Genomic DNA, 56,097 nt, shown 5'->3' with positions numbered 1-56,097 from the left:
GAGCCACAGGCCCACTGATTGCCGACAAGAGGTCGAGGCACACTGCCCGCCCACCACGAGCAGTCCAGCAGTCACGATCATGACTGCTTCTGGTTCCCCGCTTCATTGCGCCTCCATGCGAAGGCTGTGGGCTCTCTTCCAATGTGCGCCCCGGCGCCCTGCCCCGCATCTGGATGTCTCTGGATGCACATGCGGGGCAGGGCATCCTCGGGCCTTGACCTTGAATCCTTGACACGGGCTATGCCGCTGGGGCAAGCGTAGTTGGTGGTGCGACGAAGGCTGCCTCGAAGGCGATCGGACTGCGATGTCCGAGGCTGGGGTGGCGGGCGTCATCGTGCTTCATGACCACGGGACATCCGTTCTCCTAGACCATCAAGATCCAAGTGTCTCGAGTGTCCAAGGTCCAGGGTCAATGCCGTGAAGATCTCAGCCGTCGACGCCGCGGACGAAGCTGCCCTGGTTGCGGCTCTTGGGGTTGGCGTATAGGGCCATCGCAAAGAGGTCTGACGCCGCCGCGTCAGCCGTCGCCGGGTGTACGCACCTCGACAGGAATACGACCGCTGCGGAACAAGTGCTCTCCGCCAACAGTGATGGTGCGACCGCACGCAGGGTTCGGGCCGAGAGCGACAGCGGGCATGGGGTTCGCCACAGGCTGGGGAAAGCGTGGCGGGGTCAGGCGTGCAGGGCGGGATCGGTGCGCAGGCGGGCGAAGGCGAGGAACAGCCCGAGGGCCTGAAGGGCGGCGCAGGCGGTGATGACGTGTCCCAGTGCCTCGGGAGGGGTGAGCGCGGTGAGCACGCCGGCGACGGGGAAGGGCAGCAGGAGGATGAGGATGGTCGCCGACAGGGTGCTGCCGAACTTCTCCGGTGGAATGAGGCGGGAGCGCAGGGTGCGCAGGACCACCGTCATGCCGCCTTCGCCCGCCATGAGGAGGGCGACGAGGATCAGGTAGGAGAGGTAGTCGGGGGCCTGGGCGGCGGCGAGACAGGCGAGCGAGGCGAGGGCGGCGCAGGCGGCGCCGACCGGCCACAGGCCCAGGCGGTCGATCGCGAACCGGCAGATGGTGACGGCCAGGAGCGTCGCTCCGGCAGCGGCGGACCAGACCAGGCCGACGGCGGTGGTCGGCTGCCCGTAGTGCTGGACGACGATCACGGGTCCAGCCGCTTGGAAGAGACCGGTGGCCAGGTTGGACAGGGTCAGCCCGGTCACGAGCCAGCCGAGCGCGGGCAGGGAGCGGATGGTGCGCCATCCGGTGAGCAGGCCGGCGTTCGTCTGCCCCTTGGGCAGTCGGGCCGGCGCGACGGGCGAAGGGGGTGTGCGCAGGGCGAGCAGCGCGGCGAGCAGCGAGAGCGCGGTGATCACCGCGAGCATCTGCGGCGGGCCGGTGAGCAGGAGCAGTCCGGCGAGCGCGGGTCCGGCCAGGGTCGCGGTCTGGTCGATCCCGAGCAGAACGGCCTGGACGCGGTGAGCGCGTGCACCGGCTCGGCGGCCGGCAGCGGCACCCGCGGTCTCGGCCGCGATGTAACTGAACTCCGTCAGTACGCCGGTGGTCGCCGCGAGCGCCATCACGGTCACGCTCGCCACGATGCCGGACGGGTGCAGGTAGAGAAGAACGGCGCCGGCGGTGAGGGCCAGCGCTCGTCCCATGGAGGCGAGGTGGAAGACGACGGATGCTCCGCGCCGGTCGACGACCGAGCCGGCCCACCCGAACGCCGCCAGTCTCGGGATCCACTCCAGGGCGAAGGCGGCGCCCGTCAGCGTGGCGGAGCGTGTGGTGGCCAGGACCAGGAGGGGGATGCCGTAGGTGGACATGGCGAACGCCAGGGCGTCCGCCGTGCGCGGCAGGTAGATGCCGCGCATCAGCCCGGCGGTGTGGCGCGCGTGCCGGGGTGCGACCGCTACGCTCACGCGATCGGCTCGGGCTCGGGCAGCGCGGTGACCTGCGGATTGCTAGTCAGCCACTGGAGCAGCAGGGCGCGAAGACGATCAAGGTCCGTGTCGGGCTCGGAGCCACCCACCAGCTCCGTCGCCGGAGAGGGGAAGCCATCGGCCTGCCCGGTTCCGAGCGCGGACGCCAGGAGTTCGAAGGTGTACCGGACGCGGCTGCTGAAATCGCTGACCGGCTGCGGACAGTTGTGGCGGCGGGCCCATCGGGCGGTCGCGTCGTAGAGGTCGGCCAGGGCCGAACCGGGCTCGGTGAGTTCCAGGCCGATGCCGGGAACGGACCGGACGAGGCCGTGGTCGCGGGCCGTCTCGGTAGCGCAGCGCAGGTGGTGTGGGGACAGGTCGTGGAGGATGCCGGCCAGTCGTCGCGGCGGTATCGCCCCGTTGTCGTCGATCTCGGTGATGAGCCGGACCAGTGGCGGCGAGGCCAGCACAGCGGTGGTCTTGTGCAGTTCGGCGGAGGTGAACAGGGTGGTCATCGGCGCGGGCCTCCCGCCGGGATGGCCGCCATCGGGCGGGCGGGCGTGGCGTGGGAGAAGAGGTCGCGGTTGTGCCACGTCGGCCGGGTCTGGTTGCTGACCCATCCCTTCGGCGCGGGCGTCGTCTGGGGGTGCCCCCAGACCGGGTGCTGGCCGGCCTTGCTGAGGGGCTGGCCGGCGGACCACGCGGACACGGCTCCGAGAACGGGCCCCAGGCCGTCGCCCGCCGCGGACAGCCGGTAGGGCCGGCCGATCCCGTCGGTGTCGACCAAGCCGTCGGCTACCAACTGCCGTAGCGGCGGGTAGACGTTGGTCCAGTCACTGCTCGGCATGACGATCCTGGCCAGAGCCCGGCCGCTCACTTCCCCGCGCTGCTTGAGCACCCACAGCAGGGCGGCGGCGTGACGCCGGGTGAGCAGGGTGAGGCTGTCCTCGACCTGCTCGATCACAGGCAGCGGGCGGTCCGGCTTCTCCAGGTGCTCCTCGGCCCAGGTGACGATCACCGGCAGCACCGGCAGCAGGGCGGCACCACGGTCGGTGTGGCCGTACGTGACGTGCCGCGCGGTGTGCTCGGTGCGCTCGACGAGCCCGGCGTCGCACAGCGACTTGAGCTTGGGGTGGAGCTGGCCACTCTGCAGCCACGGCACCCGGGCCGCCAGCTCGCTGTAGCGCAGCGGCGGCCCGGAGAGCGCCAGCATGATCCTGACGTTCCAGCGCGGAGTGATCATGGCAAGGGCCTCGGTGACCCGGGCGATGTCGGCGTCAGTGTCGGGAGGCAGAGCGGTGATGGCCAAGGGAGGAACTCCTGGGTGGGAAGAAGGAAATCGCCTGCAGGTCAGCGGCTTCGCGTCGTGCTCTGAGCCGGTCGGGGCGGAGCCGGTACGCGCGGCGCAGCTGCCGGCGGGGAAGGTGCCGGGGCCGAAATACGGGTCAGGCTCTGCAGAACGGCAGAGACCGACTTGGTCTGGGCGTCGCGGGCGGCAACGGCTTCGGCGAGCCGACGGGCTCCGTCGAGGAGGTGGGAGACCTCGGGCCGGTCGATCTGCCGTTCCGGGTGGAGGAGCCGGGCGAGCTGATCACGGTGGAAGTCGATGCTGCGCTCGGCGAGGGCGACGTCGGCGTGCATGCCGAGCAGGGCGGCCAGCATGCCGGGCGGCTGGTCTCGGGCATGAGCCTCAAGGTCGGCGAGCGGCGCGCCGTACAGGTCCTCGATCCGTCCGGCTATCTCGGTGGACGTCGAGTGGGGCAAGCGGGGGCTTTCACGGTCGGCGGGCCCTTGCCACCCCGGCACGCACGGGTACCGGGGCGGCAAGGGACGGGGGCAGGGCGGCGGCGACCACTGGCTGCGCCGTACGGACGGGGCGGGACTGCTGATCGGGTGGTGGCATGGCGCGCAGCAACTGGCCGATCGCGGCGCGGTAGCCGTTGCGGGCATCGAGCGCCGCCTCCAGCCACTGCGCGTCGAAGCGGAGGTCACCGGCTGACAGCTCGCCCATGTCCCGGTCGGGTGCCATCGCCTCGTGCACGCGGTCGCGGACGCGGGCGACCTGCTCCTCGGCCAGGGCGAGGAAGGAGCGCAGCTCCAGGGCGCGGGTCAGCGCGGGAGGGGCATCGGGCCCGGTAGCCGTCGCGTGCAGCTCGGCGATCGGGGCGCCGAAGACCTCCTGCAGGCGGCCGTCTGCGGTGCTGGACTTGAGCCGGACGCTCACAGTGCGGCCCTTCCCGCTCGCGGCACCGACGCCGGCGCAGCCGCGGGGCGGTTCGGAGCGCTGGTCTGGATCGCCGGGCCCTTGCGGGCGCCGCGATCGAGACGGGCGAGGCGTTCGGCAGCGAGGCCCTTCTTCCCTGGAGCGTCGGGATCGAGAAGCCACCGCACGACCTGGGCCCGGCCGTCCCGTGCCGTGACGGCCGCGTTGACGCGCTGGGCGAGGCCCATCGTGGGGTCGTCGATCTCACTGGGCTGCGTTTCCAGCGCGGCGAGGAGGTCGTCCTCCGCTCGGTCGAGCACAGCCTGGGAGTCGACGAGATGGCCATGCCACTTGACGACCTCGGTGGCATCAGGGTTCGCGGTCGGCGCGACGGCGACTGCGGCCCTCAACTGATCCATGCCCATTCCGAAGTGGGCTTCGATCCGTTCGGTGAGGACACCCACGACATCCGCAGTGCCATCGGGTATGTCATCGGACAAGGGGAACTCCTTCCGGAAGGCGACACCTGGAAATTCAGGGGCAGGGAATTCACGAGAGGCCGGCAACCCGGCTATGGAGTGGGCGGGTTACTGCTGCGCGTCTGTCAGCTGAGGCACATGCGGACGTCTCGGTAGACGTACGTGCCGGATACCCAGCCCTTGACGCCGGTCGTCTTGTCTGTGATGTAGAGCCAGTTGCCGCTCTTCTTGTGCACGGTGAACTTGTGGCTCTTGTAGAGAACGCCGAGGGCCGTGGACTTCGTAGTGGCCTTGGACCGGATGGTGACGGCTGCGGTGTGCACCTCGTACGGCAGCGGCGGCAGGTCGTAGCAGCTACTCGTAAGGGCCGCCGGCGCGGCGGCGGGTGCCGCGCTGGCGGTGGTGGCAGACAGCACCGGCAGCGCGAGTGCGCCGAGTATCGCAGCGGATACGGCAATTCGGGTGGAGCGCATGCGGAAGAAACCTCCGTAAAGGCATAGGGATGGCGTGGGTGGCCGCTGCGGGCATTGGCCCGGCGGCTGCAATAAGAGTCCGGAGAATCGCCGGTTTGGCTAACCGGCGATCGTCGGCTATGTTTCGCCGCTCTCGAAAGCCGTGGCGCTCAGCGAGAACGGCCGGACGGGTGTGCAGCAGGGCCCTTCGGCAAGTCGGCCGGGCGTGTGACTGCGGCTGCCGGACGGACCGGCGGGAGAGGACCGGCATCGCCGTCGAGCCGGTTGAAACACCAGCGCAGGGCCTCGTCCTTGGTGTCGAAGCCGCCCTCGCGCAGGGTGTGGGTCCACGCGTCGGTGTCGACCTCTTCGACCAGGACGCGGAACGGGCTGGGGGCCCGCTCGTCCAGAGCGCGCAGCGCCACGACGGTGAACATGTCGTCCGGGTCATCGCGGGTGTAGGAGTAGCCCATGGCGTAGTGGTCGCCGTCGCTGGCGAGACGGCGCTCCAGGGCGCGCGTCGCCTCGTCCGCCGCCGGTGGCCCCAGCTCAGGATCGAGGCCGATGGCGTCGGGCTGGCAGCCGCGGTGAATGAGCCAGGACTGCGCCATCGCGGGCAGCGGCAGCCGTTCCCCCTCGAAGGTGAACGTCCTGTTGTCCCGGTCCCGTTGCAGGTGCAGGGCCATCAACTGTGGCATACCGGGGATTCCCCAGGTGACGGAGCCATCGAACAACGCGTAATAGCTGTGCACCCCGTCCGCGGAGTGGTGCTCGGCGAGGGGCATGAGCATGTCCCGGCCGACACCGACCTGGCGATCGAAGTCGAGGAGAACCTCTTCGTCGGCGTCGAAGTCGTCCAGGCCGAAATCAACGACGGGGATGGACTTCCGGCCGGGCGCCGGTTCGGTGGAGGACAACAAGAGCCTTTCGGTGGGATTCAGCGCCGCTGTGCCGGTGCGGCGGACGGCCATGCCCCAGGTCGAGCCGGGGGCTTCCGCACCTGCGTGGTGGTGGGCGGCCGGTGGGCGGCGAACAGCGCGGCGCGGCCGGCGTCGGTCAGAGCGACCGGCTGGCCGGCGTGCAAGGGGTGGCCGAGTTCCCGAACGACCAGGCCGGCGTCCTCCAGCTTCCGCACCTCGGCATACGGGATGCGGGTGCCGGAGGCGACGGTCACGGACAGCCGACCGGTCAGCAGGTGTTCGTAGAGCTTGGCTCCGCCGGCGATGGCGAGCAGTGCCGCCTGGTCGTCGGTCGTGAGCGTTCCTTCGCCGCAGGCTGGTGCTGCGGCGGCGGCCTCGATGGGTTCCAGGGCCGCGAGCACCTTGCAGGCGGCAGCGTCGCGTGCGTCGGTGGCCTCCTCCATCTGGTCCACGGTGCGGTCGACGCGCTCGAACCAGGCGGTGTCGACGGGGAACTCGCCGCTGGAGAGGCGGTTGAGGAGCTTGAGGTAGAAGGTGACGCTGGTCTGGGTCTTGGCCAGCTCGCGGTGCTGGTCGACCAGACGGGCGTGCGGTTCGTCGAGGACGCCGCGGTCGCGGTAGGCCCACAGCGTGTCGATGTCATGGCCGGTGGCGGCTTCTATTCGGTGGTCGAGCGGAGAGACCGCACGCCGGGCTGCCGCCGGCGCGGGTTCAGGGGGCATAGGCGACGCTCCGTGCGTTCAGCGGGTGTGATGGTGCGCGGGGTTCTGCGCAGGGCGGGGCAGGCCCGGCATACCGGAGAGCGGCGGACCGGGCCGTGGTACGGGAGCTCGGGTGGTCAGCTGCGGGGAGCGCGAGCGTGCTGCGTGGGTGCGGGCGCTCAAGGGCCGGCGGGTCATCCCCAGACGGCGGCCGACCTCGTCGTAGACGTCGTTGTCCGCGCGTGGCCGGACCGCGACGACGTGGATTTCCCGCTGGTGTGTGGATTCCACGGGCGCGGGGCGGAGGCCGTAGACGACGCGCCAGTCCTTGCGGGCGTCCACGAACAGCTTGCGGTAGCCCTCCAGGTCTCCGGTGAGGCGCAGCCCGAAGCGCTGGGCGTTCACGACTTCCTGCAGGTAGGCGAGGGTGAGGTCGCGGATATCGCTGGGTGCCTGGAGGAGGTCGGTCAGGGCACGGGGGTCGAAGCTCAGGCCGAAGGCCGGCTGTCCCGCGCTCATGACGTCGACTCGTCCGGCTCCGCGGTACCGGCGGCCTCCGCTGCGCTCGCCGATTCCGTACGGGCGGACGGCGGCGGGCCGGGCAGCAGGCGGTGCGCGGGCCGGTCGGGAGAGGTCATGCAGGCCGACAGCGGGCCACCTGGTGCACGAATCGCCGCGATGGCGTGGGTGAGGAAGTCCCTGTGCCATACGAACATCCCGGCGAGGCCGGCGTCGGGTTCCTTGTGCTGCTGGTAGGCGAGCCACAGGGCGTGCAACCAGGCGACGACGTCGTCGTGCTCCTGCCACTGCAGGCACCAGGGTGCCGCGGTGGTGACCTCCGACCCGTAGACCGGGAGGAAGAAGTCGTCCACCCAGTCCGACAGGGCGTCCAGCTCGTCCTCGCGCTCCTCCCCCGCGAGTTCCAGAATCGGGCGGGGCTCCGGCGGCGCGGCGGGAGGCCGCCCGCCGAACCCGGGCATGCCGAACGCGGCGAACGGCGATCGGTCCGGGGCCGGAGCGGAGGCGAGATGGTCGAGCTGCCGGGCCTGCTGTGCCGACTGCTCCATGAGCCGTCGGACGCTCGCCTCGATTCCCTCCAGCTGCGGGTCCGGAATGCGGACCGGCTCCAGGTTCCCGCCGTCCGCGGGTTCTGTGGATTCGGGCATGAAAAGGACGGCCTCCTACGAGACAGGGATGGCGGCGCACAGACCGGCCGGCGGATGACGAGCACGCTCCGGCATGAAGCCGCAAGAGACTGGGAAAGAGGACCGATTGCCGTTGAAGGCAGCGCAGTTGATGCCCTAGACGGCGAGAACCACATCGTCCTGCGTCAGGGTCTCGCGGACCGTCTCGGTGAGCCGGTCGGACGCGATCGACGCATAGTGCGCGGTCTTCTCCACGCCGATGAAGTCGCGGCCTTCCAGCAGGGCGGCGACGCCGGTGGAGCCGGAGCCGGCACAGAAGTCGAGCACCGTGCCGCCCGGCGGAGCGATCTTGACCAGCTCGCGCATCACGGAGACGGGCTTCTGGGTGATGTGCTGGCGCTTCGCTCCCGAGGGCTGCGAGGCGCTGTACAGGCCGGGCAGGTAGACGGGGTTCCGGGAGCCGTCGATCGAGCCCTTGCTGGCCCAGACGATGAACTCACAGTTCTGCGTGAACCGGCCCTTCTGCGGCCTGGCCTGCGGCTTGTGCCAGGCCAGCACCCCGCGCCACAGCCAACCGGCCGCCTGGATCGCGTCCGTCGTGATGGGGAGCTGACGCCAGTCGGTGAACAGCAGCGCGGTGCCACCCTCCTTCGTCGCGCGGTGGGCTTCGGTCATGATCTGCGTCAGCCAGAAGCCGTAGCTGCGCTGGTCCATGTTCTCGCCGGTGAAGTCGGCCAGATCGTTCTTGGCCTCGGCGGAGGTGTACTTCGCCTTCGCGGAGCGGGTGGTGCGCTCCTTCGCGGTCCGGCCGCCCGAGTTGTACGGCGGGTCGGTGATGACGGAGTCGACGCAGTCGTCCGGCAGACCGGCAAGGACGCTGAGGGCATCGCCATGGTGCAGGGAGAAAGGCAAAGAGAAACCCCAATTCGGGTGTGGATGCACGGAGGGAACTGCCCGTCGCACGAAAGGAGTCCTCGCGGGCCAAAGGTGGGCGTGCAGAAGCCCAGGGCCGCAGACCGAGGAGGGCGAGGGGAGTCCAAAAACTGTAGAGGCGAATACGCCGACGACCAAGAAGTGCATGGCCGAGGTGCCGGATTCCGGCACCTTCCGCTCAGCTTTTTGGTCAGCCGCCAATCCGCGCCTACTGTTTTTGAACCGCCCGGCGCACACCGCCGCTGGCTACTCCCTTGCCCTTCCTGACGGAGGTTTCCCCTGCCCCGGCACACCTAGCTCACGGCCCGGCCGCGTGGAGCGAGCGGCAACTCGCCCGCGCCGGCCCGTACCGATCGCCCACCCCGGCTGCCGCGCCCTTCCGACACGCCTCGCGCACGCGGCATGCCGTGACACCGCACCCTGAAGGACACGTCCATGACGTCTCGCTATCCACCTATGCCCGAAACCGCTGACACCCGAGCCGTCCGTTCCCGTTGAAGGCGCTCGCCGCCGGCATCGGCGCCGTCTTCCTCTCCCCGCTCCTGATCGCCGGCACCGGCATGATGCTGGCCGCCTCCGCCGAAGCCGCGCAGACCACCGGCTCCGCCAGCAACTGCCTGACCGGCATCGACACCGGCAAGGTCGCCGACCAGGTGTCCAAGATCCTCGACGGGGCGTCCAGCCAGGACGTCCGCGTCGAGGGTCTGGACCTGCCGACCGAGCAGATCCCTCACGCCCAGACGATCGTGGCCACCGGCATCAGCCTCGATGTCCCGAAGAAGGGGCAGATCATCGCGCTCGCCACGGCGATGCAGGAGTCGCGGCTGCGCAACCTCAACTACGGAGACCGCGACTCGCTCGGCTTGTTCCAGCAGCGCCCTTCCCAGGGCTGGGGTACCGCCCAGCAGATCCGTGACCCGGTCTACGCGAGCGAGCGCTTCTACAAGGCTCTTCTCGCGGTGGACGGTTGGCAGCAGATGACCGTCACCCAGGCCGCCCAAGCCGTACAGAAGTCCGGCTACCCGGACGCGTACGCGCAGTGGGAGCCGCTGGCGACCGCGCTGCAGAAGGCCATCGCCGCCACCTTCCCCGGCAACTCCGACAGCTCCGACAGCTCCGACAAGGACACCGGCGACACCGCCCCCTCCAGCTGCGGCACGGAGGACGGATCCCAGTACGGGCCGATCCCCGAAGGTGCCGTCCCGAAGGGCTACTCGATCCCGAAGGACACCGACCCGCGCGCCCGCACCGCGATCGTCTGGGCGATGCACCAGCTCGGCACGATGTACCAATGGGGCGGCTCGTGCACGGCCCCGCACGGCCCTGACCCCATGGGCCGCTGCGACTGCAGCTCGCTGATGCAGCAGGCGTACGCCAAGGCCGGCATCCAGCTCACTCGCACCACGTACACGCAGGTCAACGAGGGCAAAGCCGTCTCCGTCGAGGCACTCAAGCCCGGCGACCTGATCTTCAGCCGCGGCACTGCGGCCCGACCGGAACACGTCGGCATGTACATGGGCGAGGGGCTCGTCATCGAGGCCCCGCGCACCGGCAAGCCCGTCCGGATCACGCCGCTCAAGGACTGGGACGTCCTCGCCGCCCGCCGCGTCCTCTGACACCGGCCCCTTCTCGCGCCGCTCGCGCACCCACCCCCCTCTTCTTCACCTCCGCCCGGGCCCGCTCGGCCTGCGCACGCAAGGAGCTCCGCCACACCCATGCCCTTCCCCCTCGCAGACCACGTCATCCAGCTCGCCTTCGACCCTGGGATCTCGCCCAAGGGCGGCGGCCTGCCCGGACTCGCTGTGCTGAAGAACGTCGTCAACACCATCAACATGTTCGGGATCATCGCCGTCGTCGGCGCCCTCGCCGTCTCGCTCGGCGTGTGGGCCTGGGGCCACCACACCGGTGGCCACCAGGCCGAGGCCAACGGCAAGAAGGGCGCGGTCGTTGCGGCCGGAGCTGCCCTCGGCCTCGGTGCCGCCAACGGAATCGTCGCGTTCTTCTCCACCCTGGGATCGCAGGTCCAGTGACGCAGAAACGATTTCTTACCTCGCCGTCCTCGTACGGTGCCGGCTGGTCCGCCAACCGGCGCATCGCGATCGTCGCGGCCGTCGTCGCCGTCCTGCTGGCCATCGCCACGGCCGTCGCCTGGCTGTCCGGCGGCAAGAACGGCCACCAGGCCCCGGACACCGCCGCTCCGGCCCCGGCGCCGAGCACATCCTCCGCCCCGGCCACCCCGAAGCCCGCCGCCGGATCCGGGTCCGTACCCCATCCGCCGCGGATCGCCGAGCCGGTCGCCTACGCCAAGGCCGCGGCGCAGATGCTGTGGTCCTACGACACCCGCACCACCAGTCGCGACCAGCAACTCGCCGGCATGCGCGCGTGGATGACCAGCGAGACCACGTACGCCGACTGGGCCTCCGTCACCGGCCAGGTGCCCGATCCGGTGCTGTGGTCACGGATGGCCGACCAGGACCAGCACGCCACCGGCACGGTCCTCGAAGGCCACTACCCCGGCGCGTTCAAGCAGGCCCTGGCCGAGGACCCCTCCGCGATCACGAAGGCGTACATCTACGTCGTCACCGTCAACGGCAAACAGCAGATCGCCTGGAAGAAGGGCGGCGCCGGGGCCGAGGAGCGCGCCGTGACCCTCGCCGTGCAGTGCCGCCCCAGCCACGACTGCGCCCTGGCCGCCATCGCTCCGAGCGTCACGCAGTGACCCACGCCTGACACAAGAAGGGAGGAGTAACTCCTCGTGGGATTCTGCGACTTTCCCCTGGCGGACAAGCTGTGCGCTGTCGGCGACGCGGTCGATTTCGCCTCCAACCCTGGCAAGGCCATCGGCGACTGGATGGCGAAGTCGGCAGGCGAGCTGGCCGCCGCGGCTGCCGACCTGGCCGCCGATGCCGTCAACACCACGACCAAGGTCGACCTGAACGCCGGATGGTTCCGCGACAACTACGAGACGCTGCTGCCGCTGGGCCTGGTCCTGCTGGTGGCGACGTTCTGCGCTCAGCTCGTCCGGGCCGCCATCCGCCGCGACGGACAAGCCCTCACGCAGGCATTCACCGGCACCGCGAGCGGCGTCCTGTTCGCCTTCGGCGCCATCGCCTTCACCACGGTCGCCGTCGAGGTCGTCGACGCCATCAGCGACGGCCTGTTCAAGACCGCTCACCTGGACATCGAGTCGGCCGTACGCCGCATCGTCAAGGTCAACCAGATCGGCGCCCTCGCCGGACTGGGCTGGCTCGTTCCGGTCGTCGCCGGCCTCGGCGCCGCGATCGGCGCCTTCCTCTACTGGTGCGTGATGATGGTCCGCAAGGTCGGCATCCTCGTCATGGTCACGCTGGCCATCTTCGCGTCCGCCGGCGGCGGCTGGGAGGTCGCGCGGCGCTGGCGCAGGGGCTGGATCGAGGCCACCGCCACCCTCGTGGTCAGCAAGCTGCTGATGACCGTGATCTTCGTGCTCGGCATCGCCGCCATGGGCAAGACCGAGGCCAAGGACGGCGTGGCCGCCCTCGCCGACGTCATGGCCGGCGTCGTCATCATGGTTCTCGTCCTGCTGTGCCCCTACGCCGTCTTCAAGTTCGTGCACTGGGCCGCCGAAGGCACCGACGGCGAGTCCATCCACCGGGCCGGCGGCGCCGGAGCGCAGATCGCGAAGGCACATGCTGAGAAGGCCGCCCGCAAGGCCGCAGCAGCAGCGGCCACCGCCGGAACCGGTGGCGCCGCAGCCGGAGCAAGCGCTGCTCCGCAGGGCCCGTCCGCGGCTGGTGGCGGCGGATTCCCCGGCGACATCGCCTCCCTCACGACCGGCGGAGGCGGAGAGACCGAGAAGGGTACCCAAAGCGGCGGGACAGGCGCCTCGCCCGGTGGTGACGCCATCAAGTCCGGTCTGGAGAAGGCCGTCCAGCCCGCGCCGACGAGCGCGTCCGACGACACCAGCGGCCAGGTGGGCGGCAGCCCGGGGCCGGGCGGTTCCGGAACGAACCCCGCGTCCGGCCAGGGCGGTGGGTGGCAGTCCACTCCGCCGACCGCGACCCCACCGCCGCAGGGCGCGCCCCCGTCCTCCGGCTCCCAGAACGCCACGTTCAGCGGACCGGCCTCACCGCCGCCTCCGGCCGGCTTCTGATCCCCTGCCCGACTTTCGGGGGCGGGACGTGCACTCCACCTCCCGCCCCCGGCACTTCCCAGGACCCGCCTCTTGACTGATCTCTCCGTCGCCCTCGCCCCGGTCACGGTGAAGTTCCCGCACCGGTCCCGCCGCGGCATCCTCCTCGGCCTCTCCCTGCCCCAACTGATCCTCGTCTCCAGCACCCTGGCCGTGCTGCTGATGACGGTGGTCTCCACCGGGCTGCTCGGCGCCGTCGTCCTGGCCCCCCTGTGGGCGGCGTCCGGTGCGCTCGTCGCAATCCGCCGGCACGGACGCTCCCTCATCGACTGGGCGCCGATCGTCGCTCGACACGCACATCGCCGACGCACCGGGCAGACGCTCTGGTTCGCCCGTCCCGTCACCCGCCCCCGGCAGGACGGCGTCCTGCACCTGCCCGGCAGCGCCGCCTCCCTCAGAGTGGTCACCCCTGGCGACTCCGGCAACGGCGCCGCGGCCGTGCACGACCCCCACCAGCAGACCCTGACCGCCGTCGCCCGCGTCACCTCCCGCGCCTTCGCTCTCCTCGACCCCGCCACCCAGAACCACAACGTGGTCAGCTGGGGGCGCGCGCTGGCGAGCATCGCCCGCAGCGGGCACATCGCCACCGTGCAGGTCCTGGAGCGCACCGTTCCCGACAGCGGTGACACCCTCACTCGCCACTGGACGCAGAACGGACAGCCCCAGACCCCGGTCGCAGGCCAGATCTACTCCGAGCTGGTCGCCTCCGCCGGCCCCGCCGCAGCCCCGCACGAGACCTATCTCGCCATCTCCCTCGACCTGAAGGCCGCCAAGAGGCTCATCAGTCAGGCGGGCGGAGGCTTGCCCGGAGCGTTCACCGTCATGGCGCAGACCACCGCCTCCATCGCCCAGGCCGCCCGCAGCGCCGGGCTCCAGGTGACAGGGTGGTTGAGCGCGCGGGAGATCGCCGCCGTCATCCGCACCGCCTACGACCCCAAGGCCCTCGGCGCACTCCAGCAGTGGTCCGAGACCGGCCGCGCCGAGGCCGACCCCGCCGCCGCCGGGCCCGTCGTTCAGGTCGAGGAGTACGACCGCATCGCCACCGACAGCGCACGACACGCGACGTACTGGGTGGAGAACTGGCCACGCACCGAGGTCGGGGCCGGGTTCCTGCACGGGCTGATGTTCACGGCCGGCGTGCGGCGCAGTCTCTCCCTTGTATACGTACCGCAGGGGCTCGAGTCCGCGCTGCGGGACGTCCAGCGGAAGAAGGCCGCGATCATCGCGGACGCCAACGAGCGCGCCCGCCGGGGTCAGGTCGACAGCGAGGAAGACTCCGTCGAGTACGCCGACGTCAAGACCTGTGAACGCCAGCTCATCGCCGGGCACGCCGATGTGGCCCTGACCGGCCTGATCACCGTCACCGCCGAGACCGACGCCCTCCTGGACGCCGCCTGCGCGCAGATCGAAACCCACGCCGTCACCTCGGGCGTCGACCTGCGAAGGCTCAACTACCAGCAGCCCGACGCCTTTGCTCTCAGCGCGCTCCCGCTCGCCCGGACCGCCCTGTAGCCCAGGCCCGCCCCGGCGCCGCTCCCGCCGGGCCCCCTCCGATCATCTGCGGCGGAACACCCGTCGCACCCCCTGCCTTCCAGCAGGAAGGACCACCGCCTTTGACCTCGCCCACGCATTCGAACGACGCCCACCCCTATCTCCGCGCCGCGAGCGCCGGAGTGCGGCACCACACCCGCGCGCTGGCACCGTCGGACACGGGCCCTCCCCGGCCCACAGACCGCCTGCACCTTGATGTGCTCCACGCCCACCTCACCTTCGTGCACCAGCTCCTCGACCGCCTTGCCGAGACCACCCGGCCACCGCACCCGGCAGCCGGCCGCCGCCTGGCCACCGCGCACACCCACCTGTGGCAGGCCGCCAGCGAAGTCCACGCCGCCTTCCACCTGCTGCCCAACAGCACGGTGGCGGATGGCGAGGCGACCGCGTGCCGTCCGGAGCGGCTGCCCGAGGGACCGCCCGTGCTGACCATCTGCCAGCGTCACCTCGCCGCCGGCCACATCGTCCGGCGCAAGACCACCCCCACCGACCTCCGCGCGCACACCACGGCCTGCGCTCGATGAGCATGACCCGCAGAAACGAGGGCCTCCGATGAGTCACCGGCCCGCCCGTCGCGCCCGCCGGGCCTCCGCAAGCCCGCTGTTCACTCCCCAGGGCACCGACCGGGCCAGCCGCAAGGCCGCACGCCGTCAGCTCGCCGAGGCCACCGCCAAGGCCCGCGCGGAAGCCAGCGCCCACCAGGCCGAAACCACCGCGGCCGAACAGGACACACCGGCCCCGCTCTTCCCTCCAGGCGGACGCCCCGGACCCGCCTCCGCCCGTCACAACCGGCTGAAACTCCCCGCCCACCGCATGACCACCGCCGTGGCCGCCGGCGCGTATCCGTTCCTCGCCGAAGGCGGCCTCGGCGCGGAAGGCATCTACATCGGGCGCGACGTCCACGCCGAGGCCAGCTTCGTCTTCGACCCGTTCGCCCTGTACGGCAAGGTCGAAGGCTTCACCAACCCGAACCTCCTCCTGGCCGGCGTCATCGGCCAGGGCAAGAGCGCACTCGCCAAGAGCTTCGCGCTGCGCTCGATCGCCTTCGGATACCGCGTGTACGTACCCTGCGACCCGAAGGGCGAGTGGACACCGGTGGCCGAAGCCCTCGGTGGACGGTCCGTGGCCCTCGGGCCCGGACTGGCCGGCAGGCTGAACCCGCTGGACGCGGCCCCGCGCCCGGCAGGCGTCGCGGAGGCCGACTGGGTCGGCGAGATCCGCAAACGGCGCCTGCTCCTGCTCGGCTCCCTCGCCCGAACCGTCCTGGGCCGGGACCTGATGCCCATGGAGCACACCGCCCTGGACATCGCCCTGGACGCCGTCGTCACCCACGCCGCCGCCACCGGCCGCACTCCGCTCCTCGGTGACGTCGCCGCCACCCTCAACGACCCCCGAGCGCTCGACGAGGCAGCCGGGATCATGTCCGGGCAGCTCGGCGACGCCGCCCGCGACCTGGCCCACGCGATGCGGCGCCTCGTCCACGGTGACCTCGCCGGAATGTTCGACGCCCCCTCCACCGTCGCCTTCGACCCGAACGCGCCGATGCTCACCATCGACCTCTCCCGGCTCGGCGGCTCCGGAGACGACACGGCCCTCGTCCTGGCGATGACCTGCGCCTCCGCCTGGATGGAGTCCGCCCTCTCCGACCCGAGCGGCGGCCGACGCTGGATCGTGTACGACGAGGCATGGCGCCTGATGCGGCACGTCGGCCTGCTGCAGCGGATGCAGGCCCAGTGGAAGCTCAGCCGCGGCCTCGGCATCGCCAACCTCCTGGTGATCCACCGCCTGTCCGACCTGCTCACCGCCGGCGACGCCGGATCACAGGGCCGCGCCCTCGCCGAGGGCCTCCTCGCCGACTGCAGCACCCGGATCATCTACCGCCAGGAGAACGACCAGCTCCAGGCCGCAGCCTCCCTGCTCGGCCTCACCTCGGTCGAGATGGACGCCATCGCGCACTTGAACCGCGGGCGCGGCCTGTGGAAGGTCGCCGGACGATCCTTCATCGTTCAACATCTTTTGCACAGTCACGAGCTGGCGCTCTTCGACACCGACGCCCGAATGCACTGAGCCCTACGCGCGCTCACGCCGGCCGATCAGCGCCAACGCCTCTGGTCAGCTCGTCCACCGTTCTCAGGCACTCGGCTCAACGCCGCACGCCCCAAGCCCCTTTCGGAGGCAGCACATGCCCACTTCAGCAGTCCCCCCTGCCTCGGCCTCACCCTGCTTCAGGCACCCGACATCCTCGTGGGAGCACATCAAAATCGCCGGGCTCATCGCGCTCGGGATGCTGGCCGCCTTCGACTTCCTGCCCAGGTTCAACGATCCCGCACTTCCCCCGCTTGTCTCCCTGTTGTCCCTGGCGGTCGTCGACGGACTGATCGCCCTGACCGTCGCCGCCATCATCGGGCTGCGCTCAATCCCGTTCGAAGGGGACGGCTTCTGGCCGCTGCTGGCCCTCGTCATCGCCGTGCGCGCCGTCGCGGTGCTCGTCTCCGGCAGCCTTGGGGTCCCGCAAGGCCCGGCAGCCATATGCCTGTCCGCTTGCGCGCCCCTCCTCCTCGTCGGTGCCATAGCCCTGTACTTTCTCGTCACCAAGCGCACCACGGATTTCGCCAACCATGGGGCACGCGATGTCAACCAGAACCGGACCCAGCGCGGTGACCACCGGTGATACCTGGTGCCGAACCGCACGACGGCGGTGCGACACTCGCCGCTCTCCACCGCTACGCCCGCCGGGACGCCGAACCCTTCCTGGCCGCGCACCCGCTCCCAGACGAGCCGTTGCCGCTCCCCGACCTGAATCCGTACCTCACGGTGCTGGCCGAGGCGGAGACACCCGCCGAGGTCAGCGCTGTCACCCAGCGGCTCTTCGGAGCCACGGCTCCCCTGCTCGATCACATCGCCGGCCAGTTCGTGGCCCTCGCCCTCTGGGCCGGCCACGAGCACCGTCACACGCCTGAGGCCGCACACCTTCTGCGTGAAGCCGGCCGCAGTATCCGGTCCGCTCTGATGCAGGTCGCCCGGGCGGACTGGAAGAACCTGCGGGCCCACTACGCCCCGCCCGCCGTGGGTCCAGGCGAGGAACAAGCCGACCGGACGGCCGTCTCCCGCCCGTCGCCCCCGGGACCGGCTCCTTCGGCCCCGTCCAGCCCCCCGCTCTCCCGTCGCTAGAAGCGCCCCTCCCCGCGTCCTCAATGGAGCACTGCTCACCTCACGCACGGATCTCTCCGCTTTCGCCGCCGACCTGGCCGACAGACTGCCCGGCCGCTGGACCAGCAAGTACGAAGAACACGACCCATACGACGAGCAGTTCGCCACAGCCGAGGGTCTATGGGACGTCGGCCACGTCGACTACATCGTCAGCCAGTACGTCCTCGGCCGCCACGCGGTCGTTCACCACCAGGATGGACGACAGCTCTACATCACCGATCGGCCCCTGTACCGGCACCAGTTCGTCGTGGCACCGCTCGAGCCCGCCGACCCCCGTGTCAAGCCGCATCACTTCGCCGGCGTCGAGGAGCCGAACGGCATTGCCGTCCCCAACCAGCCGGCACGCGCAGCCGCCCAGGTAGTCCTTCGCCTGCTGCCCCGCTACCAGCACGCCCTGGACACCGTGCTGCGCAATGCGGCCGTGCAACCCGAACCGCCGCTCCGCCCCGGACCGCCGCAGGTGGCCGACGTCGTCACCCTGACCTGGTACGAGGACGGCGCACTCGGCGCTCCGTACAAGAGCGTCCCCGAAGACGCCCGTACGGCCTTCTACACCTTCGGGTTCCACTACGACCCGCACCAGGCCGCGTTCCTGATGCCCTCCCCGGACGGCCACGACGGCCTCGCTCTACGCCTGCGGGCCCTGGTTCACCACCTCGCCCAGAAGGGCATCGGCGTGAACCTCCGCCACACCATCACACCGACCACCACGCCCGCACGCCTGCCCGTTCCCGCGCCGGCCATCGCCGCTGCCACCGCGCGCCATCGGTAGACCGACGCCAGGCAGGTAGCCCCGAATATCGCCCGCCAGTAACTCGTCCCGCCCCGCTTACCGGAGTCTGCCCCGCGCGCCGAATACGCCCCCGCTCCCGCGCCACCGTCCTCAGCCCGGAAGACCGCGCCGCCGCTTCCTCCGGCTCCACCCAGCTCACCGAAGCCCGGCACCTCCCTCAGCCGCTAGCCGTACCTGGAGAGTTCTCCTTGACCACCGGTTCCTTCATCGCCCGCCCCACCGGCACCGGGTACACCGGGGTGTACGTGAGCTTCGACGGCACGCCCGCTTCGAAGCTCCCCCTGCTCGTCACCGCCTTTCAGTACCGCTTCGGCCGGGATCTGGAGGCGATGACCCGGCACCTCGTGGACGACGTCGCCATCGGCTGGGAGGAGTTGGGCAGCGATCTCCTCGACGGAGCACCGCCGGGGATTGTCGCCGCCCTAACCGGCGGAGAGCCCTGGCCTAGCCGGACCCTAAACAACCTGATCACCCCGGACGGCTCGCCGTCGGCCCGCATCGCGGTCACCGAGACGACCGTCGGCGGCATGGACGTGGAGTGGGGGTACGTCCTGCGTCCGTCCGGCATCGAGGTGTTCCCCGCGATGTACGCCGCCTTCGGCCCCGTCGTCGACTGGGACGCCGACCCTCTCACCGACTTCGGGGATCCCGCATCCTGGCCCACCGTCACACCGCCCCGCTCCGCTGCGCCGTCCGCGGCCTCTCCCGTTCCTGCAACGCCGGGCGCGTCCCGTACGGCCGTGCGTCGCTGACCGTCCCGTCCCGCCCCGAACACAGGAGCCCTTCGCTGTCCGTCCCGCAGATCACCGTCGTCATCGCCACCCAGCTCCGCCCCGAGCGCCTGCCCTACCTGGAGGAGATGCACGCGAGCCTCGCCCGGCAGACCGTGCCGTGGGAAGCCGTACTCGTCCTCGACGGCGCCGACCCGCAGCAGCTCCCCAGCTCGGTTGCCGCCGACCCCCGCGTCCGGCCTCTCGCACTGCCCCGTCCGGTCGGTGCCGCCTGCGCCCGCAACCTCGGCCTGACCCAGGTCCGCACGGAGTTCGTGAACTGGGCCGATGACGACGACCTCTTCCCCGATTGGAGCCTGGGCCTGCGGCTGGAAGCCTTCACCGACCGGCTCGGGTGGGTCGCGGGATACAGCGAGGACTGGCTCCCGGACGGCTCGACTCGCCTGTGGAAGTGCCCCACCCCGCCCGGCTACCACGCGGCCGGCGACGTGATCACCTACTGGCCGCGCCCCGAGGACACGATCCCGATCGGACCGACCACGATCCTCGCCCGCACCCGCCTCGTACGCGCAGCCGGCGGCATGGGCGGACTCGCCCAGGGCGAGGACTACATGGCGGCTGTCGGCACCTCGAATCTCGCACCCGGAGTCCTGCTCCCGGTCCCCGTATACCGGTACCGAAAGTGGGGCGGGCAGATGACGGCCCAGGTCGGGTACGACCGGATGGAGGCGGCGGCCCGCAGTCACGCCTGGCAGTACGGGCACAGCCTGCGCTCCGTCCTGCACAGCCGCGCGGATCTGCTCCACGGCTGACACGCGGCGCAGCACCTCGCACCCCACCACCGCCAGCTCTCCCCGCTTCTTCCACTCCAGTGCGCCCTTCGCCGCGGCCCGTCCTGCGCATGACAGCCACTGATCCCCTCCACCACTGCCCGTGAGGAGAACCCCGCCCCTTTGCAACCCGGCACCCACTTCGCCTTCGGCACCCACAACGACCACGGCTTCGTCGCCTCCTTCACCACCTCCTTGCCCGACCACCTCGCCCACTGGTTTCTGGAGCGCGAGCAGTTCGAGCCCGTTCCCGGGAATCCCCGGCTGTACCGGCTCGTCGAACCCGAGCACGACGGCCCGCGACGCACCCGCCAGGCCGTCCACGACCTGCGACGACAGGGCTACACGGTGCACGCAGACATCGCTCTCGACCCCGCCGCGTCAGCAGGCCCGCCGCGTCCGATCCGCCCGAACGGACTGCAGGAGCGGCGCAGCCGTCTCGCACAGGCCGCCGCCGGCCGAACCACACAGCGCGCCGCTCCACCCACCACCTCCACGCCGTCCGCCCGGCCGATCCCGCCGAGGCCCACCTACGCGCCCACCGTCCACCTGACGGCGGCAGGCGGCGGGCGATCCCGATGACACCCGAAAGCAACTCGCCCCCGGCCGTTTCCCCGCCAACCGCGCTCGACCTCACTGACCGGGCCCGCGGCTACCGGGTGCGGATGGCGGTCATCGACCGCGAGACCGAGACCGCGCTGGACATGACCCGCGACCGCTACGGCCGCACCGTCCAGTCAGACGCCGCGGCAGAGGTACTTGCTCGCCGCGACAGGGCGGCCGTGGAGGCGTACAGCACGTACCTCGCGCCGTGCGCCGATGTCCTGCTCGATACCGCCCGTCGTGCGCTCGACGATCTGCCGCGCGCCCGGCACCTGGCCGGGTGGCGGACCGTGCTGGACGGTCTCGCCGCCTCCACCGCAGCGATCCGCCGAGTGCTCGAACGGCCGACCGCCCCCGGCACCGCGGGCGAACGTGCCCAGTGCAAGGCCCTTTGGCCACATCTCACCGCGTGGGCCGACTACGGCTCGATCGCCAGCCACCTCGCCGACCTCGACCAGCGCCAGCATCACCAGGCCCCGCTGACCGTCGAAGAGCAGCAGATGTGGACCGAGCGGGCCCGGGCCGCACAGAAGCGGGGCGAGCTGGAGCTCACCGAGTCCTGGTACGCCGCGGACGGCCAACCGATCACCCTTGCCTACCTGGTCGAGGACGACGACTCGACGGTGGTCGCGCTGAGAGGCGACCCGGACGCACCGGGCTGGCAGGTGATCGGTCACTACGCCCATGAATACGAAGCCGGCCAGATACTGCCCGCCCCAGTTCCGCCCGGTGTGCTGCGGGCCGACGTCTCCGAGTTCAACCGGAACGAGCTCGCGCCCGAGGTGTCGCTGCAGGAACTCATCCGGAACGTCATCGAGGCCCAGCACGCCGGTGACGCGTCCAACGCACTCCTCGGCGCCACCCAGCGCGGCCACGACGCGGGCCCGATGGTCCGCCTCCAGGAACTCCTCGAAACCGGCGGCCAGTTCGCCGGTGCGCTGGAGACCGTACAGGGCCGGCAGATCGCCGCCCGGCTCGGCGCGCTCGGTCGGCAGATCGAGTTCCTCGCCCGCGAAGTCGAAGAGGCGGCCGAGGACCTCGGCGCGACCGTCGCCGTCCTGCCGCCGCACCGCACTCCTGTGCCGCGGGTCCGCCCACGCCCTGCCGTTGACACCACACCGCCCACGCCGCCTCCCCGCACCAGCACGGCCGCCCGCCACCGCTGAGGCGTCGCCTCCCTGAGAGAAAGCTCTTCTTGTCCCTGACCGCACCCCCGGCCCCGGCCACGCGCATCACCTACGGCGCGGTGCTGGGCAGCCCGTACGTCGCCCGCCTGCTCGGCGGCACCCTCGTCGGCCGCCTCCCCAACGGCATGGCACCCGTCGCCATCCTCCTGTGGGTCACCACGAATGGCGGCAGCATCGCCTTCGGCGGGCTGCTCAGCGCTCTGTACGGGCTGTCGTCCGCGCTGTCCCAGCCGGTCAAGGGACGCCTCATGGACCGCCACGGCCAGGCCGCCGTGCACCTTCCGGCCGCCCTGCTCAACGCGGCCCTCCTGGTGACCCTTCCCTTGGCCGGACCGTACGGTGGACCAGGTCTGGCCGCGGCCATCGTCGTCGCCGGCGGCCTGACGACGCCTTCTTTGGAGGCAGGGCTTCGGGCGCTATGGCCGAGTGTGCTGCCCGACCACCGGCTGCGGCACGCGGCGCTCGCCCTCGACACTGGCACGCAGGGCCTGTTGTACATCGTGGGTCCCCTGCTAGTCGCCGCGCTCGCCTCCGCTTACAACCCGTCCGTCGCGCTCGCCGTCACCGCCGCCCTCGGCCTTACCGGCACCGCCGTGGTCGCCTTCACGCCGCCGTCACGGCGCTGGTGCCCGACACCATCCGCACAGGCACAGGCCAGGACTGCCCACCGGTTGGCCAGCCCCGGCCTGATGCTGCTGTTCATCTCCCTCGCCGGGATCGGATTCGCGCTCGGGGCCATGAACGTCTGGGCGATCACCATGGCCGGGCACCACGAGCAGGAGCTGCTCGCCGGAATTCTGCCCGCCGCGTTCTCGACCGGCAGCTTCCTCGGTGGCCTCCTCTACGGACGACGCCGCTGGAGCAGCACCACCACTGATCGGCTGATCGGCGCCGGAACCCTCTTCCTGGCCGGATGGCTCCCGCTCGTTGCTCTCCCGGGCCTGTACGCGGCCACCGCCGCGGTCGCCGTGCCCGGTGTGTTCCTGACCGTCGTGGTCGCGTGCGCCTACGTGACCACCGACTCCCTGACCCCCGCGGGCCGCACCAGCGAGGCGTACGCGTGGCTGATTCTGTCGATCGGCGCCGGGCAGTCCGTCGGCACCGCCCTGGCCGGACGCCTCGCCGAGCAGCCCCTCACCACCGCAGCGCTCCCTGCCACCGGCGCGGCCTTCGCGCTCGTCGTCCTGCTCACCGCGCGTCGTCGTCTCGGCCCCGCCGGACGCCTGAACCGCCGCGGTCGGCACCGCCGCCTGCCCGAGGGCCAGCACAAGACGTCTCGGCACCACCGATAGGAGATCCGCCTTTGTCCGAAGCACCAGCAGAGCCGTTCATGCCGATCCGGCATGCCATCACCGGGGAGGTCACCACTACCAGCTACAACGCCGCCGCCCGGCGGATCCTGCTTCAGGACGGCTTCGAAGAGGCGCCGGACTGCACCTGCCGAGCGACGGAACCCGGTACGGAGCAGACGCACCGACCTGCTCGGCAGCCAGCGAGCTGCTCGTCGCCGGCCATCCCGTGCACCTGGACCGAGCCCTCGGCCGGCCGGTGAGCGCCGACGGTACGCCCCAGTCGCCGATATCGGCACAGTCCGTGATCCCCTCCGAGAGGGGCCAGCCTCTCCAGCGCATCGCCAACCCCGCCCGCATCCGCACCTGTTGAAGGGGCCTCGTTTGACCACACCCGTTACGCCTACCAGCCCAGCGCGCACCAAGGGCGGCGAACTACGGGCCAAGGTGGCCCGACTGCTGGCCGACCGGCCGGCGGACACGCTCACCATCGGGGACATGGCCAGGCAGCTGGGCCACTCCCACGGCGCCGTCCGTAACGCCGCCCTCACCCTGGTGCGACGCGGCGAGGCAGACCAAGGCGGAGCCGGACAACCGGAGTTCCGCGCGAACGCGAAAACCGCCGGAGCCGCGCAGACCGCTGTGATCAGCCCACCGGGCACCCACACTCCGCGCGCACAGGCGGCAACGGCCCGCACGACCATTCCCGCAGCAGCCACGACCAGGCAGACCGGCCCGATCCGCCGCGCGGGGGGCCAGGTCTACCACCCCCGGGAGCTGGCCGATCTGCCCGACGTCGAGGCGTTGAATCGCTTGCGCGACGCCGACGTGCCGGTGCTGCTCTACGGCCCTCCGGGCACCGGCAAGACGAGTCTGGTCGAGGCGGCGTTCCCGGACCTGCTCACCGTCGCCGGTGACGGCGACACCACGGTCGGCGACTTGATCGGCGAGTACACGCAGGCCGACGCGGGAGGCTACGTCTTCCAGTACGGTCCGCTGGTCACCGCGATGACCGAGGGCCGCGCCCTGCTGATCGACGATGCCACCTTGATCTCGCCGAAGGTCCTGGCGGCGCTGTATCCCGCGATGGACGGGCGCAGGCAGATCCAGGTCAAGGCCCACAAGGGCGAGACCATCAAGGCCGAGCCGGGCTTCTACGTGGTGGCGGGCCACAATCCCGGCGTCCACGGGGCGGTTCTGACGGAGGCGCTCGCGTCCCGGTTCAGCGTGCAGATTCAGATCGGCACGGACTATGACCTCGCCCTGGCCTTGAGGATCGATGCCCGGGTGGTCCGGGTCGCCCGACACCTCTCCCGCCAGGTCGAACTCGGCGAGCTGGGCTGGGCCCCCCAACTGCGGGAACTGCTCAGCTACCAGAAGGCCGAGGCCGTCCTCGGTACCAAAGCCGCGCTCGCGAACCTGGTCGGCATCGCTCCTGTGGAGGATCGCGACGCCGTCGCCGCCGCCGTCATCAAGGCTGTCGGCGTCAAGGAGGTCGCTCCCCTCACCCTCGGCAAGCAGCTTTCCGCCTCGGCTGCCCGGAAGCCCCCGGGCAGCATCGGCTCCGCGCACCGGGGCCGCTCGCGATGAGCGCCCACCACCACGTCCAGTCCCCCGCCACCACGCCGGACGACGACGCCGACCTCACTCGATGGGACGACGACGGCGCCCCGCCCGCGCGACCCCGTTCCTCCCCGGCCGCGTGGCTGCGCGTGGGAGCCGAACTCGGCGACCGGCTGGTCGCCCTCTCCGGCCGCCAGGACCTCCTCGTCACCTGCCGCCCCGGCACGCGCAGTGGCGCACCGGCCGCGTTCTTCCCCGCTCTGGGCGAGGTCGAGTTCGACGCCGGCCTGTTCGCCCCGCTGAAGCCCCACGAGATCCATCCGCGGATCGTGGGCGACGAGGAGCGGTATCCCGCCGCCTGGGGAGTGTTCGTCCACGAGGCCGCGCACGCGGCCCACTCCGTCTGGACGGCGCCTGCCGGAGCGGACCCCCGTGTCGTCGAGGCCGCGCTCCTGCTGGAGGAGAGCCGTGTCGAAGGCGCGCACCTGATCCGGCGGCCCACGGACCGCACGTACCTGCGCACCAGTGCCCGGACCCTGGTCATGCCCGACATCGCCCACCCCACCCTCCAGGGCATCGAGCACGCCGCCGCCGTGGCGGCCCTGGTCCTCGGCCGCCGTGACGTCGGCATCCTGGACGCCGGCGAGACCCGGGCCGTCGCCGATCTGTGCGAAAAGGTGCTGGGCGCAGACCTGCTGGCCACGCTCACCAGCATCTGGACCGCAGCCCACCAGTGCGCCGACCACGACGCCACGACCATGCTCGCGCACGCTCAGGAATGGTGCGACGCTCTGGACACCGCGGCCCCCGCCCTGCCCGTGCCGGAGAACCTCGCCGATCTGCTGTCCGGCGCCGTGGGAGTCGTCATGGACAGCACGGCAGCCACCGACGCCGCCGACCTCGCGGCACAGGACACAGCGACGAACGCCAAGGCCGCCCGGTCCAAGGCGCAGGCTCAGGACCGCGCCCAGCGGGCCGGCCAGCGACGCAAAGCCGCCGCCACCGCCAAGTCGGTCTTCAACGCCCGCGGCACCACCGTCACCCCCGACGGCACACCGGCGCCCTACAGCAACCCGGTCACCGGCACCCGCAGGCCCACCGCCGCCGAGCAGAGCGCCGCCGCACGCCTGAGCCGCGCCCTGCGTGCCGCCGCCTACCGCGAGCGGACCGAAGAACGGACCACCAGCCCCACCCCGCCCGGCCGCCTCAACATGCGCGCGGCCCTCGCCCGCGACGCCCAGCGCGCGGCCGGGTCGGTCCCCACCGCAGAACCGTTCACCCACACCCGCCGCCGGAACTCCCCCACCCCACCGCTGCGCGTGGGTATCGCCGTCGACGTCTCCGGCTCCATGCGTGCCGCCTGCGCGCCCGTCGCGTCCGCTGCCTGGATCGTGGCACGCGCAGCAGCCCTGACCGACCCCGACTCCCGTACCGCCACCATCGCCTACGACAGGCACCTGACCGCACTGACCCGACCCACCCACCGAGCACCGGAGCGCGTGACGACGTTCGATGCCACCGGCGGCCACCACAACCTCGGCGACGCCATCGACGCACTCGACCACGGCCTCGAACTCAGCCGCCCCGGCGCCGGCCGCCTCCTCGTAATCGTCACCGACGCCCACTACGGCAGTGACGAAACCGCTCAAGCCGTCACCCGCGTCAAGCAGCTCACGACCGCCGGCTGCGCCGTACTCCAGCTCACCCTCACCGCGAAGTCCCACCACTTGCCGGGGACCACCTTGCTGCACCTGCCCCGGCCCTCCAGCGCTCCCGCCGCCATCGCCACGGCGGCCACAGACGCCATCCGCAGGACCCGCTGAGGCGACACAAAAGATAGAAAGTAGGAACAATTACATGGCAGTACGTACGAAGTGGACTGTTGAGCACTCGTGCTCCCACCAGGTAGTTCATGACCAGTCCGACCGCCCCGCCGACCGGCGGGCCGGCTTCGCCCGCTGGCTCGCCGGCAGGGACTGCACCGACTGCTGGAAGGCCGCCCGCGACGCCGATACGGAGTCCAAGGAGGAGTGGCTCGCGGCCAAGCGCGCCACAGAGCAGGAGGCTGCCGCCGCGTGGGCGACGCAATTCGACATGCCGCAGCTGGAGGGACCGGAGAAGGCTCTGGACTGGGGTGCACGATCTCGCCACACACTGATGGTCTCCGCACACACCGCCCTGGTCGTCGAGGGGTCCTGGGACGAGGCGGACTGGGCGGAGCTGGAAGACAAGGCCCGCTCGATCACCCGTGCCGGCTGGTGGATCGACCAGCGTGATGCGGCAGGCTCTGACCTGCTCGAACTCCTCGACGCCGCTGGCGAGGACGACCGGGGTACGGAGAACCCGTTCCGCTGACGGCAGCGGAACATAGCCGACGATCGCCGGTTAGCCAAACCGGCGATCCTCCGGACCATTGTTCCTCCCACCGCATCCGCCCCGCGTGGAAGGAATCGCATGTCCCAGCTCCCGCCCAACCCCGTGGTCGCACCTACTCCCGACCCGCTCACCCCCCACCGGGACATGACCCACGCCCACTTCCAGGCAGGCGACACCGTCGTCGTCCTCAAGGGGGTAGCCGGCGGCGAACTGTGGGGCGACGCGATGCGCGTGGTCGCCCCGTCCTGGCACCTCCCGACCGACGAGGCCGGCTGGCGCCTGCGAGACGCGACCGGCGGGCAGCAGTCCTACATCACCGCCCACCCCAGGTACCTCGTGCACCTCTCGCGCCGCTGCCCGGACTGCCTGATCCACCTGCGGGCCATGGAGGACGCCCTCCTCCCGAAGTACCCCGACGACAACGCCCTCATCGACTGCGGCTGGTACACCACCACCGCCGTGGGCCAGCTGGTGCACGTGGCCGACGTCCGGGTCGGCCAGTGATCCCCCGTCTCCACGAGCGGACACATGCCCCACGCGACCCGCTCGCCGAGGCACTCGGGCGTCCGGTCTCACCGCACGAGGGCCTGACCGAGCACACCGTCGTTGGCCACTGGCCGGGCCTGGACAACTACACGTTCGATGACGAGCAGATGACCTGGACCTCCGTCCAGTGGGCCGAGCACCTCGAAGATCCTCTCCTGGAGCACCCCTTCGCCGTCAGCCCGGACGACGACCGGCGAGCGATCCTCCACCTCGACGTCCGGCTCCATCCCGACGACCGGGACCTCACCGGCCCCGAGTGGGCCGAAGTCGCCCACCGGCTCGCCCGCGCCGCCGGCGTCCAGATTCCCGGCAAGGAGAACGGCTGCCGGTGGATCGCCGTCCAGGCCCAGCCCCGGCGCCTTGACCTGATCGCCAACCTGATCCACCTCGACGGTGCGTGGCACGCGCCGCCCCCCGACGTCCTGCGGCAGCTCGCAGCAGAGGCCCGCCGCATCGAGGAAGACCTGCAGCTGATCCCGGTACGCGCCGCGCAGTCGGCGCCTCCCACCTCCCGGCCCGCACCGACGGCGTCGGCTCAACTCGCGAGCGTGCTCACTCAGCTCGCCGACGAGCAGGCCGGCCCGCTGGCCACAGTCCGCGGACTCGTCGAGCACGCCGCTCACCGGATCGCCTCCCAGCCCGGCGCCGCCAGCGTCGGCACCGCGCACCGCCTGGAGCTGATCGCGCGCCGCCTGCAAACCATCCAGCAGGACCTGGACGCCACCGCCACGGACCTTGTCCAACCCCGGGTCGCCGCCACCTCGTCCGCCGTCCAGCGCCCCATTTACCGAACCCTGTAGGAGAAACGTCTCTTTGACCCTGGCCGACCGCTTCCTGGACATCCGCCGCGACCCGCACTCCGACGAACTCCTCGCCCGCGGCGGGGACCCTGCGGCGTACAGCATCCTCCAGCGTGCCGGGTTCGTCGCCGTCGTCCGTCTCCACGAGACCTACCACCGCGCACCCACCGGCCTGGCCAAGCAAGACGAGACCCGCCTCGCCACCACAGCCGTCGCCCGACTGCGAGCCGCCGGGTACCACGTTGACTGCCACGAGGACTTCGACACCGACTCGCGCCCAGCCAGTTACCTGCCGCCGGGCTCCTCCGTGGCACACATCGCCGAGCGGATCCGGGAAGCCGTCACCAGAGAAGAAGCGGCCGACGCCGTGACCGAGCTGACCGCCGACTGCGACGGCATCCTCGCCGCCCTGCACGAAGTCCTCACCGCCACAGCCGACTTCCACGACAGGCGCAGCCAAGCATCCGCCCCCTACACCTCCCGGCCGCTGCGCTACCTCGCCGACGAGCTCCGCGTCATCAACGACCTCGCACACACCTGCAACGCGCTCGCCGACCGGCACGCCCCTCACCCCGGACACAACACCTGCACCCAAGAGGTCCCCGTCACCGAACGCGAACGCTCCGCCGTGTGCACCTGCCCGCCCCCGCCGCGCACGCTGCCGGCTCCGCCGCCCCCGGTCGCCGCCAGCCTGCGTCGCTGACCCTCACCTCGCCCAAGGACACCATGCACGACCACGACACCTCCGAGCGCCTCGCCTCGTACGCCGACGTCCTCGCCGGCGAACTCCCCGACACGTGGACCAGCTCCTACCTCCCGCCGGACGCCAAGGACGATCTCGCCGAACTCTCCGAGCGCATCTGGGACCTGGACCTGGTCGCCGACTCCCTCGCCGAGCGCCCGCTGCGGCAGGCAGCCGTCCTGAGCCGCACGGACGGCGCCCAGCTCGTCCTCCTCGAGCGGCACGACAAGCGCGACGGATTCCTCGTCGCCGCCGTCGCCCCCCGCGCCCTGCCCGACGAGGCGTACCGCGCCGTCCCCGAGCCCAACGGCATCGCCCTGGCCGACGACCCGTTCCTGAGCGCCGAGCAGGTCGCCGGCGACCTGCTCGTCCGTTACGACAGCGCCCTCGCTCAGGTCCGGCACAACGCCCTGGGCGGTATCCAGCCCTCCCAGCCGGACCGTCTCGTCCTGACCTGGCAGCAGGACGGCAGCATCGCCACCGCCCCTGTCGACGACAAGGCCGGCACCGTTCTCGAAGCGAACGGCTTCATCCAGGACCCGCAGAGCGGCATCTACCGCCTCGGCGCGGATGACACCCGGGGGCAGGCCCGCGCCCTGCGCGCGATCGGACCGCCGCTCGATGCCCTCGGCATCGGCACGGCGCTCCAGCACCCGGCAGGCCGGACCGCGCCCGCTACGGCCCCGGCACCCGCAGCACCCGCTCCGTTCGGCGCCCGGACGCCGGCAACCCGCGCCCGGTGACACAGAAGAGAGGCCCATGGGCAACCTGGCCGACGAATACGGCACGGTCGTGGAGTTCTACGTCAAGCCGTTGACCACCACGATCCACGCTGACACCCCCACCGGCGCCCCCGCCGCGCTCCACGACTTGCTGGACCAACTCGGCCTGCAGCGACACGAGTACCCCGTCGGCGCGCCGCTCTACATCTGGCACACCGTGCCCGAACATCTCGACATCGACGAGCAAAAGCACCTGGCGACGCGTGCCATCCCTGTCCTCCGCCTGGCCGGATACAAGGTCGACTGCACTCCCGAGGTCTTCGACGAGGCCACCTTCCGGCAGGCCGCACACGAAGCCCTCGCCCGCACGGCCCACCCCTCGGTGCAGAACCCGGCACCGGCCCCTTCCTCCTCACGCCCCGCACCAGCCCGGCGCACCCCGTAAGACCGATCGGGCGGCCCCGGCACCCGGCCGGGGCCGCCCGCCCCGCACCGCTCGACTCCCGGAGAAACCCGTAGCACCCCGTACACCCGCGCGGATCACGTCCCTGCTCAAGCCCCGGCTCGCGACGGCCCTGTTCCGCCGCTACCTGCGCGCCTGCATCCCGACCGGTCCCGACCAGATCTCCCCGCTGGCCCGCGCCCATCCAGAGGCGGTCCTCGCCGAGACCCGGCGCGTCGGCCACCCCCACCACCACTGACCGTCCACCGCCCCGGAGGAGCATGTCCCACCCCGCCCCCTACCCAGTGCGGCTGGCCGACGAGATCGCCCGGCAGCTCGGCCTGCTGACCGACCACCTCGCCCAGCTCCCGCCTCACGAAGCGGTGCAGGTCATCGCTCACGTCCTCAACCCGGACCACGGACTGCTCGATGGCGTCACCGGCCTCATGTCCGTCAGCAGCACGTTCGCGAAGACGCAGGCCGAGCGGGGCGTACTGCCGGCCGAGGTGTGGCTCGCCCTCGGCCGGGCCACCAACGACCTCGACGCCATCGGCGGAGACCTGGACGAACACCGCGCCACCCTCCGGCGCGTCGGCGCCCAGCCCTCCACAACAGCGGCGAAGCCCCCGGCTCCCGCCCCGCTCGTCATCCGGCGGCACCGATGAAGAGGACGTGGCAGGGCTGGGGGCCGGATGAACAGGCCGAGCAGCACTACCTCGTCCACCCGCGTGGCCTCGCCGGCGGCGGCGACGTCCGACACATCTCCGAGTTCCTGCGCGCCTCAGGATGGCGAGACCACTCCAAGACCGGCGGCCCCCTGGCCCTGGAGAGCCCGGACCGCACCATCCGCATCGCGTACGACCCCTACGTCCTTCCCGGCGGATGGACCATCCACGGCGCCGCGACCCGCCACAGCAACGAGTGGTCGGCACACCTGGGCCGGCAAACTCCGGTGGAGATCGTCGCCGGTCTCACCGATGCCCTCACCCGTCCGCGCTCCGCGCACGCCCCCAACGTCTGGGCGCCGCTGCAGGAGCAGAACTGGCACACGCGTTTCGAGGGCGAGCACTACACCGCGACCAGCCCCGACGGCACCGCGTGGATGCAGTACCACCAGAGCCCCGACGGCGAGGCGATGTGGTGGACCGGAGCGAAGGACAGCCAGGGCAACGGCTGGACCGCGAACTTCTCGCCGAGCACGCCGATGCACCTGGTACAAGCCTTCTCGACCGAACTCGCCAACCCCGACCCTGTCATGCGTCCGCGTGGACGCGTGCCGCTGAGTGCACAGATCCGCACCTGGTCGGTCTCCGTCAAACCCTCCCAGCTCAGCGCGTGGCAGCAGGCCCGGATCACGGCAGCCCGCGCCACCACCTGGGCCCGCAACTCTGTCCGAAGCCCCCACACCCGCCCCGCCGCCCGGCCGCACGCCCACACTGGCGGCGCCCGCGCCCACCGCTGACCCGATGGTCTCTTACCCCGAGGAGCCCCTTGCCCGCACCGACCCTTGACGACATCCGCAACGCCACCGAGACCCTGTCGCGGCTCACCGAGTACCTGCGTGACAACCCCGACCCGGCCGAAGCGCTCGCCCTCACCGAGCCGCTCCTCGACGAGTACACCGGCGTCCCCATCCAGCTCGGCGACACCCTGCGCGCCCTCGCCCGCGCCCTACAGGACCACCCCGACAGGCCGCGCAACCCCGAAGTCCGTCTCCTGATCGCCGAGCTGCGCACCGCGGCGTGGGAGCAGACCGACCAGCACGCCCTCCACTTCGTCCTCGACGACCTCCGCAACCTGTACGCGAAGACTCCGCCACCGTCACAGGGGTGTAGCCCGTGCCGGTGAGCGAACGGCAGCTCGCTGCCTTCGCCGACAAGCACGCCTGGCGGATCCCGTTCGGCACCAGCCCCCGTCACCTCGCCGGCCCGGGTGACGCCCGGCACGTCACGCACGGCCTGGCCGCGGCCGGCTGGACCCGCACTTCCGACCCGCTCAGCGCGGAGATCGTCCTGACGAGCCCCGACCGCCGGCACTCCCTCCAGTTCGACCCGCAGTCCGCCACCTCCGCATGGTGGCGGCTGCGGGCCGAGCCCACGGACACCGAGCCGGGCTGGTACGCCGAATTCGGCGAGCTCGTCCCCGCCGAGATCCTCGGCAGCCTCACCGACGCCCTTATCGCCCCGCCGCCCGCCCAGCGATCGGATCTCTTCCCCGTGCTGGAGTCGGCGGGCTGGCTGCTCGACGCGCGGAACGCGGCTTACTCACCCGACGCCATGTGCCACGCCCAACAGCGGGCCGACCCGGGCGACGGCGCCGCGGCGGACTGGCACGTCGAGACCTGTGAGCCGGGATACGGCACGCCGATGGGACGCCGTATCTGGCACGCATGGTTCGACGGCCGTACGCCCGAGCACCTGGTGAACGCCTTCTTCACGGCGCTCGCCGATCCCGCCCCGCTCCAGCGCGGCATGTACGACCGCACCGCCCACCACTCCGCCGTGCAGAAGCCGAGCCCGCTCACCCCGCAGCAGGTCGTCGACGCCCACACCAGCCGACTCGACACCATCCGCGCGCAAGCCCGAGCGACCGCACGCCGCCGCCCACCGGCCACGACATCCCCTGCGAAGGCAGACACGGCCCGCCCGTCCGTTCGCCGATGACCCCGATTGGACACCCTGCCCATTTCCCTCACGCCCACCGTCCACCGCGAATTCGTCCAACACCTCGACCGCTTCGTGCGCGAGAGCGAGCAGATCCTCGCCGCCTGGGACGCGTACTCCGAGGACCACACCGACCTCGACGGCTGGCCGTACGACGAGGACGCCTACGGACTGCGCAAGAGCCGGCGCGACGCCGACACCGCCGAGGCGTTCGAGGCCGTCCGCGCCGGTGCCCGTCATCTGCTCGCCACCGCCGAAACACAGCTCACCGCCCTGCCCGCCGGCACCGTGCAAAACCGCTGGGTCTGGCAGATCGGCACTCTCCACAACGCCCTCGAACGGCTGGAGTCCCTGCACGCCGAATGGCTGCAGACCCGCGACAACCTGCCCGCCAACGCCCGGCCGGGCACCGACGTCTACGAGGACGCGCTCGCCGACTACCACGCGGAGTCGTGGAGCTACCTCGGCGACTGGGCCACCCACGGCCGCGCCATCCTCGACATCCACGCCGCCGCCCTCAAGTCGCCGCCACGGCTTCTGAGCGCCGTACGGGTCCCGGGGACAGCGGCGGCCCGCCGCCGAGTGGGGAGGCCCGGGTGAGCATCAAGGTCGAGCAAGCCCTCATCTCACCCCGCTACCTCGCCGGCCCAGGCGACCCGTCCTGGGTCACCGCCGCCCTGCACGAGGGTTCCGGATGGAGTCACGGCCACGACCCGCTCATGCCCCGGGTCATCCTGACCAGCCCGGACCAGAAGACGCTGCTCCGCCTACAGCCCGATCTGAACGAACCATGGTGGCACCTCTCCCACCGCGACGGTCGCACCGGATCCGTCTGGAACGCGTCCTTCGGCGGTGGCACACCCGTCGAGCTGATCGCCGCGGTCACCGACGCCGTCACCGACCCCGACTACCACGCACGGAAGGCCGCCGACCCGTACCAGCCGCTGCGGCGGGCCGGGTGGGAAGCCGTCCCCAACGGGGAGTTCCGCTCGCCAGACGGGCGAGTGAGGGGTGAACGCCTCAACTTCTCCGGCAGTCGGAACTGGCGTGTCACGGCCTCTCTCGACGAGGACGATCCCGTGTGGAAAGCCTGGTTCGACAGTGCCACGCCCCCAGCCGTCGTGGCCGCGTTCATGCAGGCCCTCGCCGATCCAGAGCCGGTGCGCCGCTCCCACGAGCAGACCATCGGCCTCAGCCGCCGCCGGATCACCCTGCACTGGCAAGAGTGGTCGGCCGAGAGCGTCGCCCGGGCGCTGCCCGAGCGGATCGACCGCCTCGCCGCGCGCCGCGCCAGCGCTCCGCCGCCCGCGCCGCCCGTGCTGCCGCCAGCGCCCCGCCGCGCCCGCTGACCCTCCCTCGCCCGCCGAGGCCCGCACCGTTCAAGGAACCGCCGCTTGCCCCCTGCTCCCTCCTCCAGTTCCGACGGCTACGACATAGCCCTGAAGATCCTCCTCGGTGGCCTCGCCATCGGCCTTCCCCTCGCCTCGATCGCTTGGCTGGGCGGCAACCTGACCGCCTGGGCGGCCGGCACCGGGCCCTGGGTGCCGTACCGGCCCGGCGACGCCCTGCTCCACCCCGAACAGCTCTGGCCCCAGGCCGGAGAAACGTCCCTGCTCATCAGTACGCGGATCGTCCCCGTCCTGCTGACGCTGCTCCTTGCCGCCAGCGCCAGCATCCTGTTCTTCCGCTACAAGAACCGCACCAGGGGCCGAAAGAACAAGGTCGACGGGATGGCGAAGGCCCGCGACATCGAGCCGCTCCTCGCCAAGTCGATCGAGGCCAAGGCCCGCTCCTTGCGGCCGAGCCTGAAGGACGCCAAGCACATCGCGCCGGCCGACACCGGCATCCTCCTCGGCAACCTCGCCGGGACCCACCGCGAAGTGCGGATGGGATTCGAGGACGTGGCCGTCGCGATCATGGCCCCGAGGTCCGGCAAGACCACCTCCCTCGCCATCCCCTCCATCCTCGCCGCGCCGGGCCCCGTGCTGCTCACCTCGAACAAAGCCGCAGGTGACGCCTACACGACCACCCTCGACGCCCGAGCAGACGTGGGGCAGGTCTGGTCGATGGACCCGCAGCAAATCGCGCACGCCGCACGCGAGATGTGGTGGAACCCCCTCGCCGACGCCAAGACCCTGGACGGCGCCGGGCGGTTGGCCGGCCACTTCCTCGCCGCCTCCGTGGACGCGAGCCAGCAGGGCGACTTCTGGTCCAAGGCCGGCAGCAACATCCTCTCGCAGCTCTTTCTCGCCGCCGCCCTCGACGACCGGCCGATCACGGACGTCATGCAGTGGCTCGCGTTCCCCGCGGACCGCACCCCGCTCGACATCCTCCGCGACCACGGCTTCGCCGCCGTCGCCGCGCAGCTCAAGGGCACGGTCGAAGGCCCGCCCGAGACACGAGACGGGATCTACGAGACGGCCCGCCAGTATGCCGCCGCCCTGCTGAACAGCGGGATCGCCGCGTGGGTCACCCCGCAGAAGGACGTCCCCGAGTTCCGGCCCGCCGAGTTCGTCACCTCCACCGACACCCTCTACCTGCTGTCGAAGGACGGCGGCGGCGGAGCTTCAGCGCTGATCGCCGCATGCGCGGACTCGGTGATGCGGGCCGCGACCGCGCAGGCCGAGCGCGCCGGCGGTCGCCTCGATCCGCCGATGCTCGCGATCCTCGACGAGGCCGCGAACGTGTGCAAGATCAGCGACCTGCCGGACCTGTACTCCCACCTCGGGTCACGCGGGATCATCCCGATCACCATCCTCCAGTCCTACCGCCAGGGCCAGAAAGTCTGGGGCGACGCAGGCATGGACGCCATGTGGTCCGCCTCCACCGTGAAGGTCATCGGTTCTGGTATCGACGATCCGGACTTCGCGGACAAGCTCTCCCGGCTGATCGGCGACCACGACGTCGAGACCACCTCCACCTCCACCTCCGAGTCCGGCAAGTCGACCTCCGTGTCGATGCGGCAGGAGCGGATCCTGCCCGCCGACGCGATCCGCGCCCTGCCCAAGGGCACCGCCCTGTGCCTCGCCACCGGTATGCGCGCCGCGATGCTCGATCTTCGCCCCTGGTATCTGGAGCCGGGCGCCGACGAACTCACCGCTGCCTCCAAGCGCGCCTCCGACGGCATCACCCAGCGGGCCGTCGCTAAGCACGCACCTCGGCAGACCGACTTCGGGACCGTGGCATGAGATCGATACGGCTCCCTGATGGTGCCCGGCTCGCCACCTACGTCGACGGACCTGCACAAGCACCCCTGACGACAGTCCTCGTGCTTGGCCTCTCGGTCACCGCTGCCCTGTGGCGCTCCCACGTACCGCTCCTGCTCCGCGAAGGGATACGCGTCGTGCGCTACGACCAGCGCGCGCACGGCTACTCCACGCGCGGCACCGCCGCGCTGAGCCTCAACCAGCTGGCCGACGACCTCGCACACCTCCTCGAGACGGCAGCGCCGCGGGGACCGCTCGTTCTCGCCGGCCACTCCATGGGAGCGATGACGCTCATGCGCCTGGTCGCGCGCCACCGCCACCTCGCGCCCCGTATCCGCGGGCTGGTGCTGATCTCGCCCCCGTACGGAGGCATCAGTACCCGCACGGGCAGCGGGCCGGCCCAGTCCTTCCTCACGCTGGGCCGCAACCTTCTCGCGTCGGCGTGCACGCACGCGCCGTACGTGCTCGACGCGGCCCGGCGGCGACTTCCCGACACCAGCCGGTGGGCCCTGCGTCCCCACGTACAGCGGGCGTCCGGTGCACTGCCGCTTCCGTGCCGGAGGGGCCTGCACACCACGGCGACCGGTGACATCGCTGCCCTGTGGCACGACCTCGCCGGCCAGCAGCCCGACCCCGGTCCCCTGCAGCAGCTCGCCGGACGGATCCACCTTCTGGCCGGAAGCCTCGACGCCCTCATCCCGCCCGAGCAGACCGGTCATCTTGCCGCCTGTCTGCCCGACGCCCACCTGGAGATCGTCCCAGACGCCACCCACGCACTGCCCCTGCGTCACGCACAACTGGTCACAGACCGAATCACCCGCTGCGCCTCGCCGCTGCTCATCTCTCAACCTACCGAGGCGGTCACCAGCGCCCGTGAAGCCACCCCGCCCTGACCGCCCCGCGTCCTCCATCCCCGCGTTGCTCCCCGTCCCGCAACCGGGCATCTCCCGAACCCCTGCCGACTGAACCGCCCCTCCCTCGCCTCCACGCTCGCCCAAGGATTTCGCATTCACCCCTCCCCCCAGTTCCGCGCCCTTTCTCTCGGTGCCGGTGTCCAGTCCAGCACCCTGCTCGCCCTGTCTGCCGAAGGTATCCTCCCGAAAATCGACTACGCGATTTTCGCTGACACCGGATGGGAGCCCAAATCCGTCTATGACCATCTCGACCGCCTCGAACGCGAAATAGCCAAGCCCGCCGGCATACCCGTCCTCCGGGTTTCCTCCGGAAATATCCGCAACGACGCCCTGAACCCGGATCACCGTTTCGCGTCCATGCCCCTCTACATCCTCAACACCGACGGGCGCCCTGGGATGACCCGGCGCCAGTGCACCGGCGAGTACAAGGTCAAGCCCATCAAGAAGAAGATCCGCGACCTTCTCGGCTATCCGTATCCGACGCGGGTACCAAAGAGAGTTTTCGTCGAGCAGTGGATCGGCATATCCACCGACGAATTCCACCGCGCCAAGGACGCCGACGTGCAGTACATGCAGAACCGGCATCCGCTGATCGACATGGGCTGGTCGCGTTCCGACTGCATTCGCTATCTCACCTCGCTCAACCTGGCCGAAACCCCGAAATCAAGCTGCTTGGGCTGCCCTTTCCACGGAAATGCCCAGTGGCGACACATCCGCGACAATTCCCCTGCCGAGTGGGAAGACGTCGTGGAATTCGACGCGGCCATCCGCAAGGGCAACGCCCGCGCCAACGCCAGTGGCAACCGGCTCCTGGGCGAAGCATTCCTGCACCGCTCCCGCGTCCCCCTCGACCGAGCCCCGATCGACCACGTCACCGCCGCCGAGTGGGCAGCCCTTCAGCAAGAGCTCTCCGACGAGAACGAGTTGGAGCGCGGCGTCGAGGACGGCTGCTCCCCCTGGGCGTGCCGCGGGGATGCGGACGCGCCGGCGCAGGAGGACTTCGGGCTGGCCACGTGATACTCGACCTCTTCGCGGGGCCGGGTGGCTGGAGCAGGGCGCTGAGTATCTTCGGCGTGCGTGACGTGGGTCTGGAGTGGGACGCATGGGCTTGCAGGACCCGTGCTGCCGCTGGGCAGTTGACGATCCGGACCGACGTGGCGATGTATCCGACGCGGCCCTTCCTCGGCCGGACGCGCGGGCTGATCGCCTCTCCGCCATGCCAGGCGTGGAGCATGGCCGGCAAGCGCCTTGGTCTGGTGGACCAGCCGCTGGTGCATGCGGCGGTCGAGGACCTCGCCGCCGGACGCGACACCCGCGCGCGCCTCCTCGCCGCCTGCCGGGACGAGCGCTCCCTTCTCGCGGCCGAGCCGATGCGCTACCTCCACGCCCTGAACACGGTCGGCGAGCCCGAGTGGGTCGCCATGGAGGAGGTGCCGGACGTCCTCCCCCTGTGGAAGCAGTACGCAGCGATCCTGCGCGGCTGGGGGTTCTCGGTCTGGTACGGGATCCTCAACGCGGCCGACTACGGCGTTCCCCAGACGCGCAAGCGGGCGATCCTGCTCGCCTCCCGAGTCCGCACGGCGCAGCCTCCCACGCCGACACATGCCCGGATCGCCGAGCCCGAGAGCCTCTTCGGGCCGGGCCGCGCCCGCTGGGTGAGCATGGCGGAGGCCCTGGGGTGGGGCGCGACCGACCGGCCCGTCCCCACCGTCTGTGCCGGGGGCGGGCCCGGCGGCGGGCCCGAGCCGTTCCCTTCGGGCTCCCGCAAGACGCTCTCCGACGCCCGGGAGCGGGGCACCTGGATGCCGCGACCGGACGGAGTGGTCCTGCAGTCCCGCCGCGAAGGCGCGGGATGGGCGGCGCGGCACGGCACCCGTGAGAACCGCGCTGCCACCGCCCCGGCGCCGACGTTCACCGCCGAGGCGCATCGCTGGTCCTGGTCGCTGCGCAGCAACAACCAGGCCAACGCCACCGTACGGCCGTTGTCCGAGCCGGCCGGGACGCTGTTCTTCGGGCATCGCGCCAATGAGTGCACGTGGGTCGCCGAACCGGCCCCGGCGTCGGCGCAGGACGAGGACGCACCAGCGGTGCCGGAGCCCATCCGGATCACCGCTCGCGAGGCCGGCATCCTGCAGACCTTCCCCAGCGACTACCCGTGGGCCGGGAACAAGGGCCAGCAGTTCTCGCAGATCGGCAACGCGGTTCCGCCCTTGCTCGCCGGCCACCTCCTCGCCCCGCACCTCGGCGTCACCCTCAACCCCAACGACTTCGCCCTGGCCGCTTGATGCCCCACAGCCCCGACCCCGACGAGGACGACCTCGATGCGATCCCGGCGCCGCCCCCGGTGTTCCACGTCGAGCAAGCCCTCCTCGGTGCGCTCCTCTTCGATCCGCAACGTCTCGGTGACCTGACCGGGATCTCCGCCGAGGCGTTCTCCACAGCCGCCCACGCCGCCCTGTTCACCGCGATCAACACCCTGCCGCCGCCCGACCCGGTCGAGCACACGAAGACCACCACGTGGCTCAACCAGGTGCTCACTGCGGGCCGGGAACAGGCCCGCGGCCTGACCGCCTCCTACCTGCACACCCTCATCCAGGTCTGCCCCTGGCCCCGGCACGCGCCGGCCTACGCACGGATGGTCGAGGCCGAACACGCCCGCCGCCGTCTACGGGCCGCCGCCGAGCACCTCGTCCAGACGGTCCACGACGCCTCCCTCCCGCACCCCGTCCAGACGGTGCTCGCCGAAGCCGACGCGCTCGCCGCGCTCGTGGACGACATCGCAGCCCGCTTCCCGCCACGCGCCGGCGTCCTGCCCCGCACTCCGGCGTCCCCGCCGGCCACCGCGCCCGACTACGCCGAAGCGGTGGAGGAGGAGCAGTTGCTGCTCGCGACCGCCACCGCCCACCCCGACGACGTCGAGTCCGTACGGTGGCTGATACCCGAGGACTTCACCCAGCCCCTGCACGCCGGCCTGTGGCAATGCCTCACCACCCTCGTGCGCCGCCAAGAGCCCGTCGACCCCGTCACCGTCCTGTGGGAAGCCCAGCAGCGCGGGCTACTGCACGACGGGAGCGAGCCGGGCGACGTGCTCCGTCTGCTCGCCGAGCCCGCCGGCTCCGTCGAGCACTGGAGCCAACGCGCCCTCAAGCGCTCACTCCTGGCCGCCGCAGACCGCTCCGCCCGCCGCATCGCCGCGTACACCGACGACCCGACGAACACACCGTTCCAGCTCGTCGCCGGTGCCCGCCGGTCCCTCGCCGACATCGGCGCCATCCGCACCCGCTGGCAGCACGCCACCGGGCGCCCGCTTCCGCGGCGACCACAGGCCACGCCCACCACGCGCGCCGGCCCCTCGATCCGCCGCGCCCCCGCCGCCTCACAACCGCCTGCGCGCCCCGCCGCCGTACGGGCCGCCGTCGGCCGAACCCCTTAGCCCCCGAAGGACCTCCGATGCACGCCCCCGCCGACGCCCATATCCGCTTCAGTCTCCACCCGGACCACCCTCCTGCCGTGGTCGCCACCACATCCGGTCCGACCAGCGACGCCGCCCGCTCCCACCTGCACGACCTCGGCTTCCGCAGCACCGGCCCGACCACGATGGTCCTGGCCCGCATCGACCGCGAGGAACCTCACTACTCCGCCAAAGCGGCCCAACTCCTCCAGCAATACGGCTTCTCCATCGAGGTCGATCCGACCCTTCAGGAGGAGATCGACACCGAGTGGACCTGGGCGAACTACCCCATGCCCTGGTGCACCCGCGACGAGATCCGCGGGGTCGGCGCCGAGGCCCAGCGCATCCACGACGACATCGCCGAAGGCCGGCTGATCATCCACCTGCACGCCGACGACGGGCACAACACCGTCGCCGTCGGCAGCTGGACCACAGGCGTGCGCCGCCATGTCCACCTCGGCGGCGAGAACCACCTCCGCCTCATCAGCGCCCGCTTCGACGACGAGCCGGAGGCCATCGGCGAGTTCCACCGGCTCTACTCCGTCGCCGTCCGCCCCGGCCCCGCGCATCTCACCGACCTGGAGAAGACTTTCCGGCAGGTGCTCCGCGGGCAGACGCCAGCGAGTGGCTCCGCCAAGAGCACCGCCGGGGTGGCGGCGGCGCCGCCTGCCGCCCTCGGCGAACACGAGGAGTTCCTCACGTCCTTCCGGGAGGAGAACCCGCAGTGGGAGAAGTACCGGCCCTACGACGACACGACCATCGCCTCGCACGAAAGTCTCACCGTCCGGGCCGAGTTCGACCACGAGGCTCGCCACCGCACCGACACCGCCTGGAAGATCGCCCAGTACAACGGGCCCGTCGGCGAGCGCCTCTGGCACGCCACCCTCACCGTCGGCACCCCCATCCCGCTCATCCGGGAACTACTTGAGCACCTCGACGCCCCAGACCCTGCGCGCGCCGAGGAGCCGCACGAACCACTACGGGCCGCCGGATGGCGTCACCCAGCCTGGACGACCTGTCGCGCGCCGAACCGCACCATCGCCCTCGACCACGTCCCTCACGCCACGGCTGACCGGTGGGGCTTGTACGGGGGCGAGGACCTCGACCGGGCGACATGGGCCGTCCGCCTGTCCGCCAGCGTCGGTCACGACATCCTCACCCAACTCGCCGGCACCGCCGCCGCACTCGCCGGACCACTGCCCACCCCCACACATCGACCGCCCCTCGCCTTCCGGCTCCCCACCTCCGTTCCTCAGCAGCGCAGACGCGTCCGCTGAACAAGGCCACGCATGGGACGGCCCCCATTCCCGGGGCCCTCGCCCTCGCGGCGCTCAATCACCGGACGGGTGCCCCCTGCCCGGTACCTGGGACGCCCTCGCTGCCTCGGCCTCGGCCTTCGCGTCGCTCACTACGGCGGCGGCCTGCTTCGCGACCTCATCAGCAGCCGCGGCAGCGTCGAGCGAGAACGTCGAGCCTGCCTCGAGCTCCGGAGCCCCGCCGTCGTCCGCTGCGCCGTCGGCAACGGTAGTGGTGGTTGCCGCCTCCGGTTGCGCGGATCCGGGAAGACCCATCGTCGACCGATCGCCGAACGCGCCGGTCACAGCACGGACCGCTTCGGTCAGCTCCCCCGGGATCACCCAGAACGTGTTGTTGTCGCTCTTCGCGAGGTGCGGGAGCGTTTCGAGGTACTTGTAGGCCAGGATCTTCGGGTCGGCGTTGTTGCGATGCACGGCCTGGAAGACCCGCTCCACCGCCTTCGCCTCTCCGTCCGCCCGCAGGATCATGGCTTGCTGCGTGCCCTGCGCCTCCAGGATGTCCTTCTGCTTCGTACCCTCCGCCGTGAGGATCTTGGCCTGTCGCTCCCCCTCGGCGTGCAGGATCGCCGCACGCTTGTCGCGTTCGGCCCGCATCTGTTTCTCCATCGCCTCCTTGATGGTGTTCGGCGGGTCGATGGCCTTGATCTCGACGCGGTTGACCCGGATCCCCCACTTGCCGGTGGCGTCATCGAGGACGGCGCGGAGGCGGGCGTTGATCTCCTCGCGCGAGGTGAGCGTCTGCTCCAGGTCCATGGAGCCGATGACGTTCCGCAGGGTGGTCACGGTGAGCTGATCGATCGCCTGCAGATAGTCGGCGACCTCGTAGGCGGCCGCCCGCGGGTCGGTGATCTGGTAGTAGAGGACCGTGTCGATGTTGACCACGAGGTTGTCCTCGGTGATCACCGGCTTGGGAGCGGACGAATACACCTGCTCGCGCACGTCGAGTTTGGTGTTGACACGGTCCGCCACCGGCACGACGAAGTTCAAGCCGGGCTGCAGCGTCCGCCGGTACCGGCCGAACCGCTCGATGTTGTAGCGACGCGCCTGCGGAACGATCCGCACCGTCGAGGCCACCAGGAAGACGACGACGATCGCCGCCACGAGAAACGGGATGACAACGGGATCCACCATTCCTCCCTCGGGACGTGTTCAGCCGGTCAGGGAAGGAGCTCGCGGGGGTAGACGACAGCCGTCGCACCTTCGATCTCCATGACATCCACCAGCGCTCCCACCGGGATCACCAGGCTTTCGTCGAGAGCACGAGCGGACCACTCCTCACCGGAGACCTTGATCAGGCCGCGGGTCGCGGTGACCTCCTGCATGACCTCGGCCCGCCGGCCGATCAGCGCATCGCTGCCCTCACGGGAGAGGGGTGCGCTCGCCATCTGCCTCAGCGCGACAGGACGGACGAGGAGGAGACCCGCCGCCGCGGCCACTCCGAACGCCACAAGCTGGCCGAGAAGGCCGACGCCCACACCGGCGACCACAGCAGCGACCAGGGCCGCCCCCGCCAGCAACCCGAGCACCAGCGTCAGGGTGAAGAACTCCGCGACACCGAGCGCCGCGGCGGCGAGCAGCCATGCGAACCACGGCATCGAATCAGCCTCCTTCAGGAGACCTACCCACGGACCTATCGCCCGGAACCCGGACAGAAGGGACTCGTCTCGCCCGGTCCGCGATCAGGACGCCCAAACAGCGACAGGAGGTCCCACCCACGTTCCGGTGCCGGCTCGACAGCCCGGCGGACAGTGACGCCGGAAGCAGGCCGACGAGGAACACACCGCGAGGCATCCGGCGTCGCCCATTGGCCGGCCCGATCCTGCAGCCCGGCGCGAGGGGGTGCCACGTAAGCCCGCCCCAGCCTCGCCCTCCGTACGGGTGCACATGCTGATTACTCCGCTCCTCCGCTGAGGGCCGGCCACCGTGGTGCCGCGCATTACCGGGGAGTACAGGACTGGGTCTCATGGACTCTCAGGCAGTTCCAACCCGGTGCAGTGCCCGCGCCGGACCTGGTCCTTCGCGAACGCGGCTACGTACTCGCGTAGCAGCACGCGCTGCGCTCGTTGCGATGCCTCGGTCGGAGGCTGGTCTCTCTTGTCCGCTTCGCGCTTCTCGCGGGGGCGGTCGTCGTAGCCCCAGTGCGCGGCGAAACCGACAGTGTCTCCGCCGCACCGGGCGACGGCCCACGCTCTGTGCTCCGTCAGCGCGGGCTTCCAAGCGCCGTCGCCCATCGGCAGCGGGTCGGGGCCGGAGCCCATCTCACGGACGCGCGTGCCCCAGTCCCCGCGCCAACTGGTGAGTTCGACGAGCGGTCGGCCTCGCCCGTCGAAACGGTACGAATCTTCGTCCCTCGCCGCGTGCAGGGTGCACCGTCCGACGATCCCGCCGTCCGCGATGGCGATGCGCACCTCCCCGTCGCGGCCTTCCGCCGGGACGGGGGTGGTGGCAAGAGCGCTGCAGGCGGTGCCTTTCGCGTCCGCACGAGGCACGAACCGGCCGGTGTCCGGGACCGCACCGTCCTTCGGTACGGTCAGCGGCTCGCCACCACAACCGAGCTTCGCAGTCACTTCGTTCGTCATCCATACCGCGAGCCGCAGCATGGCCGCTTTCTCCCCGCGACTCTCAGCGAAGTAGGTCCACGTGGTCACCAGCACCCGATGGTCCTTCCTGAGCGGGCCCTTGACGCCGTTCGGGCACTCGGGCATCAAGAAGACCCGGCTGTGCTCATCCTCGAATCCGGGCAGACCGCCCGGCAGCACGGCGTGCGGCGGGTAGTACGCCGCGACGAACCGCAGCTCCTCGTCGCGGGCCGCTCCGGGCGGATAGGCGTCGACCGCGACCACGACCTTGTCCGCATCGTTCGTCAGCACGCAGTGGTACTCGCCGAGTTCCTTGTCGAAGGACTCCCGTTCCGAGCCGAGCCGCACGCCCGTCCGTACCGTCTTCAGGTCGCCACCGGGCAAGGCGCCCCCGCACGCCTCGCGTGCCAGCCACCAGTCCTTCACCGGCGCCCGGACCGAGAGCCCGACGATGACCAGTACGAGCCCCGTACAGGCCAAGCTCCACAGCCACTTACAGTGCCGTGATGCCCAATCTCCCATGCGTTCCCCCGCTATCTCGAACACCACTTCTACAACAGAGCGACCAGCCTCCCATGCGCATTGCGCCCCAAACAGCCGCCTCCACAGTGGTCTCGCCGCGATGTTCTCAGTGGCTGTGCCGGTCACCATGCTGGGATCCGGCAATCTGCTGGGCCACTGCCTGCCGTTAAGGGGGGGGTGGCACCCGTCGCGAGCGCCTTTGATAGATTCCTCGGCCGGATCAGCGGGGGAAGGGCACGGAATGCGAGGCATACGGGGGCGCACAGGGCTGCTCTACGTCATAGTCGGCGGGATGCTCGCGGCCGTCGTCGCCGGGGTGGTGGTGTGGTTCTCGGCCGGTCGGGCGCAGCAGCACGCGGCCAATCTGGATCAACTGGAGCGGGCCTGCGCGGGGTTGCTGCCTCGTGAGCAGTTGCGGGGCTTCGTGACGGGGAACAGCGCCGGAGTGCTTGAGGAGTACGGCACGATGCTCGATCCGGGCCAGGAGAGCCGGGCGCTGCTGGACTGCACGCTCTCCTGGGGCGCCGGGCGGTGGGAGCCCGAGGCGCTGGTTCAGGTGCGGGTGGAAGCGCTGATCGCGACGCAGGTCGCGGCGGCCGACGCGGGATACCGGTCCATCGGCGACTTCCCGATGCCGCTTCCGCCCGGCGCAAGGGGCAGCACCGGGGCCGACGACCGGGTCAACGGCAGTGAGGTCAGTGCCTCGTTGCAGGTGGAGTGCCCTCGCGGGCTGCCCGGCCGGAGCCGGCCGTCCGAGAGGTTCCAGGTCTCGGTGGAGCTGCCGTCGAAGGCGGACAGCGAGTACGACGTCCCCGCCTCCGATCATCTCGTCGCGGCCCGCACTGCGGTGGGCGTGGCCAACTGGGTCATCGACCGCCAGAACTGCGGCCGCGAGCCGATCACCACGGACGCCTCGCCCCGCCCGGTCGAAGGTGCTACGCCGACGAAACTCTGTGCGTGGATGGACCCGGCCGAGCTGGAATTCGCCGAGGAGGAGTGGGAGTTCTCCGGGGACGGCACGTACGACCAGCGAGTCGGGTCCTGCGTCGGCCGAATCGCCGGATACGGCGCCCCTCCCGGCATGCCCGTCGTGGGGGTGACTGCGGAGAGCTGGTCGGGAGCGTTCGCCCGTGGCGCGTACGAGCGGCACGCTTACGCCGGAACCGCACCCGGACGACGCGCACCGTCGCCCACCACCCCGGCCGGCAGCGTGGTGATCAAGGACTCGGGTATCCCTCCGACGTTGGTCCTATGGGCCGAGTCGGTGTGTGACCGCGGCCCGAGCTACCACCGGATCGCCGTCACCCCGGAACTCGGCTTCGGGGACAAGAAGGAAGTCGTCGTGGACGGCCACGTCCGTAAGAGGTTCTCGACGGACGCGCGCGCCGCGCTCGACCGCTATCTGGCGGCGGCGGACGGCTGGCCGCAGCGTTCGCGCTGCCACGACACGAAGATCCTGGGTGAGGTGGAGCAGTGGCTCCGATGAAGCGACACGTGGCGAGGGCCGGAGCGGGGCTGGGCGCGGTGGTGCTGCTCAGCGGCGGCTTCTTCTGGTTCGGTGGCGGCTACGACCGGTGGTCGACCGGCCGACTGCTCACCAACGCGTGTGACGGCGTGCTTCCCGCCGATCAGGTGCGTTCCATCCTCGGCGAACGCCACCTGAAGGCCGGCGCCGACGACAGCGAGGGAAGCCTCGACGACACCACGACCTCGCTGCGGGTGGCGTGCGGCATCAGCCGGGACACCGAGAAGAACGCCGGCAAGCCCGTCGACGACGGATCGGTGACGGTCACCATCAACGGCGTACCGACCCTCGACCGCGAGGAGCGGCGGTACGAAAGCCTCTACCCCACGATGCGGTCCGAACTGCCGCCCGCCCCTCTGGGGCAGGGATGGAACGGTGTGTTCAGCGTGGGCGACTCCCACGGCGAGGCCGAGGCCACCACCGCCGTCCTGCTGGACTGCGCACCGGGCCGCGGCGACCTGCTCGTCACCGTCTCGGTGGACGTGGACGGATACCTGGGCGACACCCCGCTCGACAACCCCGAGCGCCGCACCGCTTTCGCGCGCATCGCCACCGACACGGCCGCCAACGCCTCGCGCCGGTGGAACTGCGACGCCGACCTCGGCGAGCCGCTGACCACCGCCCCTCTGCCGGTGAACAAGGACGAGTACGTCGCCCCGGCGGACGCCAAGGGAACCTGTTCCGGCATCACCGCCCGAGGCAAGGCAGTGGCACGCGCCTGGGAGAGCGAACGCGGCACCGCACCGCTCGAGGAATGCGTACTGGGCAACACCGAGGGCCACACCACCTACCAGCTCGCCGCGCACTACGGCCCGTACGCGGAGAGCGCGCGGCACGACTACGTCGAGCGCTCGGGGGACCCCGATCCGATCGCAGCCGGGCAGCGGTCGGGTTTTCTCCGGGACGGCCGCTACTGGACCACTGCCACCTGCCCAGGCAGCGGCGAACCCACCTTCTTCTCGCTCGTCTTGTACGGCGACGAGGCCAAGAGGTCGGACGCGGACCGGACGTACGCGCTTTCCGTACTGAAGGTCTTCGCCGAGCGCTCCGCCGCTGCCCACCACTGCGCCGCGCCCGCCGCGCCCACAGCAACCACCGCACCGTGACCGAGGGGGAACCGTGCGGCGCCCCCCGGTCGCCCGCCTTCAGCCTGGAGCGTTCATCAGGCGTCCGTACTGTTGTTCAGGCCGCTGTCCGTACCGCGAAGGGCGTGGCGCTGGACGAGCCGAGTGATGTCACGCGCGGTGATGATGCCCACCAGAAGCCCGCCTTCGGTGACGAGGATGCGGATACCACTCCTGCTCGGGCGGGCCTTTTCGAGTGCGTCCTCCACAAGCTCGTCCGGTGCGCAGGTGATGCACTGCGACAGCGGGGTCGCCATGTCACGTACACACAGTTCCTTGCGCTGCGCCGCCGGGACCCTCGCGAGCCGCGACAGGTCGACCAGGCCGGTGAAACGGCCCCCGAAGTCGATCAGAGGGAGGACGGAATGGCGGGCCCGCATCGCCACGTCCTCGACACAGCGCTCCACGGTGAGCCAGTCCGGGCAGGTCTCCACGGGGCTCGACATGGCGTCAGCCGCTCGCACCCCGCGCAGTGCTGAAGCCATCCCGGCCTGCCGCCGCTCCGCATTGGCGACGATCAGGACGAAAAACCCGACGGCCATCAGCCACAGACCGCCCAGCGCGCCACGCAGCACGTAGACCCAGCCGCCGGCGATCAGCAGGAAGCCCAGCACCTGCCCACTGCGGGCGGCCACTCGTTCGGCCCGGTCCCGGTCTCCCGTACGCCACCAGATCACCGACTGCACCACACGTCCTCCGTCGAGCGGTGCTGCGGGCAGCAGGTTGAACACACCCAGCAGGAAATTCACCCACGCCAGCCACACCAGGACGGCCGCGGGCACCTCCCAGGAGAACCATTCGTTCACCCCCACGCCCACCCCAAAGGCCGCCCCGCCGACCACAAGGCTGGTGAGCGGCCCGCCGACGGCCACCAGGAACGCCACGCCGGCCGTGCGCGGCCTGCCCATCTGGGTCACCCCGCCCAGCGCCCAGAGCGTGACGTCCTCGACGGGGATGTCCTTCCTCCGGGCGATGATCGCGTGCGCGGCCTCATGCGCCAGCAGGCTTCCGATGAGCAGCAGGGAACCCACCAACCCGGCGACCGCGTACGTGACGGCCGGCCGGTCCGGGATCCACACGGGGAGCGTCTGGCTTCCCAGGCTGTATCCGAAGAGGAACACCAGCAGGGGCACGGTCCAGTGAACGCGCAGCGGCACGCCGAGAACTCGTCCGATCCGAACCGATCCGTTCATCGCCGTCTCCCATGGCCGAAGGCGGCCTCCGCCCGAGCCGCAGGCCCGCGGGGCGCTCCCGATGATCGGATCAGTACGGCGTCCGCCTACTCACAGTGTTGCTCGACGGGCGCGCGTCTGGGGCGCGACTGCGAGTGCCATCCCTGCCGCCTCCGGCCCCGTGCCGGCTTCATGTTCGTTCCCTTTCCTCACCTCCGTGGTCGTGCGGCTGATCAGAGGTAGTGCTGGAGCAGGATGGCCGCGTCGATGGTGCCGAGCAGGTTCGGCCTGTCGCCGTCGTAGTCGACCACCAGGACGACGGTGCTGCCTGTGCGGTCCATCAGCGAGGCCATCTGGACCGGCGAGGCATCGGGACTGACGACAGCCGGCGTGGGCAGGCGTGTCGGCAGCACGTCGCCGAGCCGGAGCGAGGCTGCCCTCGCCCGTACGTCGTCGTCGACCGACTCGCCCACGACCGCGGCAAGCAGGGGGTCATCCCGCACGGCCTCGGGCAGAGCCGCGGCCAGTACCCGTACTGCGGAAACCGTGGCCACGGGGTGTCCGTCCTCGCTCACGACGGCGAGCACCGGGGCCCGTTCGCGGATTAGAATCTCGGCCGCTTCTCGCAGGCTGGTGTCCAGTCGGACCGGGGTGCAGGGCCAGGTCAGGTCACGTGCGCGCATGGGGAAGTGCCTTGTTCTCCGAGGTGTCGTCGGGGCGTGCCTGAGGTGCGTCGCCGGCGTCGACGAGGTCGTCGACGTGGAAGAGGCGGGCGATGGGGACGTCGGTGCTGCTGTGGGCGATGATCGAGAAGGCGATACAGACGGCGATCAGCGTGTACGCCTCCTGACCCTGCGGGATGCCAGCCTGGAGGACCAGGAGGCCGTAGACGACGGACGCGAAGCCCTTCGGGCCGAACCAGGCCGCGACCAGCTTCTCCCTGCGGTCAATTCGCGTGCCCCACAGCGACAGCAGGAGCGAGCCCGGCCGGATCAGCACGATCGCCAGCACCACCGCCGCGAATCCGCCCAGGGAGAGGTCTCCGAACAGCTGCGGGGTCAGCAGCGCGCCGAACACCAGCAGGGCGGCGAACTTGGCGAGTTCGGCCAGCGACTCGCCCAGCGGCTCGAACGCGTTCTTTGACTCCGGGGAGTTCGCGGCGAGGACCGCGCCGGCGGAGAAGGCGGCGAGGTAGGGGTTGGCGTGGGTGAGGTGGCATGCGGCGTAGAGGATGATGCCGGTGGCCAGCGGAAGGAGCGGCTGGAGCTTGGGCTCGGCGCCCAGGAGCCGGAAGCGCACGAGTCCGTTGACGATCAGGGGCAGCAGCACGCCGAAGGCCAGACCGAGGCCGAGCTCCAGGGCGATCGTTCCGAAGGATGCCTCGGCATCTGCCGCGGTGGGCCCGGCGGCGGCGATGAGGATCAGTACGACGGGCAGCGCGAGGCCGTCGTTGATCCCGCTCTCGACGTTCAGCAGCTCGCGCAGTCGGGCCGGGACTTCCTTGCGGCCCACGATGGCGGAGGCGAACACCGGGTCGGTCGGTGCGAGGACGGCGCCGACGAGGAAGGAGGTCGTCCAGTCCAGGCCGGCGAGGTAGTGGGTGACCAAGGCCATGCCGACGCAGGCGAGTGGCATGCCCATGCCGAGGGCGCGTGCGGGGTTGCGCCAGTTGGCGCGCAGTTTGGCGAAGGACACGTGCATGCCGTCGGTGAACAGCACGGCGAAGAGGGCGAGGTCGGCGGTGACCGCCACGATCTCGCTCTCGGGCGAGATGTGGATCAGCCCGAGGAAGCCGTCGCTGACCAACGCGCCGCCTACGAGGAAGAGCAGCGAGGTCGACAGGACGGTGCGGGCGGCGAGCCCGGACAGCAGGACCGCGACGAGCAGCGCGGCTCCGAAGACGGCGACGAGCACCATGGCGGATATCCCCCGATCGGCAGAAGAAGACACGTGTCCCTTGTTCGCCGACCAGGCTTCCCGGCACTCCGCCACGGACCTTACACGTTCCATACGTGACATTGACAGGTCCTTGATGCGCACCAGCGATTCGAGCAGATTGCCGGAACCCGGCAGCCCTGAAGTGGTCACACCTCCTGCCCAAGGGGCGGACGGGCGCTCCGGCGCGTAACGTCCGCACCAGGTGTGCCGGGAAGGCTGGTCGGCAACTGCCGACACCTGCCCTGGAGCCCTCATGTCACCGATGTCACCGGCCGAACGGCTCCGCCGCCGCTCGCGAGCGCTGCTCCGCCGGCTCCATCCCCGACGGGAGTTCCTCGTCATCCGCCTCAAGGGCGACCTCGGTGCCGACACAGCCAAGGACACCAGCCGTGTCCTGCGCGCGGCTCTGCGCGCGGCGCCGAAGATTCTTGAGGTGGATGTCTCCCGCGTGACGCATCTCAGTCCGGACGGCGCCCTGCCTCTGTTCCTCGCCGCCCGGGGAGCCCGCGGCCAGGGAACCCGGTTCAGGGTCACCCACGCCCAGGGGCAGGTGGGGGCGATGATGCGCGGGATGGGTCTGGAACGCTACCTGTCGGGCGAGGACTCCGCCGGATAGCCAGGCGTGGGTGGGGCGTCGAGTGCGACTCCGGACGGGACAAGGTCCGTCACGTACTGCCGGAAGTCCTCCTTCTCGTCGTCCTCGGCGAGAACGGTCAACGGGCTGGTCGGCCAGACCGGCTCGCCCCCGATCCAGGCGACCGCAGCGGCGGGGTCCCGCGGATCGCTCCGCAGCTCCAAAGTCCCCTCCGAGGGCAGGAGCACCGCCCCCGGAACCACGTCCATCACCGCTGTCGGCCGTTGCGCCTCCGGTTCGAAGAGGACAAGCATCGGCGCCTCGGTCGCGGGCTCCTCGCCCCCCGGCAGGAGGAGATAGTCGAGGGACCGGACCTGCCCGCGCCGGGCGGCGCGCAGCAGCCGGCGCAGGATCCGCCCGGTGGCGACCACGCACCAAACCAGACGGGCGAGCGCCAGGGCCGCGACCGCACCGCTCACCCATAGTCCGCGTCTGAACCCCGGGTCGCCGGGAATCCAGGCGACGGACGGATGGCTGGCGGCGTACTCGATCCCGACGGTGTCTCCCTCGGCCGGGGCAGGGTCCGCGTGCACGATGTCCGTCACGATGCGGCGGCCGTCCGCCGTGAGGAAGCTCATCTCCGACGCACCGGGCAGCAGCCAGGGCTCCAGCGGGAGTTCGTCGTGCCGATACTCGACCGTCGCGATCGCGGTCTGAGGCCGGTCCGTCGCGATCTGGAAGGCCGTCAGCCACCACCATCCCGACCACACGGCGGTGACGCCGAGGACGACCAGGGCGCCCCAGGCGATGCCCGATGCGAGCGTGATCCGGCGCAGTGCGGGCGAGCGCCACCAGGGACCGGAGCGCGGGTCGGGCTCAGGGCGGCGGCGCTTCGGGCCGGCCCCGAGCACGTCGCGCGCGAGGAGCAGGCGGGACACCGCGGTCAGGTGGGCGCGGTCGAGCACGTCACCCGTGTCGGCCGATTGCCCTGCGGTGTGCTTCCGAAGAGGGGCGGGCGAGGGAGCGGCGGCGGCTCCGGTCGAGGTGCTGGCCGTGGAGACGAGGGCTCTGCCCCGTCGTGAACGTCGGGAGTGCAGGCCGACCCCCAGCAGGGCCACGCTGGTACCGAAGGCCGTGACGAACCCGAGGCCGATCGGGGTGAAGCCCCGGTCAAACGCCTCCCCGCGCAGTGGCCACGGCAGGGCGCTGACCTCCAGGAGGTCCCCGACCGCAACCCCGTCGCAGTCGACCTCCGCCGTGAGCGGGGTGCCGTCCCAGGGATCGGCCCAGGCGACCGCGCACATGTCGTACTCGGTCGTGCCGGTGACCTTCGCGTGCACGGGCTGTCCGAACCCGTACGCGAGCGTCACAAGGCCCAGACCTGCCAGGCCGAGCGTCATGGCTGCCCAGCTCCACCAGGGCACCACCATCTGGCGCGCGTCGCGCGGGGCTGCCTCGCCGCCGCTGCGCAGGTGGCGCCGGAGCAGCCGCAACCGGCGTGCGCCGCTCATGGAGGCCGAGGCGCTGCCGGCCAACGCCGCCAGTCCGGTGACGGTCACCCCGAAGACCACCATGAACCGGGAGTCCTCCAGATCGGCCGCCTCCCCGCGTACCGGCCAGGGCCGGGCGCTGATCCGCAACAGGTCCTCTGGCTTCTCCCCTTGGTAGCAGTCGACGCGTGCCCGCTGAGTGCGGGACGGGTCCCAGGGGTCCTGCCAGGTGACCCGGCACGATCCCGCCTCCACGTGGGTGACTGTCGCGGTCACCTCACGCCCGAGGCCGAAGGTGTGCACGCCGAAGAGTGTCAGAGAGAGCGCACCGGTCAGGAGCAGAGCCGCGAAGCCGGGCATCCGGATACGGTGCGCCGGCGCCACGCGGAAGGCGTCGGCGGCCCGCTCGAAGGGCTCCGCCGCACGGCCCTCCTTCTCTCGGGACTCGGCCTCGGGCGGTACGAGAGCCTTCTGGAGCAGTGCGGTGACCGGCCGGTCGACGGTGATCAGGAGCGTTCGCCCCGAGCCGGGCTCCTCGTACACCAGCATGTCCCGTTTGACGAATGAGGACCGCCGGAAGCCGCCCTGCCGCTGTGGGACGACGTCGCGGATCCTGCCGTGGCGTGGGACTGCGAGGACAGCGGTCTCCGAGACGAAGAACACCGGCTCAGCGGCGTGAGGCGTCATCCACAGGTCACCCCGCACCCGACCGGCCGCGTCCTCACCTCCCGTGGCGGACTGCATCGCCATCTCCGCGAATACCCCCACGGGCCGGCCCGCACTGAAGGCGCGCCGCGAAGACCTGTTCCGCAGGTTCGCCCACACAGCGGGCAACACCCCGGCCAGGGCACAGCTCACGAAGAACAGAAGAGGAGAAGCCACAACCACACTCTCCATGCGGGAAGGAGGAAGGAACCGGGGCAGGTCCGCGTCAGCGGGCTCGCCGCTACCCGGGCGGTCGACGCGTGGTTTCCTCAAAACGTCGCGGGCCGGGCAGGGAAGCCCAGACCACGACTCCGACAGCGATGAGCAGGAGCAGCGGCCCGCCCGCTATCCGTAGCGGGAGCAGTTCGTCGCCATGCACTCCCGCCAGGCCAAGGACCGCGGGCGTGAGGCTCGCGCCGTAGATCATGAAGGCCGCAATGCCCCGGGCCTTCGTGACGCGTGCGCTCGTGGCGGGCGACCAGCGCGGCGTCCACCCCCTCAGCGAGGCCACCCCGAGGGGTACGAGTACGAGCGTCGACATCACGATCCACAGGGCGTGGAACATGTCCCCTCACCTTTCCTTGGAAGAGATACGGGCTACGAGGAGGGCCGCGAGGCCCACCCAGGGCACGTGCGCAGGGCCGGAGACCGTCCAGCTCACGGCGGAGAGCACCGAGGCCGTCCCCAGGAAGGTGAGCAGACCTCGCCGCTCCCGCAGGAACGTCCATTCGTGGCGGGCGCTGCCCGGCTTCCTCAGCTCGCGCACGGCGGTGCGGATGACCAGGATCGCGAGCACGACGGTCGCGCCGAGCAGTGCCGGGGCCACGCCCTGCTCGTTCATCCGGCACTGCCTGGGCGCGCGCCGGATTGGTAGATGTCGGGAATGCCGTCGGCGTCGTCGTCGCGTTCTTCCTCTTCCCACAGACGCTTGTAGATGCGGTTGCGGCGTCGCAGGAGGAGGGCGGCGAGCGCTGCGGCGATGAGGGAGCCCACGAGGACGGCGGCCTTGATGTGTTCGGCCTCTGCGCCCGCCGGGAAGGCGAGTTCGCCGATGAGGAGGGCGACGGTGAAGCCGATCCCGGCCAGGGTGGCGAGGCCGAGGACGTCGGCCCAGGCGAGGTCGGGGTTGAGCTGGGCTCGGGTGAAGCGTGCGGCGAGGTAGGTGCCGAGGAAGATGCCGAGGATCTTGCCGGCGACGAGACCGATGACGACGCCCAGCGGTTCGGGGTCGGTGAAGACGTGGGTGAGCGCGCCGGCGGTGACGCCGACTCCGGCGGCGAAGAGGGCGAACAGCGGGACCGCGACGCCGGCGGAGACCGGGTGCAGCAGGTGCGAGACGCGGGCGGCCGGTGCGGTGTCCTCTCCCTTGTCGCGGGTGGTGCGCAGGATCAGTCCCATGGCGACTCCGGCGACGGTGGCGTGGACGCCAGAGTTGTACATCAGCGCCCAGGTCGCGATCCCCAGGGGTGCATACCACCACCAGCCGCGCACGCGGAGGCGCTGGAGGGCGTAGAAGACGATCAGCCCGGCGAACGCTCCTGCGAGCGCCCAGAAGTTGAGGTCGGAGGTGAAGAAGACCGCGATGATGAGGATGGCGCCGAGGTCGTCCACGACGGCGAGCGTCAGCAGGAACGCGCGCAGCGCGGCGGGCAGATGGGTACTGAGGACGGCGAGGACCGCGAGCGCGAACGCGATGTCCGTGGCCATCGGTACGGCCCAGCCCTCCAGGCTTCCGCCGCCGATCGTGACGGTGAGCGCGTAGAGGCCGGCCGGGACCGCCATGCCGCAGACGGCCGCGATGACGGGAAGCGCGGCGGTGGCGCGGGTACGCAGCTCGCCGACGACGAACTCGCGTTTCAGCTCGACGCCGGCAACCAGGAAGAAGATCGCGAGGAGACCGTCGGCCGTCCAGTGACCGACCGAGAGGTTCAGGCCGAGGGCGGGTATGCCGAAGTGGAACTCGCGTACCTGCTCGTACGCCTCGCTCCACGGGCTGTTCGCCCAGGCGAGCGCGACGACGGCGGCGGCGAGCAGGACCAGTCCGCCGACCGTCTCCGTGCGCAGGGCCTCGGCGACGGCCTGCCGTTCGGGCCAGGGCAGCAGTCCGAGGATCACCTTGCGTGGGCGTGGCTGCGTCATGGGGTGTGCCTCCGGGGCGGTCGGTGGGTGGGCACACGGGCCCCTCGGACGCCGACCAGACTTCCCGGCACACCAGCGTCATATTGACGCGTTCTTTACACCCTATCGGCCTGTTGGTGGTCTCACCAAGGGGCTCCTCACCTGCCGATACGTGGGCGAGCGGGTCCGCGCCCACCATAGGCACCGGCGGAGAAGCCCATGGGCCCCTTCCTCCGTCGGCCCACATCACCCACGGACCCGGTAGAGCCTGATGTCACGATTGACGAACAGGTGGACGTAGCCACACGACCAGCAGATCAAACCGGTCGCCGACTCGTTCGCCCACGCCAGGTTGAAGAACTCCATCCCTGTGCTGTTCAGCTTCACCTCCCGCTCGCGGAACGTGTCGAAGCCCCTATGTTTCGTCAAGCCGCAGAAGGGAGTTGTCTCGCGGCCAGGGGCTGAATGTGTCGGTAGAGCTCGCGGGCGACGTACCGCTTGAG

General features: G+C 71.0%; 62 protein-coding genes. 39 read left to right on the top strand and 23 right to left on the bottom strand.

What is annotated here, in order from left to right; translation table 11 throughout:
* Positions 1-672: 672 nt before the first annotated feature.
* The 12 genes from ACF09C_RS27020 to ACF09C_RS26965 all read right to left on the bottom strand — a co-directional run bounded on the left by ACF09C_RS27020 (position 673) and on the right by ACF09C_RS26965 (position 8,720).
* A complete protein-coding gene (locus ACF09C_RS27020) occupies positions 673-1,908 on the bottom strand; it encodes an MFS transporter (protein ID WP_392095083.1) in 1,236 nt (411 codons plus the stop codon).
* Positions 1,905-2,423 (bottom strand): regulator, encoded by a 519-nt coding sequence (locus tag ACF09C_RS27015; protein WP_392095081.1) that lies wholly within the window; start codon positions 2,421-2,423, stop codon positions 1,905-1,907. Before ACF09C_RS27015 ends, ACF09C_RS27020 begins: the two co-directional genes overlap by 4 nt.
* Positions 2,420-3,217 (bottom strand): winged helix-turn-helix transcriptional regulator, encoded by a 798-nt coding sequence (locus tag ACF09C_RS27010; RefSeq protein WP_392095079.1) that lies wholly within the window; start codon positions 3,215-3,217, stop codon positions 2,420-2,422. Before ACF09C_RS27010 ends, ACF09C_RS27015 begins: the two co-directional genes overlap by 4 nt.
* A gap of 41 nt (positions 3,218-3,258) precedes the next feature.
* Positions 3,259-3,672: a hypothetical protein gene (locus ACF09C_RS27005; RefSeq protein ID WP_392095077.1), complete on the bottom strand. Its 414-nt coding sequence runs from the start codon at positions 3,670-3,672 to the stop codon at positions 3,259-3,261.
* 10 nt (positions 3,673-3,682) lie between these two features.
* Entirely contained in the window at positions 3,683-4,132 is a 450-nt protein-coding gene (locus tag ACF09C_RS27000; RefSeq protein WP_392095076.1) for a hypothetical protein, read from the bottom strand.
* Complete coding sequence (locus ACF09C_RS26995; protein ID WP_392095075.1) at positions 4,129-4,611, bottom strand: hypothetical protein; 483 nt, start codon at positions 4,609-4,611, stop codon at positions 4,129-4,131. Before ACF09C_RS26995 ends, ACF09C_RS27000 begins: the two co-directional genes overlap by 4 nt.
* A 104-nt stretch (positions 4,612-4,715) precedes the next feature.
* Entirely contained in the window at positions 4,716-5,063 is a 348-nt protein-coding gene (locus tag ACF09C_RS26990) for an SH3 domain-containing protein (protein WP_392095073.1), read from the bottom strand.
* Between the two features lie 149 nt (positions 5,064-5,212).
* Positions 5,213-6,013, bottom strand: a complete 801-nt coding sequence (locus tag ACF09C_RS26985) for a hypothetical protein (RefSeq protein WP_392095071.1) — start codon at positions 6,011-6,013, stop codon at positions 5,213-5,215.
* Positions 5,980-6,684 carry a hypothetical protein gene (locus tag ACF09C_RS26980; RefSeq protein WP_392095069.1) on the bottom strand — a complete coding sequence of 235 codons (705 nt, stop codon included), beginning with the start codon at positions 6,682-6,684 and terminating at the stop codon, positions 5,980-5,982. The genes ACF09C_RS26985 and ACF09C_RS26980 overlap by 34 nt, the downstream gene beginning before the upstream one ends.
* Positions 6,685-6,702: 18 nt before the next feature.
* Positions 6,703-7,182: a hypothetical protein gene (locus tag ACF09C_RS26975; RefSeq protein WP_392095067.1), complete on the bottom strand. Its 480-nt coding sequence runs from the start codon at positions 7,180-7,182 to the stop codon at positions 6,703-6,705.
* Positions 7,179-7,730, bottom strand: a complete 552-nt coding sequence (locus ACF09C_RS26970) for a DUF4913 domain-containing protein (protein ID WP_392095553.1) — start codon at positions 7,728-7,730, stop codon at positions 7,179-7,181. Before ACF09C_RS26970 ends, ACF09C_RS26975 begins: the two co-directional genes overlap by 4 nt.
* 234 nt (positions 7,731-7,964) lie before the next feature.
* The gene (locus ACF09C_RS26965; protein ID WP_392095065.1) at positions 7,965-8,720 is read right to left on the bottom strand and encodes a DNA-methyltransferase; all 756 of its coding nucleotides are present in this window, start codon (positions 8,718-8,720) and stop codon (positions 7,965-7,967) included.
* Positions 8,721-9,235: 515 nt separating this feature from the next.
* Between ACF09C_RS26965 and ACF09C_RS26960 the strand changes: the two genes are divergently transcribed.
* The 36 genes from ACF09C_RS26960 to ACF09C_RS26785 all read left to right on the top strand — a co-directional run bounded on the left by ACF09C_RS26960 (position 9,236) and on the right by ACF09C_RS26785 (position 41,808).
* Positions 9,236-10,357 (top strand): C40 family peptidase, encoded by a 1,122-nt coding sequence (locus tag ACF09C_RS26960; protein WP_392095063.1) that lies wholly within the window; start codon positions 9,236-9,238, stop codon positions 10,355-10,357.
* A 99-nt stretch (positions 10,358-10,456) separates the two neighbouring features.
* Positions 10,457-10,771 (top strand): DUF6112 family protein, encoded by a 315-nt coding sequence (locus tag ACF09C_RS26955; RefSeq protein ID WP_392095061.1) that lies wholly within the window; start codon positions 10,457-10,459, stop codon positions 10,769-10,771.
* Positions 10,768-11,460: a hypothetical protein gene (locus ACF09C_RS26950; RefSeq protein ID WP_392095059.1), complete on the top strand. Its 693-nt coding sequence runs from the start codon at positions 10,768-10,770 to the stop codon at positions 11,458-11,460. Before ACF09C_RS26955 ends, ACF09C_RS26950 begins: the two co-directional genes overlap by 4 nt.
* Positions 11,461-11,496: 36 nt before the next feature.
* Positions 11,497-12,873, top strand: a complete 1,377-nt coding sequence (locus tag ACF09C_RS26945) for an ATP-binding protein (protein ID WP_392095057.1) — start codon at positions 11,497-11,499, stop codon at positions 12,871-12,873.
* Between the two features lie 72 nt (positions 12,874-12,945).
* Positions 12,946-14,424, top strand: a complete 1,479-nt coding sequence (locus tag ACF09C_RS26940) for an SCO6880 family protein (RefSeq protein ID WP_392095056.1) — start codon at positions 12,946-12,948, stop codon at positions 14,422-14,424.
* 101 nt (positions 14,425-14,525) lie between these two features.
* Positions 14,526-14,987 carry a DUF6238 family protein gene (locus tag ACF09C_RS26935; RefSeq protein WP_392095054.1) on the top strand — a complete coding sequence of 154 codons (462 nt, stop codon included), beginning with the start codon at positions 14,526-14,528 and terminating at the stop codon, positions 14,985-14,987.
* 28 nt (positions 14,988-15,015) lie between these two features.
* Positions 15,016-16,530: a VirB4 family type IV secretion system protein gene (locus tag ACF09C_RS26930; protein WP_392095053.1), complete on the top strand. Its 1,515-nt coding sequence runs from the start codon at positions 15,016-15,018 to the stop codon at positions 16,528-16,530.
* A 217-nt stretch (positions 16,531-16,747) separates the two neighbouring features.
* On the top strand, positions 16,748-17,134 hold the full coding sequence (locus tag ACF09C_RS26925; protein ID WP_392095051.1) for a hypothetical protein: 387 nt from the start codon (positions 16,748-16,750) through the stop codon (positions 17,132-17,134).
* Positions 17,131-17,634, top strand: coding sequence for a hypothetical protein (locus ACF09C_RS26920; protein WP_392095049.1), 504 nt, complete (start codon positions 17,131-17,133; stop codon positions 17,632-17,634). The genes ACF09C_RS26925 and ACF09C_RS26920 overlap by 4 nt, the downstream gene beginning before the upstream one ends.
* Positions 17,635-17,920: 286 nt before the next feature.
* Positions 17,921-18,445: a hypothetical protein gene (locus ACF09C_RS26915; protein ID WP_392095048.1), complete on the top strand. Its 525-nt coding sequence runs from the start codon at positions 17,921-17,923 to the stop codon at positions 18,443-18,445.
* Positions 18,446-18,654: 209 nt separating this feature from the next.
* On the top strand, positions 18,655-19,218 hold the full coding sequence (locus ACF09C_RS26910; protein ID WP_392095047.1) for a hypothetical protein: 564 nt from the start codon (positions 18,655-18,657) through the stop codon (positions 19,216-19,218).
* 50 nt (positions 19,219-19,268) lie between these two features.
* Positions 19,269-20,009, top strand: a complete 741-nt coding sequence (locus ACF09C_RS26905) for a glycosyltransferase family 2 protein (RefSeq protein ID WP_392095551.1) — start codon at positions 19,269-19,271, stop codon at positions 20,007-20,009.
* Positions 20,010-20,150: 141 nt separating this feature from the next.
* Positions 20,151-20,609, top strand: a complete 459-nt coding sequence (locus tag ACF09C_RS26900; protein ID WP_392095045.1) for a hypothetical protein — start codon at positions 20,151-20,153, stop codon at positions 20,607-20,609.
* Positions 20,606-21,796, top strand: coding sequence for a hypothetical protein (locus ACF09C_RS26895; RefSeq protein WP_392095043.1), 1,191 nt, complete (start codon positions 20,606-20,608; stop codon positions 21,794-21,796). The genes ACF09C_RS26900 and ACF09C_RS26895 overlap by 4 nt, the downstream gene beginning before the upstream one ends.
* Before the next feature lie 29 nt (positions 21,797-21,825).
* A complete protein-coding gene (locus ACF09C_RS26890; protein ID WP_392095041.1) occupies positions 21,826-23,109 on the top strand; it encodes an MFS transporter in 1,284 nt (427 codons plus the stop codon).
* A 38-nt stretch (positions 23,110-23,147) separates the two neighbouring features.
* Positions 23,148-23,369: a hypothetical protein gene (locus ACF09C_RS26885; RefSeq protein ID WP_392095039.1), complete on the top strand. Its 222-nt coding sequence runs from the start codon at positions 23,148-23,150 to the stop codon at positions 23,367-23,369.
* Between the two features lie 184 nt (positions 23,370-23,553).
* On the top strand, positions 23,554-24,696 hold the full coding sequence (locus ACF09C_RS26880; RefSeq protein WP_392095549.1) for an AAA family ATPase: 1,143 nt from the start codon (positions 23,554-23,556) through the stop codon (positions 24,694-24,696).
* Positions 24,693-26,492 (top strand): hypothetical protein, encoded by a 1,800-nt coding sequence (locus ACF09C_RS26875; protein ID WP_392095037.1) that lies wholly within the window; start codon positions 24,693-24,695, stop codon positions 26,490-26,492. The genes ACF09C_RS26880 and ACF09C_RS26875 overlap by 4 nt, the downstream gene beginning before the upstream one ends.
* 34 nt (positions 26,493-26,526) lie before the next feature.
* Positions 26,527-27,024: a hypothetical protein gene (locus ACF09C_RS26870; protein ID WP_392095036.1), complete on the top strand. Its 498-nt coding sequence runs from the start codon at positions 26,527-26,529 to the stop codon at positions 27,022-27,024.
* A gap of 99 nt (positions 27,025-27,123) precedes the next feature.
* Positions 27,124-27,549: a hypothetical protein gene (locus ACF09C_RS26865; RefSeq protein WP_392095034.1), complete on the top strand. Its 426-nt coding sequence runs from the start codon at positions 27,124-27,126 to the stop codon at positions 27,547-27,549.
* Positions 27,546-28,391 carry a relaxase/mobilization nuclease gene (locus ACF09C_RS26860; RefSeq protein WP_392095032.1) on the top strand — a complete coding sequence of 282 codons (846 nt, stop codon included), beginning with the start codon at positions 27,546-27,548 and terminating at the stop codon, positions 28,389-28,391. Before ACF09C_RS26865 ends, ACF09C_RS26860 begins: the two co-directional genes overlap by 4 nt.
* Before the next feature lie 13 nt (positions 28,392-28,404).
* On the top strand, positions 28,405-29,094 hold the full coding sequence (locus ACF09C_RS26855; RefSeq protein ID WP_392095031.1) for a hypothetical protein: 690 nt from the start codon (positions 28,405-28,407) through the stop codon (positions 29,092-29,094).
* 23 nt (positions 29,095-29,117) lie between these two features.
* Positions 29,118-29,876 (top strand): hypothetical protein, encoded by a 759-nt coding sequence (locus ACF09C_RS26850; protein ID WP_392095548.1) that lies wholly within the window; start codon positions 29,118-29,120, stop codon positions 29,874-29,876.
* Between the two features lie 16 nt (positions 29,877-29,892).
* Positions 29,893-30,300: a hypothetical protein gene (locus tag ACF09C_RS26845; RefSeq protein ID WP_392095029.1), complete on the top strand. Its 408-nt coding sequence runs from the start codon at positions 29,893-29,895 to the stop codon at positions 30,298-30,300.
* 278 nt (positions 30,301-30,578) lie between these two features.
* Positions 30,579-30,962, top strand: coding sequence for a hypothetical protein (locus ACF09C_RS26840; RefSeq protein ID WP_392095027.1), 384 nt, complete (start codon positions 30,579-30,581; stop codon positions 30,960-30,962).
* A complete protein-coding gene (locus tag ACF09C_RS26835) occupies positions 30,959-31,759 on the top strand; it encodes a DUF317 domain-containing protein (protein WP_392095025.1) in 801 nt (266 codons plus the stop codon). The genes ACF09C_RS26840 and ACF09C_RS26835 overlap by 4 nt, the downstream gene beginning before the upstream one ends.
* A 29-nt stretch (positions 31,760-31,788) precedes the next feature.
* The gene (locus tag ACF09C_RS26830; RefSeq protein ID WP_392095024.1) at positions 31,789-32,145 is read left to right on the top strand and encodes a hypothetical protein; all 357 of its coding nucleotides are present in this window, start codon (positions 31,789-31,791) and stop codon (positions 32,143-32,145) included.
* Entirely contained in the window at positions 32,136-32,960 is an 825-nt protein-coding gene (locus ACF09C_RS26825) for a DUF317 domain-containing protein (protein WP_392095022.1), read from the top strand. Before ACF09C_RS26830 ends, ACF09C_RS26825 begins: the two co-directional genes overlap by 10 nt.
* 6 nt (positions 32,961-32,966) lie before the next feature.
* On the top strand, positions 32,967-33,560 hold the full coding sequence (locus ACF09C_RS26820) for a hypothetical protein (RefSeq protein ID WP_392095020.1): 594 nt from the start codon (positions 32,967-32,969) through the stop codon (positions 33,558-33,560).
* Positions 33,557-34,309 (top strand): DUF317 domain-containing protein, encoded by a 753-nt coding sequence (locus tag ACF09C_RS26815; protein WP_392095018.1) that lies wholly within the window; start codon positions 33,557-33,559, stop codon positions 34,307-34,309. Before ACF09C_RS26820 ends, ACF09C_RS26815 begins: the two co-directional genes overlap by 4 nt.
* A gap of 45 nt (positions 34,310-34,354) precedes the next feature.
* Entirely contained in the window at positions 34,355-36,148 is a 1,794-nt protein-coding gene (locus tag ACF09C_RS26810) for a type IV secretory system conjugative DNA transfer family protein (RefSeq protein WP_392095017.1), read from the top strand.
* Positions 36,145-37,059, top strand: coding sequence for an alpha/beta fold hydrolase (locus ACF09C_RS26805; RefSeq protein WP_392095015.1), 915 nt, complete (start codon positions 36,145-36,147; stop codon positions 37,057-37,059). Before ACF09C_RS26810 ends, ACF09C_RS26805 begins: the two co-directional genes overlap by 4 nt.
* A gap of 174 nt (positions 37,060-37,233) precedes the next feature.
* Complete coding sequence (locus tag ACF09C_RS26800; protein ID WP_392095546.1) at positions 37,234-38,097, top strand: hypothetical protein; 864 nt, start codon at positions 37,234-37,236, stop codon at positions 38,095-38,097.
* On the top strand, positions 38,094-39,365 hold the full coding sequence (locus ACF09C_RS26795; protein ID WP_392095014.1) for a DNA cytosine methyltransferase: 1,272 nt from the start codon (positions 38,094-38,096) through the stop codon (positions 39,363-39,365). The genes ACF09C_RS26800 and ACF09C_RS26795 overlap by 4 nt, the downstream gene beginning before the upstream one ends.
* Complete coding sequence (locus ACF09C_RS26790; RefSeq protein ID WP_392095013.1) at positions 39,365-40,513, top strand: DnaB-like helicase N-terminal domain-containing protein; 1,149 nt, start codon at positions 39,365-39,367, stop codon at positions 40,511-40,513. Before ACF09C_RS26795 ends, ACF09C_RS26790 begins: the two co-directional genes overlap by 1 nt.
* Before the next feature lie 17 nt (positions 40,514-40,530).
* Entirely contained in the window at positions 40,531-41,808 is a 1,278-nt protein-coding gene (locus tag ACF09C_RS26785) for a DUF317 domain-containing protein (RefSeq protein ID WP_392095011.1), read from the top strand.
* Between the two features lie 54 nt (positions 41,809-41,862).
* Here the strand turns inward: ACF09C_RS26785 and ACF09C_RS26780 are convergent, their stop codons facing one another.
* From ACF09C_RS26780 to ACF09C_RS26770, 3 genes are all read right to left on the bottom strand, one after another.
* Positions 41,863-42,975, bottom strand: coding sequence for an SPFH domain-containing protein (locus ACF09C_RS26780; protein WP_392095545.1), 1,113 nt, complete (start codon positions 42,973-42,975; stop codon positions 41,863-41,865).
* Between the two features lie 29 nt (positions 42,976-43,004).
* Complete coding sequence (locus ACF09C_RS26775) at positions 43,005-43,442, bottom strand: NfeD family protein (protein ID WP_392095009.1); 438 nt, start codon at positions 43,440-43,442, stop codon at positions 43,005-43,007.
* 366 nt (positions 43,443-43,808) lie between these two features.
* Positions 43,809-44,975 (bottom strand): hypothetical protein, encoded by a 1,167-nt coding sequence (locus ACF09C_RS26770; protein ID WP_392095007.1) that lies wholly within the window; start codon positions 44,973-44,975, stop codon positions 43,809-43,811.
* 214 nt (positions 44,976-45,189) lie between these two features.
* Here ACF09C_RS26770 and ACF09C_RS26765 point away from each other — a divergent pair, with 214 nt between their 5' ends.
* Together ACF09C_RS26765 and ACF09C_RS26760 are read left to right on the top strand one after the other, a co-directional pair.
* Complete coding sequence (locus tag ACF09C_RS26765) at positions 45,190-46,434, top strand: hypothetical protein (protein ID WP_392095005.1); 1,245 nt, start codon at positions 45,190-45,192, stop codon at positions 46,432-46,434.
* A complete protein-coding gene (locus ACF09C_RS26760) occupies positions 46,431-47,579 on the top strand; it encodes a hypothetical protein (protein WP_392095003.1) in 1,149 nt (382 codons plus the stop codon). Before ACF09C_RS26765 ends, ACF09C_RS26760 begins: the two co-directional genes overlap by 4 nt.
* 56 nt (positions 47,580-47,635) lie before the next feature.
* Here the strand turns inward: ACF09C_RS26760 and ACF09C_RS26755 are convergent, their stop codons facing one another.
* The 3 genes from ACF09C_RS26755 to ACF09C_RS26745 all read right to left on the bottom strand — a co-directional run bounded on the left by ACF09C_RS26755 (position 47,636) and on the right by ACF09C_RS26745 (position 50,686).
* A complete protein-coding gene (locus tag ACF09C_RS26755; protein ID WP_392095001.1) occupies positions 47,636-48,790 on the bottom strand; it encodes a site-2 protease family protein in 1,155 nt (384 codons plus the stop codon).
* A 212-nt stretch (positions 48,791-49,002) separates the two neighbouring features.
* Positions 49,003-49,452: a CBS domain-containing protein gene (locus ACF09C_RS26750; RefSeq protein WP_392095000.1), complete on the bottom strand. Its 450-nt coding sequence runs from the start codon at positions 49,450-49,452 to the stop codon at positions 49,003-49,005.
* On the bottom strand, positions 49,439-50,686 hold the full coding sequence (locus ACF09C_RS26745) for a cation:proton antiporter (RefSeq protein ID WP_392094998.1): 1,248 nt from the start codon (positions 50,684-50,686) through the stop codon (positions 49,439-49,441). The genes ACF09C_RS26750 and ACF09C_RS26745 overlap by 14 nt, the downstream gene beginning before the upstream one ends.
* A 274-nt stretch (positions 50,687-50,960) precedes the next feature.
* Here ACF09C_RS26745 and ACF09C_RS26740 point away from each other — a divergent pair, with 274 nt between their 5' ends.
* Positions 50,961-51,323: an STAS domain-containing protein gene (locus tag ACF09C_RS26740; protein WP_392094996.1), complete on the top strand. Its 363-nt coding sequence runs from the start codon at positions 50,961-50,963 to the stop codon at positions 51,321-51,323.
* On the opposite strand, the gene ACF09C_RS26735 is transcribed toward ACF09C_RS26740, so the two are convergent.
* The 5 genes from ACF09C_RS26735 to ACF09C_RS26715 all read right to left on the bottom strand — a co-directional run bounded on the left by ACF09C_RS26735 (position 51,293) and on the right by ACF09C_RS26715 (position 56,023).
* Positions 51,293-53,458, bottom strand: coding sequence for a hypothetical protein (locus tag ACF09C_RS26735; RefSeq protein ID WP_392094995.1), 2,166 nt, complete (start codon positions 53,456-53,458; stop codon positions 51,293-51,295). The two genes, ACF09C_RS26740 and ACF09C_RS26735, sit on opposite strands and share 31 nt — an antisense overlap.
* A 259-nt stretch (positions 53,459-53,717) precedes the next feature.
* Positions 53,718-54,041, bottom strand: coding sequence for a hypothetical protein (locus tag ACF09C_RS26730; protein ID WP_392094994.1), 324 nt, complete (start codon positions 54,039-54,041; stop codon positions 53,718-53,720).
* 6 nt (positions 54,042-54,047) lie between these two features.
* Complete coding sequence (locus ACF09C_RS26725) at positions 54,048-54,317, bottom strand: hypothetical protein (RefSeq protein ID WP_392094992.1); 270 nt, start codon at positions 54,315-54,317, stop codon at positions 54,048-54,050.
* Positions 54,314-55,615, bottom strand: a complete 1,302-nt coding sequence (gene nhaA, locus ACF09C_RS26720; RefSeq protein ID WP_392094990.1) for a Na+/H+ antiporter NhaA — start codon at positions 55,613-55,615, stop codon at positions 54,314-54,316. Before nhaA ends, ACF09C_RS26725 begins: the two co-directional genes overlap by 4 nt.
* 225 nt (positions 55,616-55,840) lie before the next feature.
* The gene (locus tag ACF09C_RS26715; RefSeq protein WP_392094989.1) at positions 55,841-56,023 is read right to left on the bottom strand and encodes a hypothetical protein; all 183 of its coding nucleotides are present in this window, start codon (positions 56,021-56,023) and stop codon (positions 55,841-55,843) included.
* Positions 56,024-56,097 lie beyond the last annotated feature (74 nt).

Origin of the sequence: Streptomyces sp. NPDC014870 (assembly GCF_043081505.1) — a bacterium.
In the GTDB taxonomy this organism is placed as follows: domain Bacteria; phylum Actinomycetota; class Actinomycetes; order Streptomycetales; family Streptomycetaceae; genus Streptomyces.
Note: the sequence above shows the minus strand (reverse complement) of the source record. Positions and strands in the feature narration are given on the sequence as shown.

Coding starts and splice junctions, on each gene's coding strand:
- ACF09C_RS26850 (WP_392095548.1), top strand. CDS start 29,118: ATGCACGACCACGACACCTCCGAGCGCCTCGCCTCGTACGCCGACGTC.
- nhaA (WP_392094990.1), bottom strand. CDS start 55,615: ATGACGCAGCCACGCCCACGCAAGGTGATCCTCGGACTGCTGCCCTGG.
- ACF09C_RS26955 (WP_392095061.1), top strand. CDS start 10,457: ATGCCCTTCCCCCTCGCAGACCACGTCATCCAGCTCGCCTTCGACCCT.
- ACF09C_RS26745 (WP_392094998.1), bottom strand. CDS start 50,686: ATGGTGCTCGTCGCCGTCTTCGGAGCCGCGCTGCTCGTCGCGGTCCTG.
- ACF09C_RS26990 (WP_392095073.1), bottom strand. CDS start 5,063: ATGCGCTCCACCCGAATTGCCGTATCCGCTGCGATACTCGGCGCACTC.
- ACF09C_RS26740 (WP_392094996.1), top strand. CDS start 50,961: ATGTCACCGATGTCACCGGCCGAACGGCTCCGCCGCCGCTCGCGAGCG.
- ACF09C_RS26870 (WP_392095036.1), top strand. CDS start 26,527: ATGGCAGTACGTACGAAGTGGACTGTTGAGCACTCGTGCTCCCACCAG.
- ACF09C_RS26885 (WP_392095039.1), top strand. CDS start 23,148: ATGCCGATCCGGCATGCCATCACCGGGGAGGTCACCACTACCAGCTAC.
- ACF09C_RS26845 (WP_392095029.1), top strand. CDS start 29,893: ATGGGCAACCTGGCCGACGAATACGGCACGGTCGTGGAGTTCTACGTC.
- ACF09C_RS26790 (WP_392095013.1), top strand. CDS start 39,365: ATGCCCCACAGCCCCGACCCCGACGAGGACGACCTCGATGCGATCCCG.
- ACF09C_RS26840 (WP_392095027.1), top strand. CDS start 30,579: ATGTCCCACCCCGCCCCCTACCCAGTGCGGCTGGCCGACGAGATCGCC.
- ACF09C_RS26775 (WP_392095009.1), bottom strand. CDS start 43,442: ATGCCGTGGTTCGCATGGCTGCTCGCCGCCGCGGCGCTCGGTGTCGCG.
- ACF09C_RS26755 (WP_392095001.1), bottom strand. CDS start 48,790: ATGAACGGATCGGTTCGGATCGGACGAGTTCTCGGCGTGCCGCTGCGC.
- ACF09C_RS26785 (WP_392095011.1), top strand. CDS start 40,531: ATGCACGCCCCCGCCGACGCCCATATCCGCTTCAGTCTCCACCCGGAC.
- ACF09C_RS26980 (WP_392095069.1), bottom strand. CDS start 6,684: ATGCCCCCTGAACCCGCGCCGGCGGCAGCCCGGCGTGCGGTCTCTCCG.
- ACF09C_RS26835 (WP_392095025.1), top strand. CDS start 30,959: ATGAAGAGGACGTGGCAGGGCTGGGGGCCGGATGAACAGGCCGAGCAG.
- ACF09C_RS26865 (WP_392095034.1), top strand. CDS start 27,124: ATGTCCCAGCTCCCGCCCAACCCCGTGGTCGCACCTACTCCCGACCCG.
- ACF09C_RS26875 (WP_392095037.1), top strand. CDS start 24,693: ATGAGCGCCCACCACCACGTCCAGTCCCCCGCCACCACGCCGGACGAC.
- ACF09C_RS26975 (WP_392095067.1), bottom strand. CDS start 7,182: ATGAGCGCGGGACAGCCGGCCTTCGGCCTGAGCTTCGACCCCCGTGCC.
- ACF09C_RS26805 (WP_392095015.1), top strand. CDS start 36,145: ATGAGATCGATACGGCTCCCTGATGGTGCCCGGCTCGCCACCTACGTC.
- ACF09C_RS26750 (WP_392095000.1), bottom strand. CDS start 49,452: ATGCGCGCACGTGACCTGACCTGGCCCTGCACCCCGGTCCGACTGGAC.
- ACF09C_RS26760 (WP_392095003.1), top strand. CDS start 46,431: ATGAAGCGACACGTGGCGAGGGCCGGAGCGGGGCTGGGCGCGGTGGTG.
- ACF09C_RS27015 (WP_392095081.1), bottom strand. CDS start 2,423: ATGACCACCCTGTTCACCTCCGCCGAACTGCACAAGACCACCGCTGTG.
- ACF09C_RS26725 (WP_392094992.1), bottom strand. CDS start 54,317: ATGAACGAGCAGGGCGTGGCCCCGGCACTGCTCGGCGCGACCGTCGTG.
- ACF09C_RS26925 (WP_392095051.1), top strand. CDS start 16,748: ATGCTGGCCGCCTTCGACTTCCTGCCCAGGTTCAACGATCCCGCACTT.
- ACF09C_RS26930 (WP_392095053.1), top strand. CDS start 15,016: ATGAGTCACCGGCCCGCCCGTCGCGCCCGCCGGGCCTCCGCAAGCCCG.
- ACF09C_RS26730 (WP_392094994.1), bottom strand. CDS start 54,041: ATGTTCCACGCCCTGTGGATCGTGATGTCGACGCTCGTACTCGTACCC.
- ACF09C_RS26970 (WP_392095553.1), bottom strand. CDS start 7,730: ATGGAGCAGTCGGCACAGCAGGCCCGGCAGCTCGACCATCTCGCCTCC.
- ACF09C_RS26985 (WP_392095071.1), bottom strand. CDS start 6,013: ATGGCCGTCCGCCGCACCGGCACAGCGGCGCTGAATCCCACCGAAAGG.
- ACF09C_RS26735 (WP_392094995.1), bottom strand. CDS start 53,458: ATGACGCCTCACGCCGCTGAGCCGGTGTTCTTCGTCTCGGAGACCGCT.
- ACF09C_RS26765 (WP_392095005.1), top strand. CDS start 45,190: ATGCGAGGCATACGGGGGCGCACAGGGCTGCTCTACGTCATAGTCGGC.
- ACF09C_RS26895 (WP_392095043.1), top strand. CDS start 20,606: ATGACACCCGAAAGCAACTCGCCCCCGGCCGTTTCCCCGCCAACCGCG.